A 56,427-nucleotide genomic window follows, 5' to 3' on the forward strand; every position below is an offset into this window, starting at 1 on the left:
ACCAGCTGCCCGCCGCCGCGGCACAACTTCACCGAGCTGCCGCGGATCCGGTCCGAGCGGCCCGCGTTCGAGCTGCACTACCCGCACATGGTCGAGCGGATGCACACCGAGGGGCACGTCGGCCTGACCGGCAGGCCGCGGCGCGAGCGGTCGCTGGGGGAGGTGGGCGCGACCGCGGTGGCCGACGGCGAGGGCGACAACGTGCCCGGCCCCAGCGATCCGAAGTGATCGAGGGCGCGGCACCTTACCGCCGGTAAGTTACCCTCGCCGGCATGAGATCGTTCGCCGGCAAGGTCGCGGTGGTCACCGGTGCCGCGTCGGGTATCGGTCGTGCGCTCGCTGTCGAACTGGCCGAACGCGGCGCCGTCCTCGCGCTGTCCGACATCGACACGGACGGGCTCGCCGAGACGGCAAGGCGCTGTGAGTGCCTCGGGGCGACGGTCAAGCAGGCCGAGCTCGACGTGTCCGACCGTGCCGCGGTGCATCACCACGCCGACGACGTGCGCCGGGAGCTGGGCGGCGCGAACCTGGTGATCAACAATGCCGGTGTCGCGCTCACCGGGCCGGTGGAACGGCTCGGCTGGGACGACCTGGAGTGGATCGTCGGGATCAACTTCTGGGGCGTCGTGCACGGCACGAAGGCGTTCCTGCCGCAGCTGATCGCCTCCGGCGACGGCCATGTGGTCACCATGTCCAGCGTGTTCGGGCTCGTCGCGGTGCCGAACCAGAGCGCCTACACCGCGACCAAGTTCGCCGTGCGCGGGTTCACCGAGGCGCTGCGTCAGGAGATGAAGATCGCCGGGCACCCGGTCGGCGTCAGCTGCGTCCACCCAGGCGGCATCAGGACCGCAATCGCCCGCAACGGGCGTGCCGCCGCCGGGCTGGACCGCGAGGCGCTGGCGGCGGGATTCGACCGCATCGCCCTGACCTCGCCGCGCAGCGCCGCACGCCGCATCCTGCGCGGTGTCCAACGCGATCAGGCCCGCATTCTCGTCGGTCCGGACGCCTACGTCATCGACCTCCTACCGCGCGTACTGGCCTCCGGCTACCAGCGGATCGTGTCCCTGCTGGCCGGCCGGCGGAGCTGACTCAGCGCAGTCCCGCCGCCCTGGCCAGCTCCAGCGCCAGATCGTCGGTGTGGAACCGGCGGTCGACGTAGACCAGCGCGGTCACGGCGGCGAAGAACGGCGCGGTGAGTGCGCCCGCGACCACGGATCCGAGCATGGGCAGGCTGAACACGTCGTCGGCCGGGGTGAGCGGACCGGTGATGGTCGCCGCCAGCGCGTTCACCCCGAGGATGATCACGAACGCCAGGGCAAGGACGCCGAACACCTGCCACCAGTGCCCGTAGACCAGGTCCCGCGACCGGCGCAACGCCCGCATGATCGTGGTGCGTTCCAGCACCAGCGCGGGCGCGGCCAGGCCGAAGACCACGGCCAGCCACACCCCGGGCACCAGGAACGCCAGCAGCCCGGCCGCGACCATCAGGCTGACCAGCACGGTCAGCCCGAGCAGCGGCAGCGCCAGGGGTGCGATCTCGCGCGCGGCCTCGGCCAGCGTGAGCGGCTTGCCGAGCACGGCACGGCCCACCGCGACCGTGGCGATCCCGGTGACCAGCACCAGCGCCACGGTGCTCAGCGCGGTGTCGATGCCGCTGATCGGCATCAGCCGGGCGACGTAGTCGTTGAGCTGAGTCTGGGTCGGCCGGGCGGGCAGCCGGGGCAGCTCGGCCAGCATGGGCGCGGTCAACAGGTGCACGACGGCACGGGTCACCGCCAAGGTCACCAGGGACGTGCCGAACAGCAGCGCGGCGTGCTTGCGCAGCACGTCCACCGCGCCGAGGAAGATCTCGGTCATGGTCAGCGGGCCGAGCGGGATGACGCCCGGCCGCAGCGACCGCAGTTCTGGCCATCGGGGCTGATTCGACGGACGGTTCATCACGATCGAGCCTAGCTTGCCGGCGGCAGTGCGCGCCGGGACGGGCACACCTACCGTGGAGGAAGTCGGGGAGTACCCGTGGACAGCCAGGGGTGAGACAGGGAAGGTCGTGTCGAGAGCCGGTGCCCGGGCGGCGCCGGTGGAGGGGAATGCCATGGTGACGAGGGTGTCGGCGGTGCGCGCAATGGGGGCGCTTCCCGATCCGGAGGAGATGGCGCGCCGGGCGAGGAACTCGGTGTATCGCAACGGGGCGTTCCACAACCTCGGCCGGACCACGGTGGTCCCGCCGGCCGAGGACGTGCGCTCGACGCTGCGCGAGATGTGGCGCAACCGGGGCAGCCGCAAGCCGGCGGTTCCGGTTCCGCTGACGCCCGCCCAGCCGCCCGCCCCCGGCGGACTGCACGTCACCTGGTACGGCCATGCCTCGTCGCTGGTGGAGATCTCCGGCGTCCGGTTGCTGCTCGACCCGGTGTGGGGCCCGCGCGTGTCGCCGGTGCCGATCGGGCCGCGGCGCCTGCATCCCGTGCCGCACCGGCTCGCCGACGTCGGCCGAGTGGACGCCGTGGTGCTTTCGCACGACCACTACGACCACCTCGACATGCCGACCGTCGATTGGCTGCGCGACAACACCGACGCTCCGTTCGTCGTGCCCCTGGGCGTCGGCGCCCATCTGCGGTTCTGGCAGGTGCCGGCCGAGCGCATCGTGGAGCTGGACTGGACGGAGTCGGCCGACGTCGCCGGGGTCCGCCTGACCGCGACCCCGGCTTGGCACTTCTCCGGGCGCGGCCTGCGGCGCAACCCCACGCTGTGGGCGTCGTGGGTCATCGCCGGAGCCGACGCCAGGGTCTTCTACAGCGGCGATTCCGGCTACTTCGACGGTTACGCGGCCATCGGTGCCGAGCACGGCCCGTTCGACGCGAGCTTGATCCAGGTCGGTGCCTACGCCGCGAGCTGGCCGGACGTGCACATGACGCCGGAGGAAGGGGTGCGCGCGCACCGGGACCTGCGTGGCGGCTTGCTGATCCCGGTGCACTGGGGCACCTTCACTCTCGCCCCGCATCCGTGGGCGGAGCCGGCGGAGCGCGCTGTCGCCGCCGCCGAGGCTGCGGGGGTCCCGATCGCGGTGCCGAACCCGGGACAGCGGATCGACGTCGCCACACCGCCCCCGCCGGCCCCGTGGTGGAAGGCTCACGTGGCGTCGGCGTAGCTGTCGACGACCTCGCCGATCAGCGGGAAACACACCGGGCACCGCTCGCCGAACACCAGGCGTCCCGCCTCCGCGGCACACTCCTCGAGCACGTCGCACACCAGCGCGGCCACCGCCGCTGGACAGTGCACGATCACTTCGTCGTGCTGGAAGAAGACCAGCTGGGCCTCCGGCGCCCGATCGCGCAGCTTGCTGCGCACCAGGGCCAGCAGCACCGCCGTCCAGTCGGCGGCGCTGGCCTGCACGACGAAGTTGCGGGTGAACCGGCCCCAGTCCTTGGCCGCGCGCCGGGCCGCGGCCTGCTGGGAGTCGTCGGCGCTGCCCGTCAGGGAGCGCCACGCCTCCGGCGGCGGGGGAGAAGTGCGTCCCAGGCGGGAGCGCACCAGCTCGCCACGCTCCCCGGTCAGCGCGGCTTGCTCCACGTAGCCGACGGCCACCGGGAATCGTTGCCGCAGCACCGCCAGCAGCGCACCGGCTTCACCGGCGGTCCCGCCGTACATGGCGGACAGCATGGCGACCTTGGCGCGCGCCCGGTCGCCGCCGAACGCCTCGGCCGCCAGGCCGGTGTACAAATCCTCCGCGGTGGACACCGCCGCGAGCCGCTGGTCCCCGGAGATGGCGGCGAGCACCCGTGGCTCCAGCTGGGCGGCGTCGGCCACCACCAGCTTCCAGCCGGGGTCGGCCCGGACGCAGCGGCGCAACGTCTTCGGGATCTGCAGTGCCCCGCCGCCCCGGCTCGCCCAGCGCCCGGACACCACGCCGCCGACGACGAAATGCGGGCGGAACCGGCCGTCGTGCACCCACTCGGCGAGCCAGGTCCAGCCGTGCGCGGAGTGCAGCCTGGCGAGTTCCTTGTACTTCAGCAGCGGCTCCACCGCCGGGTGGTCGACGCCCACCAGGGCCGCGGCCCGGGTCGACGGAACCTCGATCCCGGCGCGGGCGAAAGCACGCACCACGCTCGGCGGATGATCCGGGTTGACCGGTTCGCCGAACGCCGCCGCGATCCGCTCGGCCAGCTCGGCGAGCTTCGCCGGCCGGCCGCCCGCCACCCGCGGGCCGAGCAGGTCGGTGAGCAGCTGCCGGTGCACGCCGGCGTCCCACGGCAGGCCGTCCGCCGTCATCTCCGCCGCGACCAGCGTGGACGCGGACTCCGCAGCCACCAGCAGGCGCATCCGCTCCGAGGTGGGCAGGCGCTCCAGCCACCGCTCCTGCTCGGCGAGCACCACCCCGGCCGCCTCGGTGGCGGTCACCCCGTGCGGCAGGGCAGGACCGGACGGCTCGAACAGCACGCCTTGCGCGGACGGCTCGTCGGCCGGCGTGTCGTCCTCCGGGGGCGGCGGCTCACCGCGCGCCCTGGCGTACGCGGCAGCCAGGCCGCGAGGTTCGCCGTGCCTGCCCTCGTAGGCGAGCAGCAGGCCCTCGGTCGTCCGCAGGTCGTGGCAGCGACGTACCCGGACACCGGCGGACAGCAGTACCGGGTAGATCCGGTCGGTGGCGGGAAAGACCCACGTGGGCGGAGAGTTCGCTGTGCCTTCGACGTCGCGGACGATCGTGGCAAGTTCCTCGGCGGACAGGCCGCGCTTCTCGGGCAGGGCGTCGTCCAGGCCGCGGACGGAGTAGCGGCGGCCGACTCCGGCGTCCGAGTCCTCCGCGACGACGATCCGCACGCCGCCATTGTCGCCCGCCGAGCCGACAACCACGAGTGTTCCGGCACGACGACGGCCGCCCACGCCAGGCGTGGGCGGCCGCGATCACAAGTCAGCGGGCCAACGCGACGTCAGCTCGGCAGCCGGTTGCCGGTGACGGTGGAGAAGGCGTGCGCCTCCTCCGGGCGGATCCGCAGGTAGAGCGTTTCACCCTTGCGCGGCGGCGTCCGCGGGTCGACCCGGGCGATGACGTCGACGCCTCCGGCGCCCTCCGCGGCGTCGTGCCCGGGCAGGGTCGTGTAGCAGAAGGCGTCCGATCCCAGCTCCTCGACCACCTGCACGGTGGCGGGGAAGCCGGGCGGCTGCGTGTCGGCGGAGACGATCTCCAGCGACTCCGGACGGAAGCCCAGCACGATGCTGTCCGCGCCTTCGGCGGCCGCGGCGTCCAGCGTGGTGCGCGAAACCGGGATGGTGACCCCGGCGATGCTCACCCCGCCATCGGTGATCTTGGCGGTGTGCAGGTTCATCGCGGGCGAGCCGATGAACCCGGCGACGAACGTGTTCGCGGGCTTGTCGTACAGCGCGCGCGGGGTGTCGCACTGCTGCAGCACGCCGTCCTTGAGCAAGGCCACCCGGTCACCCATGGTCATCGCTTCCACCTGGTCGTGGGTGACGTAGACGGTGGTGGTGCCCAGCCTGCGCTGCAGCGCGGCGATCTGGGTCCGGGTGGACACGCGCAGCTTGGCGTCCAGGTTGGACAGCGGCTCGTCCATCAGGAACACCTGCGGCTCGCGCACGATGGCGCGGCCCATGGCCACGCGCTGCCGCTGGCCACCGGACAGCGCCTTCGGCTTGCGGTCCAGGTACGGCTCCAGGTCGAGCAGCTTGGCGGCCTCGGCGACCCGCTGTTTGATCTCCGACTTCGGCTTGCCTGCGATCTTGAGCGCGAAGCCCATGTTCTCCGCCACCGTCATGTGCGGGTACAGCGCGTAGTTCTGGAACACCATCGCGATGTCCCGCTGCTTGGGCGGCAGGTTGGTCACGTCCCGGTCGCCGATCCGGATGGCGCCTTCGTCCAGCGGTTCCAGCCCAGCGAGCATGCGCAGCGACGTCGACTTCCCGCACCCGGACGGCCCGATGAGCACGAGGAATTCGCCGTCTTCGATCTCGAGGTCGAGAGCGTCGACTGCGGCTCGCTCCGAGCCCGGGTAGCGGCGGGTGGCCGCTTCATAGCGCACAGCTGCCATTGTGTGTCTCTCCCCTTTAACCCTTGATGCTGCCCGCGGTCAGCCCGCTGACCAGGTAGCGCTCGATGAATGCGAACAGTACGACCACCGGGACGACGGCGACAAGGGAGGCCGCGAACAGGTACTGCCACTGCACCTGGTATTCCCCGATGAAACTGGTGATGCCGACGGTCAGCGGCTGGGTGTCCGCGTCGGTCGTCAGCGTCAGAGCCACGATGAACTCGTTCCACGCCGCGATGAACGTGAAGATCACCGCGGTGATCACCCCCGGCACCGCCAGTGGCAGCGTGACCTTGGCCAACGCGGCCAGCCGCCCGCACCCGTCCAGCAGCGCCGCCTCCTCCAGCTCCACCGGGATGGAGGAGAAGTAGGCGTGCAGGATCCAGATGGAGAATGCCAGGTTGAAGCCGGCGTTGGTGAGGATCAGCGCCAGGTAGGTGTCGGTCAGCCCGAGCACCTTCATTTCCCGGAAGATCCCGATCACCAGGGCCGTTGGGGCAAACATCTGGGTGACCAGGACCAGCAGCAGGAACGCCCGGCGGCCCCGGAACCGGCGCCGCGCGGTGTAGTAGGCGGCAGGCAACGCCACCGCCACGGCCAGCACGGTCGACAGCCCGGCGATGATCAGCGTGTTGCGCAGGTACTCGAACAGCGGGATGCGATCCCACACCTCGACGAAGTTCGACCACTGCCACGTCTCGGGCAGGTAGCCCTGCGGGAACGTGAACACCTCCGACCGCGGTTTCAGCGCGGTGACGAACATGTACAGGTAGGGCGCCAGCACGAAGAAGGCGACCAGCCAGGCCAGCGCGGCGATCACCGCCGTGCGGATCGGGTGGGCCCGCATCAGTCGACCTCCTTCCACCGCACCGCCTTGAGGTAGAACAGCACCATCACCACGATCATCAGGAAGTTCAGCACCGCCATCGCCGCGGACTGGCCGACCTCCTTGTCCAGCCGGAGCAGCTTGAACATGAACGTGGTGGTGGTGTCGGTGTCGTGCCCCGGGCCGCCGCGGGTCATCGCCCAGATGATCGGGAACGAGTTGAACACGTTGATCACGTTGATCACCGTCGCGACCAGCACGGCGGGTTTGAGCAGCGGCAACGTGATGGTGCGGTAGGTCCGCCAGCGCGAGGCGCCGTCCACCTGCGCCGCCTCGTACACGTCGCCCGGGATGGTCTGCAGGCCGGCGAGCAGCACGTAGGTGGTGAACGGAAGCGACACGAACACCGCCACCCACATCAGCCACAGCCAGGCCAGACCCGGTTCACCGAGCCAATCACGCGGCGCGTCGATCAGGCCGAGATCCAGCAGGATCGTGTTGCCCATGCCGTGGAAGAAGTCGAGGATCCAGCGCCACACGATGGCGGTCATCACCACCGACGCCGCCCACGGCACGATCATCGCCCAGCGCACCAGCTTGCGGCCGGGGAACCGGGCGTTGAGCAGCTGGGCGAGCCCCAGCGAGATCAGCAGGGTGACCCCGACGACGCCGACGACCCAGATCAGCGTGCGGATCAGCACCGGCACCAGGTCCGGCTCGTCGAACAGCGCCTCGAAGTTCTCCAGCCCAGCCCAGCCGCGGATGACCCCGGCGCGGGACACCTCCCGCACCGACGTCAGCACCATCTCGACCACCGGCCACAGCACGACGCCGGCGATCAACAGCAGGGCAGGGCCGAGCCACAGCAGCGGGGTCAGCGGATGGTCGGTTCCCGGACGCTTGCCCCGGCCGGGGGAGGGGCGACCCGCACCGGGTTTCCCGGTGGGCGGGCCGCCCGCTTTCCCCACACCGGTCGCGGCGGACGCCGGAACCGTCTTCGATGTCGCGGTCACGACCGGTCAGCCTCTCAGCCCTCGGCGGTCTTCTGCAGCTGCTCCAGCACCTTCTTCGGGTCGGTGCCCTGCACGGCCTTGCCGATCTGCTGCTTGACCGCACCGTCCACCGCGGTCCACTTCGGGTCGGTCACCGGGTAGAACTTGGCCTGCGGCAGCGCCTCGACGAACGGCTTCATCTTCTCGTCGTCGGACAGCGCCTCGCTCGCCGACTGCGTGGTGGGCAGGAAGCCCTCGGTGGTGATGAACTTGCTGTAGTTCTCCTCCTGGTAGAAGAAGGTGAGGAACTTCCGCAGCGTCTCCTGCGCGCCCTTGCCGTTGTCGAACGCCATCAGATAGTCCTGCACGCCGAGCGTGCTGGGCTCCATGCCCTCCTCGGCCACCGGGTTGGGCGCGATGCCGTACTCGAACTTGTTGCCCTGGTCGGCGATGTTGTTGTGGGTCTGCGGCAGGCCGCGGATCATGCCGATCCGGCCGGCGGCGAACGCCTCGATCACGTCGGCGCGGTCGGTCTTGGCCGGGTTCGGCTGGGTCAGCCCCTCGTCCACCATGCTCTTGAGGAACTGCAGCGTCTCCAGGTTCTCCGGGCTGTCGATGGTCCAGTTGCCCTGGTCGTCGACCCAGTGCCCGCCGTTGGAGTTGATCCAGATCTGGAACTCGCCCTGCGCCTCCTCCGGTCCGAGCGGCAGGCCGTAGCCGATGGCGTCGCCGGGCAGGTCGCTGATCTTCTTGGCCGCTTCCTTCAGCTCGTCCCAGGTCTTCGGCGGCTCGCTGATCTTGGCCTTGGCGAACAGGTCCTTGTTGTAGAACAGCAGCCGGGCACTGGCGATGAACGGCAGGCCGTACTGCTCACCCTCGAACTTCGAACTCTCCGCGAAGCTCGGGATGAAGTCGTCGAGGACCTCCTTCGGCAGCACGTCGCCGGCCTTGTACAGCAGGCCGTCCTCGGCGAAGTCGGCGAACTTGTTCAGGTTGAGCAGGTCGGGCGCCTTGTCGTTGAGCACGAGGTTCTGCACGTGCCCGTCGATGTCGTCCCAGCTGATCACCTGCAGGTCCACCTTCAAGCCGGGGTTGGCCTTCTCGAACCGGGAGACCAGGTCCTGCCAGTAGGGCTCGGTCTTGTCGCTGTACTCGGCGGCGACGAAGGTGATCGTCTTGCCGTCGCCGTCCGCCTCGTCGGACCCGCAGGCTGCGGCCGCGGTGAGGGCCAGCGTTGCGGTCGCGCCCAGCGCGACCACGCGCATGGCCGCGCGGGATGCTCTGCGTGAAAACCTCATCCTGACGCGCCCCTTTCTGCTGTTCTCGGGCTTAGCGCGTGTCTCGGACTGCGTGAATTTGTGCAGTGTTACCTAATATCAAGCAGAAATCAACAGGTCTAGACCATTCGTTAGGCACGTATGACCTTGAGTCCCGCCGCGGTGAAACGATCGAGCAGATCTTTCGGCGCCGATCGGTCGGTGACCAGGACGTCCACGTCCTCGATCGGGCAGATGCGGCTGAACGCGTGCCGACCGAGCTTAGACGCATCGGCCACGATGACAACCTGACGCGCGCGCGAGGCCATCAGCGTGTTGATCCTGGACTCGCCCTCGTGGTGGGCCGACGCGCCGTGCGAGACGTCCAGCCCGTCCACGCCGAGGAACACGATGTCCAGGCTCAGGTTGTCCAGGATGTGCTCGGCCAGCGGGCCGATCAGCTCGTAGGACTGGGTGCGCGCCACCCCGCCGGTGACCACCACCTTGATGTGCGGCCGCACGGTCAGCTCGTTGGCGATGTTGAGCGCGTTGGTGACGAACGTGATGGACTGCCCGCCCGTGCCGTCGTGCGCGCCTTCCTGCAGGTCGGCGCGGGTGGCGATGGCGCGGGCGACCTCGGTGGTGGTGGTCCCGCCGTTGCTGCCGACGATCGCGCCCGGGCTGACCAGCGCCGCGGCCGCCCGCCCGATCCGTTGCTTCTCCTCGGCCTTGCGCACCGACTTGTAGCGCAGCGGCAGGTCGTAGGCGGTGGCGTTGGGCACCGCGCCGCCGTGCGTGCGGGTGAGCAGCTGCTGCTCGGCCAGGGTGTCCAGGTCGCGCCGGATCGTCGCGGGGGACACCGACAGCTCGGCGGCCGCCTCGTCGACGTTCAGCTCGCCGCGCTCGGCGAGCAGCTCCAGCAGGGCGTTCAGCCGGGCGTACTTGCGCATGGCCGAGCCTCCTTCATGTCCGGGCCGGCTGTTGCGTGATCATGTTCATTTCTGCAACTATCATGCAATATTGCGCAGCGTGGCGCGAGGGTCGAGATCGACAACCCATCCGAGAGGGGTCCGAGATGTCCACATCGAGGCGGAATGTCCCGGCGCGCGAACGGGGGCGGGGACGGTGAGTCACGTCGAGGTGGAGATCGCCAGCCAGCCGGACTGCTGGCGGAAGGCCGCCGAGCTGGCCGCCACGCACGCCGCCGCGTTGCCGCGGCCCGGCGAGCGGGTGGCGGTGACCGGCTGCGGGACGTCGCTGTTCATGTCGCAGACCATCGCCGCGCTGCGCGAACGGCACGGCGGCGAGCTGGGCGGGGAGACCGACGCGCTGCCCGCGTCGGAGTTCCCGGGGACCCGGCGGTACGACCGGGTACTAGCGCTGTCCCGGTCCGGCACCACCACCGAGGTGGTGGACCTGCTGCGCCGGCTGCGCGGGACGGTGCCCACCACGGTGATCACCGCCGACGCGAGCACGCCGGTGGTCGAGGCCGCCGACGAGGCAGTGGTGCTGGACTTCGCCGACGAGCAGTCGGTGGTGCAGACCCGGTTCGCCACCACCGCGCTCGCGGTGTTGCGTGCCCACCTGGGCCAGGATCTCGAGCCGTTGATCGCCGACGCCGAGCGCGCGGTGGCCGAGCCGTTGCCGGACGGCGCGGTCGAGGCGACCCAGTTCACCTTCCTGGGCCGCGGCTGGACCGTGGGCATCGCCAACGAGGCGGGCCTGAAGCTGCGCGAGGCGTCGCTGTCCTGGGCCGAGTCCTACCCTGCGATGGAGTACCGGCACGGCCCGATCAGCGTGACCGACGAGCGCAGCCTGGTGTGGATGCTGGGGGAGGCGCCGGAGGGCCTGGCCGACGACGTGCGGCGGACCGGTGGCCGGTGGGTCGAGGCGGACCGGGACGCGATGGTCGAGCTGATCCGGGCGCAGCGGCTCGCAGTGGCACTGGCCGAGCGTGCCGCCATCGACCCGGACCAGCCGCGCAACCTGGCGTACTCAATCATCCTGAACAAGTGAGCGAGTGCGTCATCGCCGTCGACGTCGGCGGCACGGCGATCAAGGCGGGCCTGGTCGACCCCACCGGCACGCTGCACGCCCCCCGCAGCGTGCCGACCGACCGGGCGGCGGGCGCCGATGGCGTGGTGGGCCAGGTCGTCGCGTGCATCCAGGAGCTGGAGACCGGCGCGCGGCGCGCCGGCCACACCCCGGTCGCGGTCGGTGTGGCGGTTCTCGGACTGACCGACGACGAAGCGGGCATCGCGGTGCTGTCGGCCAACATGGGCTGGCGCGACGTGCCCCTTCGGGCACTGTTGCAGGAGAAGACAGCGCTGCCGGTGGCGTTCGGCCACGACGTGCGCGCCGGCGGCCTGGCGGAGGCCGTGCTCGGCGCCGGGCGCGGGGCTGGTGACCACCTGTTCCTGGCCATCGGCACCGGGGTGGCCGGCGCGATCATGGTCGGCGGCGAGCCGTACCGGGGTACCGGGTTCGCCGGCGAGATCGGCCACATCGAGGTGGACTCGCCGTCCGCGGGCCCGTGCGGCTGCGGCGGCCGCAACTGCCTGGAGACGGTGGTCTCCGCCCGGGCGCTGGCGCAGCACTACGCCGAGCGCACCGGGGAGCAGGTCACCGCGGCGGAGGTGGCCGCCCGGGTGGACGCCGGAGACGAGCACGCGCGCCAGCTGTGGGCCGAGATGGTCGACGCGCTGGCCGGTGCGCTGTGCATGTACTGCTCGCTGCTCGCCCCGGAGCTGATCGTCGTCGGCGGCGGGCTGGCCGAAGCCGGCCCGCGGCTGCTCGAGCCGCTGCGCGCGCGGCTGGCCGAGCGGCTGAGTTTCCAGAAGCGGCCCCGGCTGGTCCCGGCCGAGCTGGGGGAGCGGGCCGGCTGTCTCGGGGCGGGCTTGTTCGCGTGGCAACGTGTTGGCCGGCCGGTGCCGGTACGGGAGCGGAACTGATGACCATTTACGCGGCCGAACGGTTGGTGACCCCGCACGAGGTGCTCGCGCCCGGGTGGTTCCGGGTGGACGGCGACCGGATCACCGAGGTCGGTGCGGGGTCGCCCGCGGAAACCGCCGAGCGGCTGGACGGCTGGGTGCTGCCCGGATTCGTCGACATGCACGTGCACGGCGGCGGGGGAGCCAGCTTCACCACCGGCGATCCCGAGCAGGCGCGGCGGGCGGCGGCGTTCCATCGGCGGCACGGCACCACCACGATGCTGGCGAGCCTGGTCACCGCGCCCCCGGAGCAGCTGCTGGCGGCGGTGCGCGAACTGGTGCCCTTGGTGGCCGACGGAACGCTGGCCGGCGTGCACCTGGAAGGGCCGTTCCTGGCCGAGGCGCGCTGCGGCGCCCACGACCCCGAGCTGCTGCTCGAGCCGGACGGCGAGCTGCTGGACGACCTGCTGCGCGCCGGCTGCGGCACCGTGCGGATGGTCACCGTCGCTCCCGAGCGGCCGGGTGGCATGGATCTGATCAAGAAGTTGGCCGCGGCGGACGTGGTGGCGGCGGTTGGGCATTCCGATGCGACGTTCGACGTGGCCGCCGAGGCTTTCCGCGCGGGGGCCACCGTCGCCACCCACTTGTTCAACGGAATGCCGCCGCTGCATCACCGCAAGCCGGGGGTCGTCGGCGCGGCGCTGCATCACCCGGCCGCCGTGGTGGAGTTGATCAACGACGGGGTCCATCTGCATCCCGCGGTGGTGGCCGGGGTCTTCGCGCAGGTCGGCAGCGAGCGGGTCGCCCTGGTGACCGATGCGATGTCCGCTGCCGGGGCCGGCGACGGCGAGTACGAGCTCGGCGGGCAGCGCGTCCGGGTGGCAAACGGCGTCGCGCGCATCGCGGCGACCGGGTCCATCGCCGGGAGCACGCTGACCATGGATGCCGCGGTGCGAGCGGCCGTGGCGGCGGGGGTGTCCGTCGTCGACGCCTCCCGCGCGGCCTCCGGGACCCCGGCGCGAGCCATCGGGCTCGTGGACCGGGGTGAGATCGCCGCCGGGCAGCGTGCCGACCTCGTGGTGCTCGACGACGACTTGCAGGTGCGCCGTGTCGCCCGCGGAGGCCGGTGGCAGTGATTCTGACGGTCACTCCCAACACCGCGTGGGACGTCACGTACTGGGTGGACGAGCTGGTCAGGCACGCGTCGGCGCGGGTGCGGTCGATCGACGCGCGCGCCGGTGGCAAGGGAGTGAACGTCGCCAGAGTGCTGCATGCGGCCGGTCATGACGTGCTGGCGTGCGGATTCGTGGGCGGGGTGACGGGGGAGCAGATCCGCGCCGAACTCCGGTCGGCGGGCCTGCCCGAGGCGATGACGCCCATTGCCGGGGAGTCCCGCAAGACGGTCACGGTGGTGGATTCCGACGCGACCGTGCTGCTGGAGCCGGGTCCGACGGTGACGGCGGAGGAGTGGAGCGCGCTGGTCACGGGATATCGGCGGCACCTTGCCGACGCCGCGGTGGTGGTGCTCAGCGGGTCGCTGCCGCCGGGGGTGCCGCCCGACGGGTATGCCGAGCTCGGCCGGCTCGCCGCGGACGCCGGTGTCCCGGTCGTCCTCGACTCGTCGGGCGACGCGTTGCGGCACGGCCTGCGCGGACGCCCTGCCGTCGTCAAGCCGAACAGCGCGGAACTGGCGACCGTGGCTTCCGGCGATCCCCGGACGGCGGCCGCCGCGATGCGGGAAGCCGGGGCGGGCGACGTGGTGGTGTCTCTCGGGGCGGATGGCCTGCTGGCGGTGACCGGCGAAGGCGTCTGGCGTGCGGTCGCCGAGCCGGTGCAGGGCAATCCGACCGGTGCCGGCGACGCCGTGGTGGCTGCGCTCGCCGTCGGGCTGGCGACCGGTCGGCCGTGGCCGGAGCGGCTGGCCGAAGCGGCGGCCATGGGCGGTGCCGCCGTTGCCGCGCCCCTGGCGGGCGACGTGGACAAGGACACCTATCACCGGCTGCGCGCCGCCGTGTCGGTGCGCAAGGTCGAGGAGACGTCATGCCATTGACACTCACCGGCGAGATCGTGGCCGCCGAGTCGGCCGCAGGAGCGGCGACCGGGGCGTTCAACGTCATCCAGCTCGAACACGCGCAGGCCATCGTGGCGGGGGCCGAACGGGCGGGCAGGCCGGTCATCCTGCAGATCAGCGAGAACTGCGTGCGGTACCACGGCGGCCTGGCGCCGATCGGTGCGGCCACGCTGGCCGTCGCGCGGGCAGCGGAGGTCCCGGTCGCGGTCCATGCCGACCATGTGACCAACGAACAGCTGGTGCGTGAGGCCGTCGAGTTGGGCTTCGGGTCGGTGATGTTCGACGCGTCGGCCTTGCCCTACGAGGAGAACGTGGCGGTCACCGCGGAGATCACGCGCTGGTGTCACGAGCGGGGCGTGTGGGTCGAGGCCGAGCTCGGCGAAGTGGGCGGAAAGGACGGAGTCCACGCCCCCGGGGCACGCACCGACCCCGGCGAAGCCGCTGCGTTCGTCGCCGCCACCGGAGTGGACGCGCTCGCCGTGGCCGTCGGCTCCAGCCATGCGATGACGACTCGCGACGCCAAGCTGGATTTCGACCTGATCGCCCAGTTGCACGCGGCGGTGGACGTGCCGCTGGTGCTGCACGGCTCGTCGGGAGTCCCCGACGACGATCTGGCCAAGGCCGTCCGGGCAGGTATGCGGAAGATCAACATCGCCACCCATCTGAACGCCGTCTTCACCAGGACGGTGCGGGAACGCCTGGCGGAGAAACCGGAGCTGGTGGACACCCGCAAGTACATCGGGCCGGCGCGGGACGCGGTCGCGGCCGAAGTAGCCAGGCTGCTGGGCGTGCTGTCCCGCTGACCGTTTTCGCGTTCTTCGATCGTCCATGGGGGTGCGGCGTCGGCTCGCATCGGGGTGCGGCGTCGGCTCGCCGGTTCCCGCGCCACTGGCCGCCCTCACCGCGGCATGAGGGATCCTCGCGCGGCCGTATGCAACATGTTGCACTGCGACGAGTTGCATATTACCGTTCTCGTGTGGCGCTGGAGCACGCGATTCTGGTCGCGTTACAGGAGAAGTCGGGCAGTGGTTACGAGCTGGCCCGCCGGTTCGACCGGTCGATCGGGTACTTCTGGGCGGCCAGCCATCAGCAGATCTACCGCACGCTCAAACGCATGGTCGAGCTCGGCTGGGTCGACGTGCAGGCGGTGGTCCAGCAGGGCAGGCCGGACAAGAAGGTCTACCGGGTGTCCGACGCGGGCCGGGCCGAGCTGCGCCGGTGGCTGGCCGAGCCGGACGGTCCCGCGGCCGTCCGCAACGATCTGGCGGTGAAGGTGCGCGGGGCGTCGATGGGCGACGTGCGCGACGTGATGGAGCAGGTCGCCAGGCACCGAGACCGGCACGCCGAACGGCTCGACGAGTATCGCGCGATCGAGCAGCGCGACTTCCCGGATGCCGGCCGGCTGACCGGGCAGCGCCTGCACCAGTACCTGGTGTTGCGGGCAGGCATCCGGTCGGAGCAATGCGCCGTCGAGTGGTGCGACGAAGTGCTGGAAGCCATGCGGCGGGACGAGGAAGGGAGCCGGGGATGACCGAGACGACGGCCGATGGCGATCGTCCGGACGGTGCCGACTCGGGCGGGGGCGAGTACCCGAACCTGCTGCGCCCGCTCGACCTGGGCTTCACCACGCTGCCCAACCGCGTGGTGATGGGGTCGATGCACGTCGGGCTCGAGGACCGGGCCAAGCGGTTCCCGGCGTGGGCGGAGTACTTCGCAGAACGCGCCCGGGGTGGGGCCGCTCTGATCGTCACCGGCGGTTTCGCGCCGAACCGGACGGGCTGGCTGTATCCGTTCGCGTCGAAAATGAGCACGCGCGCCGAGGCCCGCAAGCACCGGATCGTCACCCGCGCGGTGCACGACGAGGGCGGAAAAATCGCGCTGCAGCTGCTGCACGCCGGCCGGTACGCCTACCACCCGTTCTCGGTGTCCGCATCCGCGGTCAAGGCGCCCATCAATCCGTTCACGCCACGGGCGATGAGTGACCGCGCGATCCGCAGGACGATCGACGACTTCGCCTGCGCCGCGGAGCTCGCCCGCGAGGCGGACTACGACGGCGTCGAGATCATGGGCTCCGAGGGCTACCTGATCAATCAGTTCCTCGCGCCGCGCACCAACCGGCGAACCGACCGGTGGGGCGGCTCGGCGGAGAACCGCAGGCGGTTCGCCGTCGAGATCGTGCGCCGGGTCCGCGAGCGGGTGGGCGCGGACTTCATCGTCGTGTACCGGATGTCGATGCTGGACCTGGTGCCGGAGGGCCAGACGTGGGACGAGATCGTCGCGCTGGCCAAGGACGTCGAGGCGGCCGGGGCCACCATGATCAACACCGGCATCGGCTGGCACGAGGCCCGCGTGCCGACCATCGTGACCTCGGTGCCGCGCGCGGCGTTCACGCACGTCACGGCCAGGCTCAAGGCGCACGTGTCGATTCCGCTGATCACGTCCAACCGGATCAACATGCCGCAGGTTGCCGAGGAGGTGCTCGCGCGCGGGGACGCCGACCTGGTGTCGCTGGCCCGGCCGTTCCTGGCCGATCCACAGTGGGTGCGCAAGGCGCAGCAAGGCCGCGCCGACGAGATCAACACCTGCATCGCGTGCAACCAGGCGTGCCTCGACCACACGTTCGCCATGAAGCCCGCGACCTGCCTGGTCAATCCGCGGGCGGGCAACGAGACCACGCTGCGGTTGCTGCCTGCTCGCCGGGTGAAGCGGATCGCCGTGGTCGGCGCGGGGCCCGCCGGGCTGGCGGCGGCCACCACGCTCGCCGAACGCGGGCATCACGTGGAGCTGTTCGAGGCGGAAGACGAGATCGGCGGCCAGTTCGCCATGGCCAAGCGCATTCCGGGCAAGGAGGAGTTCGCCGAGACGATTCGGTACTTCACCCGGCGGATCGAGGTGACCGGCGTGAAGCTGCACCTCGGCGAGCTGGTCACCGCCCAGCGGCTGGTGGACGGCGAGTTCGACGAGGTCGTGGTGGCGACCGGGGTCGTCCCGCGCGTTCCGCAGATCGAGGGGATCGACCACCCGTCGGTGCTGTCCTACGTGGACGTGCTGCGACACGGCAAGGAGGTCGGCGACAAGGTCGCCGTGATCGGGGCCGGGGGCATCGGCGTCGACGTCGCCGAGTTCCTGACCCACACCCGGTCGCCGTCGCTGGACATCTCCATGTGGCAGCGTGAGTGGGGGGTGGCCGACCTTCCGGACGTTCGCGGCGGCGTGGGGGAGCCGGCGCCGGAGCGGCCGCCGCGGAAGGTGTACCTGTTGCAGCGCAAGACCTCGAAGATCGGCAAGGACCTGGGCAAGACCACGGGCTGGGTGCACCGCGCCGCGCTGCAGGCCAAGGGGGTCGAGCAGATCACCGGGGTGGCCTACCGGCGCATCGACGACGACGGACTGCACATCGTCTACGGCAAGGATCACCGCCGGACCCGGGTGTTGAACGTGGACACGGTGGTGATCTGCGCAGGCCAGGAATCCCGGCGCGACGTGGCCGACGACCTGATCGCCAAGGGGGTGGTCACGCACGTCATCGGCGGCGCCGACGTCGCCGCGGAACTGGACGCGAAGCGGGCCATCGACCAGGGGACGAGGCTGGCCGCCACCATCTGACACCACGAGGAGAAGCCATGGACGCCGTGCAGCGGTTCCGGCAAGCGGTCGAGTCCGGTGACTTCGCCGCCGCCGTGCGCGAGTTCGCGCCCGACATCACCTTCCACAGCCCGGTGAAGTTCACCCCGTTCCGCGGGATCGGCCAGGTGTCCGCCTTGTTCCGGGTGCTGGGCCGCACCTTCGAGAACTTCCGCTACGTCGGGGAATACTCCGGCACCGACGTGCTGGGGCACGACGGTCCGCGGGCCGAGTCGCACATTCTGCATTTCCGCACCACGGTCGACGGCAAACAGGTCGACGGCATCGATCTGATCCAGCTGGACGAAGCGGGCCGCATCGGTACGTTCACGGTGATGATCCGGCCGTTGTCGGCGGTGCAGGCGGTCGGTGAGGCGGTGATGCGCGGGCTGGTGGCCGACGGCGTGGTCCCGGCACCCGGCTCCGGCGCCGGCTGACGTCAGACGGACGCTGCCGACCGCCGATTTGTCCAAGACATCGGGGGCGCGCGGGTGCAGGATGGCCCCATGAGCGAATCCGGCAACGACCCTCGCACCACGGCGGGCAGCGTCGTGACGGCGGTCTATCCGCGGCTGGTCGTCGGTGATGCAGCGGCGGCGATCGATTTCTATGCGAAGGCCTTCGGCGCGGTGGAACTGGAACGGCACACCGACACCGGCGGCCAGGACGGCAAGATCGTCCACGCCATGCTGCGCATCGGGGACGTGCTGGTCGCGGTGAAGGACGAGGACGACCACGACCCGTCACCGGCGTCGCCGGGCGGATGCCCGGTGGTGATGGCGCTCGAGGTCACCGACGCGGACGCGGTCGGCGCGCGCATGACCGAGGCCGGTGGCAGCGTGGTGTTCCCGATACGGGATCGGGATTACGGGCAGCGGGCCGGACGATTCGCCGACCCGTGGGGCCATCTGTGGATGATCGCGCAAAATCTGTGAACCCGGCCGGCACGGGCCGCCACGGCGCATTGCCGCGTGGCGGGTTCTGCCGTGTGCCGCGCGAGCGGAACCGTGTCGGGCAACGGGGCTTGGTCGCACCAATAGTGGACGCAATTTTCCGGCGCGTTATGCCGAACTTCCCAATTCGCCCTTCCGGCGACGGCCTGGCAGGGCAGTTCGCCTCCGTTACTTGCCCACCACGACGATCATGGACGATCAAGGACGTACGACGAATCAGCGTGGCGGGGCGCAGGTGAACATTTCCAGCCCCGGCCGGGCACGGCGAGGTGCCAGGCGCAGGCTGAGGTGTGCTCGCCGGAGCGACGGGTGACGGCGACGGTGGTGCCCCCGGTGAGACTCGAACTCACACTGGACGGGTTTTGAATCCGTTGCCTCTGCCAATTGGGCTACGGGGGCAGGCTCCGCCCCGATCTTAAGGGATGGGCGTGGTGCCGCGGTGCTCGGCCCGGGGATGCGGCAGGCGTCCGTCCGGCACTGCCCTTCGGGGTCGGCGGTGGTGACGAACGTCCCGCTTGCCGGGCTCCCGCTGCAGGCCAGGCGGCGTTCTCGGTAATCTGAGTGCGCGCAACCAGCGAAGATCATGCGAGCACCCAGGAGGCTTCGGTGACCGACACGGCCACCGTCCAGGGCAAGGCCGAGCAGAAGCGTCGCGTCCTGATCGCCGAGGACGAGGCGTTGATCCGGCTCGATCTGGCGGAAATGCTGCGCGAAGAAGGGTACGAGGTGGTCGGTGAGGCCGCCGACGGCGAGCAGGCGGTGGAGCTGGCCGCGCAGCTGAAACCGGATCTGGTCATCCTGGACGTGAAGATGCCGAAGATGGACGGCATCGAGGCCGCGTCGAAGATCACCGGCGAGCGGATCGCCCCGGTGGTCATCCTGACCGCGTTCAGCCAGCGCGAACTGGTGGAGCGCGCCAGGGACGCGGGCACCATGGCGTACCTGGTCAAGCCGTTCGCCAAGCGGGACCTGGTGCCCGCGGTCGAGCTGGCGGTCAGCCGGTTCGCCGAGCTGCAGGCGCTCGAGTCCGAGGTGGCCGACCTGGCCGACCGACTGGAGACGCGCAAGCTCATCGACCGGGCCAAGGGCCTGCTGATGACCAGCCAGGGGCTGACCGAGCCGGAGGCGTTCCGGTGGATTCAGCGCACCGCGATGGACCGGCGGGTCACCATGAAGTCGGTCGCGCAAGCGGTGATCGAGAGCATCAAGGTCTAGCCGCCGCCTTTGCTTTCCGCGCCGCCCCGGCAAACGGTCTTGCCGGGCGGAGGTTTTCACGATCTGTAACCTGAGTCACTGCGTGGCGCGCAAACGCCGGTCGTACACTTGCCGATACCTTCGCATCACGTATGCGGCCAATTGGGCTAGTTCACTGCCCTAACCGGCGTTTTCGTGAGGGATTGTCGTCGCGCTGAGTCATGGTTGTTGTTGAATGTTGGCCCTACGGAGTGCGGCCCGGATCTAACGTCCTTCGCAAACCGTCACGATGTGGATACAGGCGCGCTCAGTGACTGGGCAAGCAGCGTGGCGGGAGCTAGGTTCACCCACCGGGTCCGAATCCCAGCGGGTGGGTCGTGCGGTGTGGCGACGACCCCACGAGACGACCCCCGGCAAGACATGGAGGAACGAAGTGGCAAGAGCACGGATTACCGCAGCCCTGGCGCTGGCGGCGACGGCTGCGTCGCTGGTGCTGGGCGCTTGTGCGCCGCGTGAAGACGCAGGCAACAACGCGGCCAACCAACCGCAGTCCGACGCGCCAGCCGAGCCGGAGAACGCTCACAAGCCCGAGGGCGACGGTAACGCCAAGTGCAGCAATGTCGCCATCGCCTACGCGGGCACCATCAACGGTGAGAACGCCGCGCTGGGGCAGAACATCCTCAACGGCGTGAAGCTGGCGGTGAAGAAGCACAACGACGCCAACCCGGACTGCCAGGTCGAGCTGAAGGAGTACGACACCGAGGGTGTTCCGGAGCGCGCGCCCGGCATCGTGACCCAGATGGTCAACGACGAGCAGATCGTCGGTGTCGTCGGCCTGCCGTTCTCCGGTGAGTCCAAGGCGGCGGGCAACATCTTCGACAAGGGTGGCCTGCCGCAGATCAGCCCGTCGGCGACCAACCCGGCGCTGAGCCAGAACGGCTGGAAGACGTTCTTCCGCGGCCTGGGCAACGACAACGCGCAGGGTCCCGCTGCCGCGAAGTTCCTGACCGACAACCTGGGTGCCGAGAAGGTCTGCGTGGTCCAGGACGACTCCGAGTACGGCATCGGCCTGGCCAGCGAGGTCAAGAAGGCGCTCGGCGACAAGGTCGTCTGCGACGAGAAGGTCAAGACCAAGCAGAAGGAATTCAGCGCGGTCGTGCAGAACATCAAGGCTGCGCAGCCGGACGCCGTCTACTACTCGGGCTACTACCAGGAGGCCGCGCCGTTCGCCCAGCAGCTGTACGACGCGGGCGTGGAGACCCAGCTGGTCGGGCCGGACGGCGTGAAGGACGACGAGTACGTCAAGGGCGCCGGTGACGCCGCCGCCGAGACGTTCTTCACCTGCCCGTGCGTGCCTGGTGAGGGCTTCACCAAGTTCGCCGGCGAGTACCGGAAGATGTTCGACAAGGACCCCGGCACCTACTCGGTCGAGGGTTACGACGCGGCGACCGTCCTGCTGACCGGTATCGACGCGGGCAACACCGACCGCAAGAAGATGCTGGAGTGGATCAAGAACTACGACGCCCAGGGCCTGAGCAACAAGCTGGGCTGGGACGAGAACGGTGAACTTGCCGAGACGCCCACCGTGTGGACCTACAAGGTGGAGAACGGCAAGATCGTCCGGAACGTCGAGATCAAGTAGGACATCGGCGAGGGGGAGATGGGGTCGCACAGCTTCCGTCTCCCCCTCGCTGCCTATCCACTCACCGTTTCTGGTAGGAAGTCCCCGGCATCGGACCGCTACCCCGGTCGTCAGCCGGCTCGAGAAATGAGTACTTGAGTGCACCACGTGATTAGTTCTGCGCAATACCTCGCGCAAGATTCGGAACCGTGGATCAACACCGACACGTTCATCAACCTGTTCTGGGCGAACACGATCGGTGGCCTTGAGTACGGCAGCATCTACGCACTCGTCGCGCTGGGCTACACCTTGGTGTACGGCGTGCTGAAGCTGCTGAACTTCGCGCACTCCGAGGTCTTCATCTACGGCGCGTACGCCACCTGGTTCACGTTCTTCCTGCTGGGCTTCCGGCCCGGCCCGACGCCAGAACTCCCGGTCGGTGAATTGATCGCCTACCTGGTGTTGGCAGTGATCGTGGCCATGCTCGTCTCCGGCACCACCGCGCTGGTGCTGGAACGGGTCGCCTACCGGCCGTTGCGGAACCGTGGCGCCCCGCGCCTGGCGTTCCTGATCACCGCCATCGGCGCATCGCTGATCCTGCAGCAGATCCTGTTCCTGTGGCGGGGCAGCAACCCCGAGCAGGCCATCCGGCTGCTGCGGCCGGAGACCCTGTTCAACGTCGGCAGCGCTTCGGTGCAGAACCTGACCGTCATCATCGTGGTCGCGTCGGTCCTGATGTGGATCGTGGCGGACACCTTCGTCAACCGCACCCGGTTCGGCCGCGGTATCCGCGCGGTCGCCCAGGACCCGGACACGGCCATGCTGATGGGCGTCAACAAAGAGCGGATCATCATGCTGACGTTCGTGGTCGGCGGCCTGTTGGCAGGCGCGGCCGCGGTGTTCTACATGATGAAGATCCCGCAGGGCGCCCAGTACAACGGCGGGTTCCTGCTCGGCCTGAAGGCGTTCGCGGCAGCGGTGCTCGGCGGCATCGGCAACCTGCGCGGCGCGCTGCTCGGCGGGCTGCTGCTCGGCATCATCGAGAACCACGGGCAGGCGCTGTTCGGCGGCGAATGGCGCGACGTCGTGGCGTTCGTCGTGTTGGTGCTGGTGTTGATGTTCCGGCCGACTGGGATCCTCGGTGAATCGCTCGGGAAGGCGCGAGTATGACCACGACCAAGACTCCGGCACCGGCCAAGGCTCCCGCTGAGCCACCACGGCGGAGGAGTATCTCCGAGTGGTGGAACAACCTGAGCCGGTTCCAGCAATGGATCATCCTGCTGCCGCTGGTGGCGTTGATCTTCGCCCTGCCGTGGCTGAATCCGCCGCTCATCACCACCGAGCCCGGGTACGACTTCTCCATCGCGATGTTCGACGTCGCCCGGTACTGCCTGATCGCGATCGGGCTGAACGTGGTGGTCGGACAGGCGGGCCTGCTCGACCTGGGCTACGTCGGGTTCTTCGCCATCGGCGCGTACGTCGCGGCGCTGTTCACCAGCCCGGACTCGACACTGTGGAAGATCCCGTACCTGGCGGCGATCCCGCTGGCGATGGCGATCACCATGGTGTTCGGCGTGATCCTGGGCAGTCCGACGCTCCGGTTGCGCGGTGACTATCTGGCCATCGTGACGCTGGGCTTCGGGGAAATGGTCCGGCTGTTCGCCGACAACGTGGACGCGCTGCGCGGCAACCGCGGGTTCTCCAACATCGGCGCCCCGCCGGGCACCAGGGAGAACGGCGAGCCGCTGTTCGCCAACTTCGACGGCAAGCCGTGGTACGTGCTGTGCGTCGCGGTGATCATCGTGATCCTCATCCTGGCGGGCAACCTGGAGCGGTCGCGGGTCGGCCGTGCCTGGGTGGCCATCCGGGACGACGAGGACGCCGCCGAGCTGATGGGCGTGCCCACGTTCCGGTTCAAGATCTGGGCGTTCGTCATCGGTGCGGCCATCGGCGGCCTGTCGGGTGCGCTGTACGCCGGGCAGCAGGGCTTCATGAACAACCAGAGGTTCGACGTGCTGACCTCGGTGCTGTTCCTCGCCGCGGTGATTCTCGGCGGGTCCGGCAACAAGGTCGGCGTCATGCTCGGCGCGTTCGTGGTGGCCTACGTGCCGCTGCGCTTCCTGTCCATCGCCGAATGGAAGTTCATGATCTTCGGGGTGGCGCTGACCATCCTGATGATCTTCCGGCCGCAGGGCCTGCTCGGCGCGCGTCAGCGCCTGCTCACCTACGGCAGACAGGCCTACCAGCGCCTGGTCGGCCGCGGCGAGGTGGTCAGCAGCGACACCGCGATGGCAGGCGGCAAGAGCCTGATGAACGGCGGAAACGGGGCACCGAAGTGAGCCAGAAGGATCAACACCGACACATCTCGGGCGGCATCGTCGCCGAAGTCGCCCAGATGACGGAGGCCGAACGGCGGGAGCACGAGGCCGAGGTCGCCGACGTGGTGGCGACCGACCGCGAGTTCGCGGTCGGCGAGGGCGAGACGCTGCTCGAGATGGACAACGTCACCGTGCGCTTCGGCGGCCTGGTGGCGCTCGACAGTGTCTCCTTCCACATCAAGCGGGGCGAGATCCTCGGCTTGATCGGCCCGAACGGGGCCGGGAAGACGACCTGCTTCAACGCCATGACCGGCGTGTATCGGCCGACGTCCGGCCGGGTCCTGCTGGAGGGCAAACCCCTCGGCAGGACGGCCAAGTACCGCATCACCCGAAAGGGCATCGCCCGCACGTTCCAGAACATCCGGCTGTTCGAGGAGATGACCGCGTTGGAGAACGTGGTCGTCGGCACCGACGCCAGGCACAAGACGTCGGTCCTCGGCGCCCTGCTGCGGCTGCCCCGCCACTTCAAAGAGGAGAAGGCGGCGGTGGAGAAGGCAATGGCGCTGCTGGAGTTCGTCGGCATTGCCGACCGTGCCGGTGACAAGGCGAAGAACCTGCCGTACGGCTACCAGCGACGGCTGGAGATCGCCAGGGCGCTGGCCACCGAGCCGAAGCTGCTCTGCCTGGACGAGCCCGCCGCGGGATTCAACCCGGCGGAAAAGGACGAGCTGATGGAGCTCATCCGCAAGATCCGGGACGACGGCTTCACCGTGCTGCTCATCGAGCACGACATGCGGCTGGTCATGGGTGTCACCGACCGGATCGTGGTGCTGGAGTTCGGCAAGAAGATCGCCGAGGGCAAGCCCGAGGAGATCCGGAACAACAAAGCGGTCATCGCCGCGTACTTGGGGGTGCCTGACGATGACGTTGCTTGAGCTGGACTCCGTCTCCGTCCACTACGGCCGGATCCGGGCGGTGCACAACCTGTCGTTGACCGTCGAGGAGGGTGAGGTCGTGGCGCTGATCGGTGCCAACGGCGCCGGCAAGACCACGACGATGCGCGCCATCTCGGGGATTCGCCCGGTGTCGTCCGGACGGATCCTGTTCGACGGCCAGGACATCACCCGTATGAAGGGTGAGAAGCGCGTCGAGCTCGGTATCGCCCAGTCGCCGGAAGGCAGGCGGATCTTCCCCGGCATGACGGTGCTGGAGAACCTCGACATGGGTGCCTACTCCCGCAAGGACAAGGCAGGCATCGCCGAGGACATGGAGCGGGTGTTCGAGCTGTTCCCGCGCCTTGCCGAGCGCAAGGATCAGTACGGCGGCACCATGTCCGGCGGTGAGCAGCAGATGCTGGCCATCGGGCGCGCGCTGATGGCGCGGCCGAAGCTGCTGCTGCTGGACGAGCCGTCCATGGGCCTGGCGCCGCAGTACATCCAGCAGATCTTCCGGATCATCACCGAGATCAACCAGCAGGGCACCACGGTGCTGCTGGTCGAGCAGAACGCCCAGCAGGCGCTGGCCCGGGCGCACCGGGCCTACGTGCTGGAGACCGGCTCGATCGTGAAGTCCGGAACCGGCAAGGAACTGCTGGCCGACCCTGCGGTGAAGGAGGCCTACCTGGGCGTCGGCTAGCCCACTTCCTCCGCGCACTTGAACCGCCGGCGGCCGCCAGGGCCGCCGGCGGTTCACTGTGTGCCGTCGGTTGCCCTCGTGCTCACTTCTGCTGCGGCGGGGCGTCCCGCAGCACGCAGGTCAGCCGGGCGGTGCAGGTGCGGCGGCCCTGCTCGTCGGTCAGCTCGATGGCCACGGTCACCGTGCTGCGTCCCACGTGCACCGGCGTGGCCACCCCGGTGACGGTGCCTTCGCGCACGGCCCGGTGGTGGGTGCAGGACAGCTCGAGCCCCAGCGAGATCTGCCCGTCGCGGGCGTTCAGGGCCGCGCACAGCGAGCCGAGCGACTCGGCGAGCGCGGCGTTCGCCCCGCCGTGCAGCAGTCCGTACGGCTGCAGGTTGCCTTTCACCGGCATGGTGGCGACCACGCGCTCCGGTTTGACCTCGACGTAGCTGATGCCCAGCTTGTCGTCGAGTTGCTGCTCGGCGTACTCGGGCGCGATCGTGTCGCGGAACAGGGCTCGGATCGTGTCTGGATCGTTCAACGCTTGACTCCCACTCGGCTCGCCGAGACACCTCGGACCGTTGTCGGTACTGCACCCTAGACTCGCCAAGGTGAGTCCCCGCGCAGATGCCACCGCGAACAGTGACACCTCCGTGCCCAAACTACTGCTGATCGACGGCCATTCGATGGCGTATCGCGCGTTCTACGCGCTGCCGAAGGAGAATTTCGCCACACAGACCGGTCAGCACACCAACGCGGTGTTCGGCTTCACCTCGATGCTGATCAACCTGCTGCGCGACGAGCAGCCGACGCACCTGGCGGTTGCCTTCGACGTGTCCCGCAAGACGTTCCGCAGCGAGCGGTACAGCCACTACAAGGCCAATCGCAGCGCGACACCGGACGAGTTCAAGGGCCAGATCAGCCTGATCGAGGACGTGCTCACCGCGTTGTCGGTGCCGTTTTTCGCCAAGGAGGGTTACGAGGCCGACGACGTGATCGCCACGCTGACCACGCAGGCGACCGCCGAGGGCTTCCGGGTGCTCATCTGCTCCGGCGACCGGGACGTCATCCAGCTGGTCGACGACCAGGTCACGCTGCTCTACCCGAGCCGGGGCGTGTCGGAGATGTGGCGGCTGGACCCGGCGAAGGTCAAGGAGAAGTACGGCGTCACGCCCGCTCAGTACCCGGATTTCGCGGCGCTGCGCGGTGACCCGTCGGACAACCTGCCGAAGATCCCCGGGGTGGGGGAGAAGACCATCGCCAAGTGGCTGCAGGAGTTCGGTTCGCTGGCCGAGCTGGTGGACCGGGTCGACGAGGTCAAGGGCAAGGCGGGCCAGGCGCTGCGCGACCACTTGTCCACGGTGCTGCTGAACAGGCAGCTCACCGAGCTGGTACGGGACGTGCCGCTGGAGGTCGGGCCGCGGGAGCTGGCGGTGCGGCCGTGGAACCGGGACGCGGTGCACCAGCTGTTCGACGAGCTGGAGTTCCGGGTGCTGCGGGAGAGGCTGTTCGAGTCGCTCAGCTCGGCGGAGCCGGAAGCCGAGGCGGGCTTCGAGGTGCGCGGCGGCAAGGCCGAGCCCGGCGCGGTGGCCGAGTGGCTGGCCGCGCACGCCGCGAAGGGGCCGGTGGCGCTGGCCGCGCGCACCACGGGGTCGTCGATCAGCGCGGATCTGGTCTCGCTGGCCCTGGCCGCCCCGGACGGGGAGGGCCTGTACATCGACCCGGCGGAGCTGACCGAGTCCGACGAGCAGGCGCTCGCAAAATGGCTGGCGGACGAGTCGGTGCGCAAGGTCAGCCACGCGGCCAAGACGATGCTGCACGCGGTGCGCTCGCGCGGGTGGGTGCTGCGCGGGCTGGAGATCGACACCGAGCTCGCCGCGTACCTGGTGCGTCCCGGGCAGCGGTCGTTCGCGCTGGACGACCTGGTGCTGCGCTACCTGAAGCGGGAGCTGCGCACGGAGACGGCCGAGCAGGGTCAGCTGTCGCTGCTGGACGGTGACGAGGAGGGTCCGGGCGGCGACAACGAGCTGGTGCAGGCGGAGCTGGTCCGGGCACGTGCGGTCGCCGAGCTGGCCGAGGCGCTGCAGTCCCAGGTGGCGTCGCTGGGCGGCAGCCGGTTGCTGCACGAGATCGAGATGCCGCTGCTCGCGGTGATCGACGACATGGAGTGCGCGGGTATCGCGGTCGACGTCGAGCAGCTGACCGCACTGGAGGCGCATTACGGCGAGCGGGTGAAGAACGCCGCTGAGGCGGCCTATCAGGTGATCGGCAAGCAGATCAACCTGTCCTCGCCGAAGCAGCTGCAGGTGGTGCTGTTCGACGAGCTGGGCATGCCGAAGACCAAGCGCACCAAGACCGGCTACACCACGGACGCCGACTCGTTGCAGACGCTGTACGAGAAGACCGAGCACCCGTTCCTGCAATACCTGCTCGAACACCGGGACGCCACCAAGCTGAAGGTGACGGTGGAGGGGCTGCTCCGGTCGGTGGCCGACGACGGGCGGATCCACACCACGCTGCAGCAGACCATCGCGGCGACCGGCAGGTTGTCGTCCACCGAGCCGAACCTGCAGAACATCCCGGTGCGCACCGAGGAAGGCAGGCGGATCCGCGAGACGTTCGTGGTCGGCGAGGGCTACGAGGCGCTGATGACCGCCGACTACAGCCAGATCGAGATGCGGATCATGGCGCACCTGTCCGAGGACGCCAAGCTGATCGAGGCGTTCCAGTCCGGGTTCGACTTCCACGCGGCGACCGCGGCGCGGGTGTTCGACGTGCCGCCGGACGAGGTCACCCCGGAGCAGCGGGCGAAGATCAAGGCGATGAACTACGGCCTGGCCTACGGGCTGTCGGCGTACGGGCTGTCGCAGCAGCTGCGCATCTCCACCGAGGAGGCGCGGGCGCTGATGGACGAGTACTTCGAAAGCTTCGGCGGGGTGCGGGACTACCTGCAGTCGGTGGTGCAGGCGGCGAGCAAGGCCGGGTACACCGAGACGATCTTCGGCCGCCGCCGCTACCTGCCGGATCTGAACAGCGACAACCGGCAGCGCAGGGAGATGGCGCAGCGCATGGCGCTGAACGCACCGATCCAGGGCAGCGCGGCGGACATCATCAAGGTGGCGATGCTGAACGTGCACCGTGCGCTGGCGGATGCCGGGCTGCACAGCCGCATGCTGCTGCAGGTGCATGACGAGCTGGTGCTGGAGGTCGCGCCGGGGGAGCGGGAGCGGGTCGAGGCGCTGGTCCGTCAGCAGATGGGCGCGGCGTACCAGCTGGCCGTCCCGCTGGAGGTGTCGGTCGGGTTCGGCCGCTCCTGGAACGATGCCGCGCACTGAACCTGCCCGGCACCGTGGCCCGCGGCAGGTGGGCCGCCGGCCACGGTGCACGATTGGTCAGCCGGCGACGAAGTACATCAGCGCGCACACCGCCAACGCCAGATAGAGCAGTGGGAACGCGATGTTGTAGTAGACGGATGCGCGGACGTGGGCTCCGACTGCGCACACGTAGAACAACACCAGTCCCACCGCGGCGGCGACGCCCAACGGCGGGACGCCGGCAAGCCCGATGACCAGGCCGGCTGTCCCCGCTCCTTTCAGCAGGCCGAGGTACGGCAGCAGACCGGGCTTCACGCCGACTTCGGCCGAGTTGGCGAGTACGAACTTGGCGCGGGCCAGGTCCGCCACCATGACGAACGCGTTGGCCGCGATGCACCCGATCGTCAGCGCGAGCAGCACCGCGGTCATGAGCGCCGCCCTCCGTGTCGCCCGCTGATCCGTGGCACGCTGATCTGTACGCTCATGGTGGCCTCCGTTCTGCCAAGACCGGTCATTGCGTGTTGGTCGCCCGTCATGACGTCTGGCAGGACCGAAAGGTGACCACTGCGGTGAACGTGACCGACACTTTCCAGGCGGAGCGCTCTCGACTGCTGTCGCTGGCGCACCGGATACTCGGCTCGCTCGAAGACGCCGAGGACGCGGTACAGAACGCCTGGCTGCGCGCACACGCCGTGCAGGAGGAGATCGAGAACCCCGCGGGCTGGCTCACCACGGTGACCGCGCGCATCTGTCTCGACCAGCTCCGGGCGGCCCGGCGGCGCGGCGAACGGCCCCTGCTGACCGACGCGCTGGCCGACCCGCAGCTCGCCGTCGACGAGGAGTTCCTGCAGCGCGAACAGGTGTCGCGGGCGCTGATGGTGCTGCTCGACCAGCTCACCGCCACCCAGCGCGTGGCCTATGTCCTGCACGACCTGTTCGGTGTGCCGTTCCACGACATCGCGGACGTGCTGGACACGACGCCGGCGAACGCGAAGAAGCTGGCCAGCCGCGCTCGGCAGAGGCTTTCCGGGGCGCCGGTGGCCGACGCGGCGCGGGCATCGGACTGGCGTGTCGTGGAGGCGTTCCTCGCGGCCGCGCGGGACGGCGACATCGACCGGCTCGTCCGGGTGCTGGCACCGGACGTGGTCCGCACCGCCGCTGCCGAGCTGCTGCCGAAGGGCGGGGCCGTGACGATCCGCGGGCATCATGCGGTGGCCGGCGAGGCGCGGCTGTTCGCCGACCGGGTCGCCGCCACCATCCCGATGCTGGTCGACGGCATCCCGGCCGCGGTGCTCGCCCCGGGCGGCCGTCCGCTGGCCAGGATCACGTTCGCCATCGCCGACGGACTCATCACCGCGTTGGAGATCGCTCCGCTCGCCCCGGCCGACGACGTGCGCGTGCCGGCGCTGTGACCGGGCCGGCCGCGGCGGCCGGATGCCGTCACGGACCGGGCTGCCGGCTGGTGCGCACCGCCGATCGTGTCCACCGAATGGATGCTCGGCCATCCGGCGGGGGCTGCGAATCCGGGCGGGGGATGCCAACATGGCAGGGAAGTGCGCAGATCGGACATACCGGTGGCGACCCGGTCAACCGGGTGAGAATCGGCGCGATGGTGGTGCCGCGGGCGCCACGGCACCCCGCGGCCCGGACGCCGCTGCCACGGGCACGCCGTCCGAAGCGGACTCCACCGCCGCGCGCGCCGGACGGTCCGGGCGCAGCGACGCCGACGTGATCACGGAGGTGATCGGATGAGCCTGCCCGCGCCTGCCGAGGACGTCGACGTCGTCGTCACCGGAGCTTCCAGCGGAATCGGCGCCGAGCTGGCGCGCGTGCTCGCCCGGCGCGGGCACAACCTGGTGCTGGTCGCGCGCCGGGAAGACCGGATGCGGAAACTCGCGGACCAGCTGCGTACCACGCACGACGTCGCCGCGGAGGTGATCGGTTGCGACCTTGCCGCGCGGGCGGACCGGGTCGCGCTGGTCGACCGCATCCGGTCCAGGTCGCGCGTGATCGGCGGGGTGTGCAACTGCGCAGGGTTCGGCACGTCGGGGTCGTTCGCCCGACTCCCGCTGGCCCGGGAGCGGGAGGAAGTCGAAGTCAACGTCGTGGCCCTGCTCGAACTGACCCACGCGTTCCTGCCCGGCATGGTGGCGGCCGGGCGCGGCGCGGTGCTCAACGTGGCTTCCCTCGCCGGGTTCCAGCCGATGCCCGGCATGGCCACCTACTCGGCGACGAAGGCCTTCGTGCTCACCTTCTCCGAGGCCGTCCACCAGGAGCTGCGGGGCAGCGGGGTGTCGTGCACGACGCTCTGCCCCGGTCCGGTGGACACCGAGTGGGCAACGATCGCCGGGGTGGAGACGGCGGTGCTTCCGGCCGCCAAGGTCGGTGTGGAGCGGGTGGCCGAGGAAGCGGTCGCGGCCATGGAGCAGGGCAAGCGGGTCGTCGTGCCGGGCATGGTGCCGAAGACACTGGCCAACGCGAGCCGGGTGGCACCGCACTCGGTGCTGCTGCCGATGTTGTCGTTCGCTCGACGGATGCGGGGGTAGGAGATGCCGAGACGCGCGGTCGTGCTGGGTGGTACCGGGATGCTGGCCGGAGTCGCCAGCCGCCTGGTCGACGACGGATGGCTCGTCGTCCTGCCGAGCAGGCGGTACAGCCCGCTGCCGGACTACGCCGAGCCGGGCAGCGGCCGGGCGCTGTGGGTGCAGGCACGCTGGGAACGGCCGGAGCGACTGGCGCGCGACACGGCGAACGCGCTCGGCGGCAAGGCCGACCTGCTGGTCGCCTGGGTGCACAACGAGTACCGCAGGTCCGTGCTGTACGCCGTGGAGCCGCTGTTGGCCCCGGGGGCCCCGGTGGTGGAGGTGTTCGACGCGCCGCCGGAGGACAAGTTCGCCGGCGACGTCATCGCCACGCTGCCCGATCACCCGATGCAACAGGTCGTGCTCGGCTACGTCCGGGACGGCGACCGGTTGCGCTGGCTGACCCATTCCGAGGTGGTCGACGGGGTGCTCATGGCAGTCGAACGGGCGATGAGCGGGGCGCCGACCACCGAGCACTACGTGGGACAGGCACGCGCCTGGTCGGCGCGGTGATCCCCGGTCACCGCAGGCAGGCCGCGGGCCGGCAGAGCCAGCGCGTCTGCACCGGCCGGTAGCCCCGGCGCGGCCAGAAGACCGAGGAGAGCGGGTTGGCCACGTCGTAGTAGAGGAACGTCCCGTGCTGCACCGAGGGCTCGAGCAGCCGGAGTGATCCCGCGACGAGCGCCGCCCCCACACCCTGCCCGCGCAGGTCCGGCAGCACGGCCACCTGGCCGAGGTAGCCCCACTGGCCGGGCGGCAGCCAGCGGCGCAGCGTGGGGCTGTGCGCCGGATCGGTGACGCCGCAGATGGCCACGCCCACGGCGATGCCGTCCAGCTCGGCCAGATAGACCCGCCCGCTGAAGTACACCGAGCGCTCGACGTGCTCGCGCATCAGCTGGTCGGCGTTGCTCCGCGGGGCGGCCCCCAGCACCAGCCCGGAGAACCGCGCCTCTTCGGCGGCCAGCTTCGCTGCCTCGTCGACGTCGCTCATGGTGGCCACCCGCACCCGCACGTCGGAATTGCCGGGCGGGGCAGGGACGCCGCGCGGCCGTGTCGCCAGCACCGTGGTCGGGACCATGCCGTGCCCGAGCAGTGCGGGCGAAACCGCGACGTCGTGGCTCGGCCAGGTGATCTGCACCGCGCTGTCGTCGGTTCGCTCCGCGGCGGGGACCTCGCGATCCAGCCAGCCACGGAGGGCGCGGAGCAGCGCGTCCATGCCTTGCCCGCCGGTGTCGCCGAGCGAGGGCACGAAGTCCCACACCACGCGTGGGTGCCACACACTGAGCAGGTCGTCGGCGCCGTGTAACTGGCGGTACACCTGGCCACGCACCACGCGCCCGTCGGGCAGGGTGGCGGTGATGTCCGCGCTGTGCTGCGGGATGCTCATCCGGCCAGCTCGCAGCAGAAGATGGCGGTGCCGGGGAACAGCACGCCCCGCTCGGGGCCCCACTGGCCCCACACGCGCTCGTGTCCCTCCGGCCACTCCGGCTCGATCAGGTCCTGCAGCACGAACCCGGCGCGGCGCAGCGCCCGCACGTAGTCGCCGAGGGTCCGGTGGTATTCCACGTAGGTGGCTTGGCCCTGGGCGTCGATCTCCACGTACGGCCTGCGGTCGAAGTAGGACTGGATGACCTTCAGGCCCTCCGGGCCGGGATCGTCCGGGAAGATCCAGCGCATCGGGTGCGTCACCGCGAACACCCAGTGGCCGCGCGGCCGCAGCACGCGCGCCACTTCGCCGAAGACGGCGTCCAGGTCGGGCGTGAACGGAATCGCGCCGAACGCCGAGCAGGCCACGTCGAAGACGGCCGTGCCGAACGGCAGGTGCGCCGCATCGGCCTGGATCAGCCCGGGCCGGAGCCCGGTGCGGGCGTTGGCCGCCCTGGCGTGGCGCAGCATGCCGCCGGACAGGTCGACCGCCACCGCGTCGGCACCCGCGGCGGTCAGCCACCTGGCGCACATCGCCGCGCCGCAACCGACCTCCAGCACGCGCCGCCCGGCCACGTCGCCGAGCAGCCGCTGTTCCTCCTCGCGCAGGCCCTCCGGGCACCAGACGAAGTCCGCGTCACCCAGGAACTCGCCGTGCTCGGCCAGGTAGTCGTCGGCGTCGGCGTCCCACCACGCCCGGCTGGCGGCCACCGCCTCCGCCTGGCCGACCGGGCGCCTCGTCACGCCCGCGGTCCCGAGCAGCTGCTCGGCGGTGAAGTGGCTCGAGGCGGCCTGATCCGGATCGCTCACGCCGTGATCGTATCGATGGCCCACCCTGTTTGTGCCCGCGCAGCAGGGCCAAGTACGATGGGCCAGGCGCAGTGGGTTCGCGCTGCCTTGCCACCCGGCATCGCCGGGTTCGGGTCCGCGTACCGAATTGCGGTGGTCCGCCGGCCGTCATGTCAATTGCGGGCGTAGTATCAACCGCGCTCGGCCGCTGCGCTGAACAACCTGTAAACCCGACAACGACTACTCAATCCAATAACCGGAGCAACCCACCTAATGGCCACCGACACGACCGCCGCCCCGACTGACCAAGAGCAGACCTCCCAGGTCGCCGTGAACGACATCGGGTCGGAGGAAGACTTTCTCGCCGCTGTCGACAAGACGATCAAGTACTTCAACGACGGCGACATCGTCGAAGGCACCATCGTCAAGGTCGATCGCGACGAGGTCCTTCTCGACATCGGGTACAAGACCGAGGGCGTCATCCCCTCCCGTGAACTGTCCATCAAGCACGATGTCGACCCGAGCGAAGTGGTCAAGGTCGGCGACCGGGTCGAGGCCCTCGTTCTCCAGAAGGAGGACAAGGAAGGCCGGCTGATCCTGTCGAAGAAGCGTGCTCAGTACGAGCGCGCCTGGGGCACCATCGAGCAGCTCAAGGAGCGCGACGAGGCCGTCTCCGGCACCGTCATCGAGGTCGTCAAAGGCGGCCTGATCCTGGACATCGGCCTGCGTGGCTTCCTGCCCGCGTCGCTGGTCGAGATGCGCCGCGTGCGGGACCTGCAGCCGTACGTGGGCCGCACACTGGAAGCCAAGATCATCGAGCTGGACAAGAACCGCAACAACGTGGTGCTGTCCCGCCGGGCCTACCTGGAGCAGACCCAGTCCGAGGTCCGCAGCGAGTTCCTCAACAACCTGGCCAAGGGGCAGGTCCGCAAGGGCGTGGTGTCCTCGATCGTCAATTTCGGTGCCTTTGTGGACCTGGGTGGCGTGGACGGCCTGGTGCACGTCTCCGAGCTGTCCTGGAAGCACATCGACCACCCGAGCGAGGTCGTCCAGGTCGGCGACGAGGTCACCGTCGAGGTGCTGGACGTCGACATGGAGCGCGAGCGGGTCTCGCTGTCGCTGAAGGCGACCCAGGAGGACCCGTGGCGCCAGTTCGCCCGCACCCACGCGATCGGGCAGATCGTCCCCGGCAAGGTCACCAAGCTGGTGCCGTTCGGTGCGTTCGTCCGTGTCGAGGACGGCATCGAGGGCCTGGTGCACATCTCCGAGCTGGCCGAGCGGCACGTGGACCTGCCGGACCAGGTGGTGCAGGTCGGCACCGAGGTGATGGTCAAGGTCATCGACATCGACCTGGAGCGGCGCCGGATCTCGCTGTCGCTGAAGCAGGCCAACGAGGGCTTCAGCCCGGACGCGGAGTTCGACCCGACGCAGTACGGCATGGTTGCCGAGTACGACGAGCACGGCAACTACATCTACCCGGAGGGCTTCGACCCCGAGACCCAGGAGTGGCAGGAGGGCTACGAGGAGCAGCGCGAGGCGTGGGAGCGTGCCTACGCCGAGGCGCACGCCCGCTACCAGGCGCACATGCGGCAGGTCGCCGAGGCGGCCAGGGCCAACGCGGAAGCCGCGGCCGCTGCGGGCGCCGGGGACGACGACGTCGAGTCCGGCAGCTACAGCAGCAGCTCGGACTCCGGCACCGGCACCCTGGCCTCGGACGAGCAGCTGGCGGCGCTGCGCGAGAAGCTGTCCGGCGGCGGCAACTGACGACGGCAAGACGAAACGGGCCGGCTCCTCGACGGATGCCGGCCCGTTTCGTTTGTCAGCCCCGTTGTCGTGGTTGCCTGATGACTGCTTGCCGTCGTCACGCGGCCTGGGCCACTACGCTCTCGCGGGAGCCGTCGCCAGCCGTCCGGTCCTGGCGCGGCGACGCAGGCCGGCCAGGCTGTGCTTGGCGGGGGTCAGCAGGGCGGCCAGCCAGCCGCGCCGGTACTCCGCGAGAGCATCGGCCACAGATCGAATCTCGACGCAGTGCACCAACCCCGGCGTGCCCAGCCGGTGTTTCCCGACGTAGTGCCTCCGCATGAGTCCTCCATCTGGGCGATCTCTCACGGCGGACACTACTGGCCGGTAGGCGCGACCACGGGGTGGACGCGCGGCGTGTCACCCACTTCAGTCCCAATAGTCACAGCATCTTGATCTGAATCCTGAAAGCAGCACGCTGTCGACCGGCGCACCGACCGCATGATTGGATGATCGCCATGCTGCGAGTGGGGTTGACCGGGGGCATCGGGGCCGGCAAGTCGACGGTCGCTGCCCGGCTGGCCGAGCACGGCGCGGTGATCATCGACGCGGACCGGCTGGCGCGCGAGGTGGTGGAACCGGGGACGCCCGGCCTGGCCGCGGTGGTGCGGGAGTTCGGTGACGAGGTGCTGGCCGAGGACGGCTCGCTGAACCGCCCCGCACTGGCCGCGGTCGCTTTCGCCGACCCGGACGCCCGCGCCCGCCTCAACGGCATCCTGCACCCGTTGATCGGGCAGCGCACCAAGGAGCTGATCGAGGCGGCTCCGCCGGACGCGATCATCGTGCACGACGTGCCGCTGCTGGTGGAGAACGGCATGGCGCCGATGTATCACCTGGTGGTCGTGGTGCACGCGGACGTGCCCACGCGCGTGGAACGCATCATGCGCAATCGCGGGATGACGGAGGAGGACGCGCGGGCGCGGATCGCAGCGCAGGCCACCGACGAGGAACGGCGCGAGGTGGCGGACGTCTGGCTGGACAACAGCGGCCAGGAGGACGAGGTGCTGGCCGTGGTGGACGAGCTGTGGGCCGAGCGCCTGGTCCCGTACGAGGCGAACGTCCGCCTGCGCCGGCCGGCGGCGGAGGCACCGCCGCCACGGCGAACCAGCCCGCACGAGCCGTTTCAGGCGCGCAGGCTGGCCGACCGGCTGCGGTTCGTGGCGGGTGAACGCGCCGAACGCGTGGACCCGGTGCCCGCTTCGTCGAGCGGGGATGCCGCGTCGGCGGTGATCGACATGCTGGTGACGGCTCGTACCCCCGAGGACGCCGAGGCGCTGGCCGGACCGCTGGCCGAAGCGGGTTTCCCGCCCGCCAACGACCACTTCGCCAGCGCCGATCCCGGGCGGCCCGCCAGAGTGTGGGTGAAACCGGCCGCGTGAGGGCCGGTCCACAACGGTGCGACGTCGGCGCGGGACGCCGGACGGTGAAATCGGCTGCGTGCGGGCCGGTGTTCGCCTGGCTCGCGCGGCCGACGCCGCGGAACGGTGAAACGGGCCGCGTGGGGGGCAGGTCACTCCGGCTGCAGCAGTCCGCGCTGGAAGGCCACCGCGACCGCGGCCGCGCGGTCGTTGACGCCCAACTTGGAGTAGGCGTGCAGCAGATGGGTCTTGACCGTCGCCTCGCTGATGAACAGCTGGGCGGCCGCCTGTTTGTTGGTGGCGCCGCGAGCGACCAGCCGCAGCACCTCGAGCTCGCGCTGCGACAGCGGCTCGGCTTCCGGTCGGCGCATCTGACCGATCAGCTTGCTCGCGACGGCAGGCGAGAGGACCGTCTCGCCACGGGCGGCCGCCCGCACCGCGCGGTACAACTCGTCCCGTGGCGCGTCCTTGAGCAGGTACCCGGTGGCGCCCGCCTCGATGGCCGGGAGCACGTCGGAGTCGGTGTCGTAGGTGGTCAGCACCAGTACCCGGGCGGGGTTGCCCAGCCTGGCCAGCTCGGCGATCGCCCACACGCCGTCGGTGCCGGGCATGCGCAGGTCCATCAGCACCACGTCGGGCCGCAGGCGTTCCGCGACGGCCACTGCTTCCGCGCCGTTGGCCGCCTCCCCGACCACGTCGAACCCGGCGTCCGGGGTGAACATGCCGCGCAGTCCGTCCCGGACGATCGGGTGGTCGTCGGCGATCACCAACGAGATGGTCACTCGGCCTTCTCCTTCGTCTCCACGTCAGCGCCGCCCGGGGTGCGCAGCACGCGGGACGGAGCGGTCATCTCCAGCGCCGGCAGGCTGGCCGAGATGGCCGTCCCTGCGCCGGGTTCGGACTCGATGCTGAGCGTTCCGGCCAGGCGTTGTACCCGGCGCCGCATTCCGGTCAGCCCGAACCCGCCGTCGCCGGCCTTGCCGCCGGCGTCGCCGGGGGAGAAGCCGACTCCGTCGTCGCGCACGTCGAGCGCGATCTGATCTTCCATGTAGGACAGCGTCACCCCGACCCGGGTCGCCCTGGCGTGCTTGGCGACGTTGGACAACGCCTCCTGGGTCAACCGCAGCACTGTCGCTTCGATCTCCGGGTGCATCGGCCGGGGCGTGCCGGTGGTGGTGAACTCGACGTGCGTGTCCCGCAGCCCGGACCAGCGGTGGGTGAGGTCCTGCAACGCTTCCGGCAGCGGCGCCTTGTCCAGTGCATCCGGCGTCAGCGCCTGCACCGACCGGCGAGCCTCGGCCAGGTTCTCCCTGGCCAGCGTGGCGGCCGCGGCGATGTGCCGCCGCCACCGTGCCGGATCGTCCGCGGCCTGCTCGGCGGCCTGCAGCTGGGTGATGATCCCGGTGAAGCCCTGCGCCAGCGTGTCGTGGATTTCGCCGGCCAGCCGCTGGCGCTCGTCCAGCATGCCCGCCTCGCGGGCTTGCACCAGCAGCTGCGCGTGCAGGCCCGCGTTCTCCTCGAGCGCCCGCTCCAGCTTGGCGTTGGCTTCTTCCAGCTGGAGCAGGGCCTCCTTGCGTTTCCGGTTGTGCAGCTGCGTGACGTAGGCGATGTAGGTGAACGCGCCCGCCACGGTGGCGTTGACGGCGACCAGCATCAGCCACGTCGCCGCCGCACGCGGTGTGGCGGGCAGCTCGCCGCCGCTCTGGGTGATCGCCATCAGCATCGCGGTGGCGATCTGCCCGGCGAACCGCCACGGCCCGCGCAGGCATTCGAACGAGTGCACGAAGCCGACCCATGCGTAGATGCCGAACCAGGGCGCTTCCAGCACCAGCGTGGCGGTGACGGCCAGGAACCCGACGAAGTAGACCGCCATCAGGCCGGGCCGCTCCTCCCGCCACCGCGGGTGCGCGGTGAGGAACCACCAGGTCCACCCGGCCGCCAGCCCGGCGAGGGGCAGCACCAGCCACATCCGGATGGGGTAGCCGGACTGCACCACCGTGATGGTCACCGATGCGGCCAGCATGACGTAGGGCAGCGCCGCGAACAGCCGTGATTCACGACGCTCCCATGCGTCGAAGCCCGCTTCCCGGTCGACGGTGACGACCGGGAAGCGGCGCGAGTCGTCTCGCACGCTCGTTACTCCCAGGAGAACAGCCGGGCCGCAGCGATTCCTGTCACTGCGATCCAAGCGAGCATGACGACGATGTGCAACAACTGCGGTGTGCCGCCTGCGGCGGTGTCGGTCAGTGCCTGCACGCCGGCGCCCAGCGGGGTGTAGTCGCTGATCTGCCGCAGCGTGTCCGGCATCGCCGCACGTGGCAGCCACAGCCCGGCGAAGAACAAGATCGGGAAGAACAGCACTTGGCCCGCCGCCGCGGCCGCCTTCGCGGTGCGCACCACGGCGGCGATGAACAACCCGATCGAGAGCATCGAGACCAGGCTGAGCAGATAGACCAGCGCATAGCCGGGCAGCTGCCGCGGCAGGTCGACGTCGAAGGCCAGCTTGCCCAGCGCCAGCAGCACGGCGGTCACGCCGAGCGCGGTGACCACGAACACGATCAGGTTCGCCGTCAGCATCATGGCCGGCGAGACCGGCGTGGTCGACATGCGGCGCAGGATGCCGCGCTCGCGGTACCCGGCGAGCTGGTTCGGCAGCCCGGACAGCGCGAACATGGCGATGGCCATCGCGACCAGGATCGGTACGTACAGGTCGATGGTCCGCACGCCGGTCTCCGGGTTCGGCTCCCGGAACGGCGGGATCGCGCCGAGCACCAGCAGCAGCAGCGGCGGGAAGACGATGACGAAGAACACCGCCGCCGGGTCGCGCAGCAGCAGCTTCGCCTCGGTCTTGGTGAGTGTGGCCAATGCGGTCACGTCAGTTTCCTCCCTCGTCCGCGGTGTCCAGGCCGCGCCCGGTCAGCGCCAGGAACGCGTCGTCCAGCGTGGTCTGCTCGAGCCGGAGCTCGGAGGCCACGATGCGCTTGCGGGCCAGCAGCGAAGTGACCGCGTGCAGCACGTCGCTGTCGCCGGTGACCACCAGCTGGGTACCGGTCCTGGTGACCGTGCGCACCTCGGGCAGCGCCAGCAGCTCCTCGGTGTCGATCGGCTGCGACGGTCGGAACCGGATGCGCTGCTCGTCGTCGACCTTGGCGACCAGCCCCGCGGGCGAGTCCAGCGCCACCACCCGGCCCCGGTCGATGAGCGCGAGCCGGTCGCACAACCGTTCCGCTTCCTCCATGAAGTGGGTGACCAGCACGATGGTCACGCCGCGGTCGCGCACCTGCTCGATCAGGTCCCAGGTGTCCCGGCGGGCTTGCGGGTCCAGCCCGGTGGTCAGCTCGTCGAGCACCGCGATCTTCGGGTTGCCGACCAGCGCGAGCGCGATGGACAGCCGTTGTTTCTGGCCGCCGGACAGCTTCCGGAACGGCGTGTCGCGCTTGTCCGCGATGCCGAGCGAGGCGAGCAGCTGGTCCGGGTCGGCAGGGTCGGGGTAGAACGAGGCGAACAGCTCCAGCGCCTCGCCCACCCGCAGCTTGTCCGGCAGCTGGCTCTCCTGCAGCTGGGCGCCGATCAGCCGGGTGACTTCCCTGCGGTCGGTCCGCGGGTTCATCCCGTACACCGACACCGTCCCCCGGTCGGGCACCCGCAGGCCTTCGATGCATTCCACGGTCGTCGTCTTCCCGGCGCCGTTGGGGCCGAGGATGCCGAAGATCTCACCTTCCTCGACCGCGAACGACACGTCGTCCACGGCGATCTTGTCGCCGTAGCGTTTGTGCAGCCCCTGTACTTCGATGACCGGCATGGTGTGCCTTTCCCCTCGTCGTGACAGATCCAGCGTCCGTCACGACGAGGGGTTGGCGAATCCACAGCGCGGTCAAACCGCGATCAACCGAACGGTTGATGCGGGGGTCAGCCGGTCATCGGCCGCGGGCAGCCAGGCATCGGAGATCTCAGCGGCGCCGCCAGGTCAGCGTGATGTGCCGGGTTGCCAGCCAGCGGCGCAGGTCGTAGCCGTGTGCGGCGAGCGCCGTCGCGGCCGCGGTCGCCGTCCGGACGGCCCAGGCGGCGTCCTGCTCGGAGATCAGTCCTTGCGTGGTGGCGGCCATCAGCTCCTCGGTGTCCATCAGGGTGACCGCTTTGCCGGTCCGCAGCACCAGGTCGAGATACAGGTCGCGGGTGGTCCACGTCCCGCCGTCGACGCCGATCTGCACCACGTCGAGGTAGAAGTCCTGGTCGCGCTCGTGGCCCGGGGTGAAGTGGAAGTCGCTGATGCGCAGGCCGAACTCGGGAAGCAGCCACGATTCCAGGTACGAGAAGTTCTTCCTGCCCGGCGTCGGCCGCGCCATGTAGAGCCCGAACGGCTCGACCCGGTACTCGTCGACCGCGCGCACGATGCCCTTGTTGTCGACGTTGATCTTGGCTGTGACGTCGAACCGTTCGACTTTCGGCGGGTGCACGCCTTCATCCTGCCCGAGGTGATCTGACGTTGTCGGTGCCGCCGCCTACCCTGGAACCGTGGCATTCGCAACCGAACGACCTGTTCTCGCGCATTCGGAGTACCGCCCGGTGTCGGAGATCCCGCGCAAGGGCGGCAGATTCCAGGTGGTCAGCGAGTACCAGCCGTCCGGCGACCAGCCGGAGGCGATCGACGAGCTGGAGCGCAGGCTCCGGCGCGGCGAGAAGGACGTCGTGCTGCTCGGTGCGACGGGAACCGGCAAGTCGGCCACCACGGCGTGGCTGATCGAGCGGATGCAGCGCCCGACGCTGGTGATGGCGCCGAACAAGACGCTGGCCGCCCAGCTGGCCAACGAGCTGCGCGAACTGTTCCCGTACAACGCGGTCGAGTACTTCGTCAGCTACTACGACTACTACCAGCCCGAGGCGTACGTCCCGCAGACGGACACCTACATCGAGAAGGACTCGTCGATCAACGACGACGTCGAGCGGTTGCGCCACTCGGCGACGATGAGCCTGCTGTCCCGGCGGGACGTCATCGTCGTCGCGTCGGTGTCGTGCATTTACGGCCTGGGCACGCCGCAGTCGTACCTGGACCGGTCGATGCTGCTGCGGGTCGGGGACGAGATCGACCGGGACGATCTGCTGCGCGCGCTGGTGGACGTGCAGTACACCCGCAACGACCTGGCGTTCGCCCGGGGCACGTTCCGCGTCCGGGGTGACACGCTCGAGGTCATCCCGGCCTACGAGGAGCTGGCCGTGCGGGTGGAGATGTTCGGCGACGAGATCGAGAAGCTGTACTACCTGCACCCGCTGACCGGGGAGATCGTCCGCGAAGTGGACGAGCTGCGGATCTTCCCGGCCACCCACTACGTCACCGGCGCCGACCGCATGGAGCGCGCGATCCGGGACATCGAGCGAGAGCTGGAGGAGCGGGTCGCCGAGCTGGAGTCGCAGAACAAGCTGCTGGAGGCGCAGCGGCTGCGCATGCGCACGCAGTACGACATCGAGATGATGCGGCAGGTCGGGTTCTGCTCCGGGATCGAGAACTACTCGCGGCACCTCGACGGGCGCCCGCCCGGGTCGCCGCCTGCGACGTTGCTGGACTACTTCCCGGAGGACTTCCTGCTGGTCATCGACGAGTCGCACGTGACGGTGCCGCAGATCGGCGGCATGTACGAGGGCGACGCGTCGCGGAAGCGGATGCTGGTCGAGCACGGCTTCCGGCTGCCGAGCGCGCTGGACAACCGCCCGCTGACCTGGGAGGAGTTCACCGAGCGCATCGGGCAGACGGTGTACCTGTCGGCCACCCCCGGGCCGTACGAGCTGGGCCAGACCGGCGGCGAGTACGTCGAACAGGTCATCCGGCCGACCGGCCTGGTCGACCCGGAGGTGATCGTCAAGCCCACCAAGGGGCAGATCGACGACCTGGTGCACGAGATCCGGGTCCGGGCCGAGCGGGACGAGCGCGTGCTGGTCACCACGCTGACCAAGAAGATGGCCGAGGACCTCACCGACTACCTGCTCGAGCTCGGCATCCGGGTGCGCTACCTGCACTCGGAGGTGGACACGCTGCGCCGGGTCGAGCTGCTGCGGCAGCTGCGCACCGGGGAGTTCGACGTGCTGGTCGGCATCAACCTGCTGCGAGAGGGCCTGGACCTGCCCGAGGTGTCGCTGGTGGCGATCCTGGACGCGGACAAGGAAGGGTTCCTGCGCAGCACCACGTCGCTGATTCAGACCATCGGACGCGCGGCCAGGAACGTGTCGGGACAGGTGCACATGTACGCCGACACGATCACCGAGTCGATGAAGCAGGCCATCGACGAGACGAACCGCAGGCGGGCCAAGCAGATCGCCTACAACGAGAAGCACGGCATCGACCCGCAGCCGCTGCGGAAGAAGATCGCGGACATCCTGGACCGGGTCTACTCCGAGGCGGAGGACACCGAGAAGGTCGAGGTCGGCGGGTCCGGCCGGAACGCGTCCCGCGGCAAGAAGCCGGAGCAGGGCGACCGGGTACGCACCGCGGGTGTGCTGGTCGACCGGGACGTGAAGTCGATGGCGCGGGACGAGCTGGCGGACCTGATCGCCCAGCTGACCGAGCAGATGATGCAGGCTGCGCGCGACCTGCAGTTCGAGCTCGCGGCCCGACTGCGGGACGAGATCGCCGACCTGAAGAAGGAACTGCGCGGCATGGACGCCGCCGGGGTGTAGCGCCCTCGGCGCCCAGTGGCCATCGGAGGCGCCGAGCGGCTGCGCAGCAGGCGCGCGTGGCGTTCTCCGCCGTCCCCTCCCGGTTTGGCGGACACCACCGGCGGGGTCCGGTGGCCGGCTGGTGACGCGACTCGTCAGGAGTTTCGCGGGCATCAGGCTCCCGCCGCCTGTCGTGGCAGCCTGCGCGCTGCCGGCCCGAGGGCTGACGGAGCCTGCGCACAGGCACGCGCAGTCCCGTAAGGGGGCATACCGCTGACCGGAAAGGGGCGTACCGGTTGACCCGTCACAGGTGTATCGGGTGAGTCCGTGACGGGTGTACCGGGTGAGTCCGCGACGGCGATGCCCGCCGGGACCGTGAACACCTCAGCTGGTGATGTCCTTGCGGGCGAAGTGCCGTCCGGCCAGCAGGCAGAAGGCCGTGGCGTAACAGGTCGCGCTCAGCGCCCCGTTGGCGATGTTCGTCCAGTTGATCTCCGCCGCCATCAGGTCCGTCCACGCGTAGGCGTAGTGCGTGGGCAGGAAGTTGCGCAGGTCCTCCAGCGCGGTGATCTGGTCGAGCATGAGCGAGACGACGGAGGCCACCAGCGCGCCGCCGACCGCGCCGAGCGGGGCGTCGGTGCTCACGCTGAGCAGCAGCGCGAGCCCGGCGATCCAGGCCAGATGGACGACGATGTAGCCGATGCACATCAGCAGGGAGACCACCGCGGTCCAGAACGGCGCTGCCTCGCCGGTGGGGGAGATCGCGTCCCCGGCGCCGTAGCAGATCACCCCGACGACGAGCGCGGTGAGCGGCAGCACCGTGATGGTGAGTACCGACAACGCGGCCGCGACCAGCGCCTTCTGCCGCAGCAGGCGATGCCGGGGCACTGGGATGGCCAGCAGGTACTTCAGCGACGACCAGGAGGCCTCCGAGGCGATCACGTCCCCGAAGTAGAGCGCCACGATCATCGGCAGCAGGAAGCCGCCCGCGACGATCAGCGTGACCACGACGAAGTTCGGGGCGCTGACGGTGGCCAGGTCGATGAACCCGCCCTGCCTGCGGTTGGCGTTGGTTGTGCCGATCTCGAAGGCGACGGCCAGCACGATCGGCAGCAGCGCGACCAGCCCCAGCAGCAGGTGCGTCCGGCGGCGGCCGAGCTGGCGGCGCAGCTCCACGCCGAACCGCAGTGTCCTGCGCGGGTCGTAGCCCGCGACGCCGCCGCTGGTGCCGACGCCGAGCGATTCCCGTTGGGCGGCAGATGTCAGGTCGTCCAGCGCCGCGGGGTCGGTGTGCACGTCGGACAGGTCGTCGCGCTTGTGCTCGGTCATTCGTGCGGCTCCTCTCCGACGAGCCGGAGGAAGGCGTCTTCCAGCCGTCGCCGTGGCCCTGCCTGCTCGACCGCGACCCCGGCGTTGACCAGCGCGGCGACCGCCTCGCTGCGCGCCATGCCGTCCAGGTTGGCATGCACCGCCCGGCCGTTGGTCTCCACCGAGGTCACGCCCTTGACGGCGGTCAACGCCCTGGCCGCCTCCTCGGGCTTGTCCACGACGAAGGTGGCTTCGCCGCCCGCGGCGACGATCTCGCCGACCTCGCCCTCGGCGATGAGCCTGCCGCGGTGCATCACCACCACGTGCGTGGAGGTCTGTTCCACCTCGGCGAGCAGATGGCTGGAGACCAGTACCGTCCGGCCGGTGGCCGCGTACCGCTTGAGCACCTCGCGCATCTGGTGGATCTGCGGCGGATCGAGTCCGTTCATCGGCTCGTCGAGCACCAGCAGCTCCGGCAGGCCGAGCATGGCCTGCGCGATGGCCAGGCGCTGGCGCATGCCCTGGCTGTAGGTGCGCACCTTGCGGTCGACCGCCGAGCCGAGCCCGGCGATCTCCAACGCCTCGTCGAAGTGCGCCTGCTCGCGTGGCCTGCCGGTGGACGCCCAGTACAGCTCGAGGTTCTGCCGTCCGGACAGGTGCGGCAGGAATCCGGAGCCCTCGACGAACGAGCCGATCCTCGACAGCACCGGGGCGCCGGGATACACCCGGTGCCCGAACACCCTGATCTGGCCCGAAGTCGGGGTGATCAGCCCCATGAGCATGCGCAACGTGGTGGTCTTGCCCGCACCGTTCGGGCCGAGCAGGCCGAGCACCTGGCCGCGCTGCACCGAGAAGGACAGGTCGTCGACCGCGGTGAGCCCGCCCGGGTACTTCTTGGTCAGGCCCTCGATCACCAGCGGGACGTCGGACAGCTCGTCGTCGACGCTGCGCGCCCGCCTCCGGCGGACGGCCGCCACGAGCGCCACGCCCAACCCGAGCGCCAGGACGGCGCCGATGCCGAGCAGCTGGGCGGCCGGCCACTGCCCGCCGGTCGCGGTTCCGCTCACGCTGGGGATGCTGATCGGCCCGGCCACCGAGACCCGGTACGAGATCGGTTCGGTGGCGTTGTGATACGCCTGGTCGGTGGTCGCGACCACCACCTGAACCCGGTGATCCGGATCGACCGGCTTGACGATGCCGGGCAGGCTGACGGTGACCTCGACCGGTTCTCCCGTGCGCACGTCCGGGATCCGCACCGGAGCCACCGCGTTCCCGGCCAGCGTGCGGCGGTTGTCCGGGTCGACGGTGTAGAACTTCACGAACAGCACGACGTCGTTGGTCCCGCCGCGCGCCCCGCCCGAGCCGGGCAGCGCGGTGACCCGCAGCCGCACGGTGGGCGACCCGGCCGCGGTCAGCTGCGACCGCATCGGCGCGCTGGTGAACGCGGCCGCTTGCCCGGGGAGATCGACCCCGAACAGGCTGGCCGCGATCGAGGAGCGGCCGGCGATCGCGTTGATGCCCGGCACACCGCTGATCGAGGCCGGGTTGCCGCCGGGTGGGTTCGAAATGGTCTGGGGGCCGCCGTGCAAGGGCACGTCGTGCCGGGTGGTGACGGCGGTGCCCAGCCCGGGATAGCTGCTGGTTTCGATGGTGCGTACCGAGGGGGCGCGCGATGCCTGGTAGGTCCCCTGGATGTCGTAGCGGAAGGCGGGCAGCGGGTTCTCCGCCGGTGCATCCGGCCCGCCGAGTTGGTAGGCGAGCCAGTCACCGATCTTCGCGCGCAGCTGCGGCCCGGGACCGCCGCCGTCGTGCCCGCCCGCGTACCAGACGACCTGAACCTCCCCGCCCGCCGCGGCGATCTGCTTGGCGTTCGCGTCCGCTTGGTCGAGCCCGAACAACGTGTCCCGCTCGCCTTGCACCAACAGGGCAGGCACGGTGATGTTCATCGTCACCGACTTCGGCGAGACTCTGGCCAGCAGCGCACGGGTCTGTCTGCTGGGCTTGCCGTCCTCGGCCATGTCGGCATACGCCTGGCACACCTCGGGGGTGAAACGGCCGCACGGACCGATCGCCTCGCCGTCGCCACCGCCAGGCCCGCCAAAGGCGCCACGCGGGGAGGCGAGGCCGCCCCCGAGGGAGCCACTCGACAAGGCACCAGCGGCTCCTTCCGCCTGACCGCCCGGTGCGTCGTCCGGGTCCGCCCCGGCCTCGGGCGCATCGGGGGGTGGCCCGCCCGTACCGCGGTCGGGGGTGCCCATCCCGCCCAGGAAGAGGTTGCCGGTCCACGCCTGCTTGAACACCCCGCCGGGCTCGCCGATCGACTCGGCCGGTGAGCGCGGGGTGAACCTGCCGGTGGTGCCGGTGTTCGGGATCAGCGCTTGCTCGAGGTCGTTGTAGGTCATCACCGGGACGATCGCGTCGACCCGGTCGTCGGTCCCGGCCAGCAGCAGGGCCAGTGAACCGGCGTAGGAGGCGCCGACCACCGCCACCCTCGGGTCCCCGTCGGCGTCCTTGGCCACGGTCGATTGGGCGGCGAGATAGTCCAGCAGCTTGCCGGCGTCGGCGACTTCGGCGTCGGGATCGTTGAGCCCGATCTTGCCCGAGCTGCGACCGTGTCCGCGTGCGGAGTAGGCCAGCACGACGAATCCTCGTTCCGCCAGCTCCTGCGCGTCGCGGGTGACGCTGTGCTTGCTGCCGCCGAAGCCGTGCGGGAGCAGCACCGCCGGCGCCGGTGTCGCCCGTGCCGTTTCCGGGATGTAGAGCGTGGTGTCCAGCCGTTCTTGCCGCGGCGAGCCGGGCGACGAGGGGACGTGGACGAACCGTTCGGCGACGGTGACGTCGGGCGGCTGCGGCCGCACGGCATAGGCGATCCCGCCCACGGCCGCGACGACGCCGGCGACGAGGGTCACGACGAGCAGGAGCCTGGGCAGGCGCTTGCGGGGAAGGCGCACCACGCGCATGCGATCGACCGTAGCGGGGAGTAGCTGAGGGAGGCTTCAGGGACCGGCAACCGCTGCCGAACCGTTGCCGTGCCGATGGAAAGGACCCCCGGCCAGGGCCCGGGCTGCCGGGAAAGTGGCGCCGTGCCCGGTTCCGGGTCGCCGCGAGGGTCGAACCGACGTGATTATGGGTACTTTCACTGGCGTGGACGCCCGGCATCGGCCAAGATTGAGCGGAACGTGGAGGGGAGTATTCCCTCGCGGTGGAGTCGTCAGCACGGCTGCCCCGGCATCGTCCGCCGGTGGCACCCGGCTTCGCCGACCGGCCCGGCCGGTGGAAGAGACCTCCGGGAGACCACCTGACCCGGAGGTATGTTTTTGATGTCGGTGCCTGTCTGGCTGTGGCTGGCCACCCTCGGCGGTCTGCTCGTTCTCATCGTCGTCGATCTGGTCATCGTCGATCGCAAGCCGCACGAAGTGACGACCGGTGAAGCGGCCCGGTGGGTCACCTTCTACGTCGCGTGCGCGGTGCTGTTCGGCATCGGGGTGTGGGTGTGGGGCGGCCACGACTCGGGTGTCGAGTTCTTCTCCGGCTACATCACCGAGTACTCGCTCAGCGTGGACAACCTGTTCATCTTCATGCTGATCATGGGCTCGTTCAAGGTGCCTGCCATCCACCAGCACCGGGTCCTGCTCATCGGCATCCTGCTGGCGCTGGTCATGCGCGGTGTGTTCATCGCCGTCGGCGCCGCGCTCATCGAACGGTTCGTCTGGGTCTTCTTCGTGTTCGGTGCCGTGCTGGTGTGGACGGCGGTGTCCATGCTGCGCGGCACCGACCACGACGAGTACCACGAGAACGCGCTGATCCGGCGCACCAGGAAGATCTTCCCGGTGACCGAGGACTACGTCGGGCACAAGATGGTCGTCAAGCGCGACGGCAAGCGCTGGATCACCCCGATGTTCCTGGTCATCGCCGCCATCGCGAGCGCGGACCTGCTGTTCGCCGTCGACTCCATCCCGGCGATCTTCGGCATCACGCAGGAGGCCTACCTGGTCTTCACCGCCAACGCGTTCGCCCTCATGGGACTGCGGCAGCTGTACTTCCTGATCGGCGGCCTGGTCGAGCGGCTGGTGTACCTCAACTACGGCCTGGCGGTGATCCTGTCGTTCATCGGCGCCAAGCTGTTCCTGCACGCCGCGCACGAATACCACTGGGTGCCGGACACCTTCGAGATCAGCAACTGGGTCTCGCTCGGCGTCATCGTCACCGTGCTGGCGGTGACGACCCTGCTGAGCCTGCTGAAGAGCCGCAGGGACCGCCGGGCGGCCGAAGCGGGCACCCCCACGCCGGCCGCGGTGGCGGCGGACTCTCAGCCGAGCAACACGTAGTTCAGGTCGGCGCACACCCTGGCCAGCGGCAGATCCAGGCCCGGGTGGTTCAGTGGCAGCAGCACGTCCGGCGCCGGCGGCAGGGCGTCGCCCGCCGGCGGGTCCCACAGCGCGATCGCCGGGTCGCCGGAGTCCATCGACGAGCGGTACCACACGCCGTCGAGATCGGGGTAGGCCGCGCGGATGGCCTTGGTCCACCGCTGGGTCATCTTCTTCGAGCCGCACGAGATCTCCTGGGACGCCCCGGCGCGGGTGGGCCACAGCCCGGTGAGGTCGAGCAGCCGCAGCGTGCGGGCCGGGCGGAGCACCACCAGGTGCGGGGATCGGGTCCGGCGATCGACGATCGACGTGGTCTGGAAGACCTCCGCGACGCTGGTCCGTACCGACAGCGCGAAGTACAGCACCCCGGGTTGCGGGGTGTCCGGCCGGCTGGTGACGTCCTGCGGGTCGAAACGTCCGTGGGGGAGTGGTCCGGCGTACCGGAACTGATTCCACTTCTGCGGATGATTGCCCAGCGCGGTGAAGATCCGGACCAGCCGGGTGGCCGGATGCACCGCCACGATGTCCTCCGACGGGCGCAGTGCGCCGGCCAGTTCGCCGGGCGGCGGCGGCGAGGGAAGCCGAGCCATCAAGCGGATCCCGCCGCCCCTACGCCGCCGTGCCGAGCGTGGCGATTAGGTCCGCCACGCGCTGCGGGTCGCCGTGCGCCAGCAACCACGCGCGCGGGGAGACCGGCTTGCCGTTCAGCTCCAAATCCGCCTGCGGCGTGTTCATGAACGCGGCGACGACCAGCTGGGGCTGATCGTCCGGGATGCTGCGCAGCACGACGTCGAGTCCCGGCAGGGTGCCGTGCTCGGTGAACTGCCAGGCAGGCAGCCGCCAGCCGTGGTCCTTCCAGCCGAGCAGCTTGCCGTCCTTCAACCGGTGCCGGATCCGGCTGGCGTCCACCCCGAGCAGTTGGGCCGCTTCGCTCACCGAGTAGGAGGTCTCGGCGAACGCGGCCGCCGCGGCGACCGAGCGGGCACGGGGATCGAGCTCGCCTTCCTGGGCGTCGCGCAGGTCGAGGCCGACGTCGGTGAGCACCTTCCGCTGTTCCTCGGTGAAGTAGTCGCTCGGCGAACCGTGCATCGGGGCGATCCGGCGCGCAGCGTCGGCAACCAGCCGAAGGAACTCCCGGGCGTCGACCCGCAGGCCCGCTTCGGCAAGGACGGATTCCAAACCAGTCGCCGCGGTCATGGCACCCATGCTAGCACGATCGTGCGCATTCGTGCGCTCGCCGGTGCTGCAGCAAAGTCGACGACAAGTGTTGACAACGATGTCACGAACTCAGTGGAAGATTGACGAACCGCACCGCGCCGGGACCCGTGCACCTGACGAGCGATCGGTGAAACCGAAGCCGGAGAGAGGAGATCGATGGCAGCTGCCAAGCGCAAGGCGGTCAGGGCGGCAGTCGCTGCCGCGCTGGCGTTCGTGGCGACGCTGGGGGCGGGCGCGGCCGCGGAGGCCGCTCCTGTCCAGCCGTTCATCGTCGGCGGGGAAGAAGCCGACATCGAGGACTACCCCTTCACGGGCGGTTGACGGAGGCGGACGGGACCGGGTTCTGCGGCGGCACGCTGGTCGCACCGGACAAGGTGGTCACGGCTGCGCACTGTGTGGAGGGCCTGCGCCCGAACGAGCTTCGAGTGGTGTCCGGGCGAACGGTGATGAGTTCGGACGAGGGCACCGTGTCGCGCGTGAAGGCGCTGTGGACGCACCCCTCGTACACGTGGAGGGCTACAACTACGACGTCGCCGTGCTGACGTTGAGCAAGCCGGTGAACGAGGAGCTGGCCACCCTGGCCCAGCCGGGCGACCCGGCCTACCGGCCGGGCACCATGGCCACCGTGCTCGGCTGGGGGCTCACTCGGGAGGACGGTTCGCCGTCCGATCATCTGCGGAAGGTCGACGTTCCGGTGGTCGGCGACGCGGACTGCCAGCGCGCCTATCCCGAGTTCTACGAGCGGAACGGCATGATCTGTGCCGGCTTCCCCGAGGGTGGCAAGGACGCCTGCACGCAGGACTCGGGTGGTCCGCTGGTGGTGGACAGCAAGCTGATCGGGGTCGTGTCGTGGGGTGACGGATGCGCTCGGCCGGGCAAGCCGGGGGTGTACGCCCGGGTGAGCAGCTTCCACGGCCTGCTGCAGGAACAGATCGGCAGCTAGGCGTGCACGGAGGTCGCGCGGGGCGGGCCGGCGGGGCGGCCCGCCCTTCCTCTTTCTGCGAGCTGCGGTGCCGCGGTACTCCGTCCGCGAGGTGTGGGCCGTGGCCGGGCATGCCGATCCCCGCCGGGAGCGACCCGGATCATGCGTGTGAAATTGGCGACATCGAGGATTCCGTGAAGTCCCGGTCTTTGCGATTCTTGCCGCGCGCAAAATGTGAAGAGACCTTCACAAAAAGGTGCCCGATGTCGGCCGCAGCGGGCGGAGGCGTGGCGATTCTCCTGATTTCGCCGCTGTGACGCGAATGGCAGCGTTTGTGCGTCGAGTACGTGCTGCTAGGGATACGTGTGTGATCTCCTCGCCGAGGTGCGCGTGGCATCCGTCCTGATGAGGGCCGCTTTCGGCGCGACGGCAGAGTGTGACCGGCGGTAATAACCCGAATGGAGCACAACGGTTGCATCTGGTGCCGTAACGATCAACTCCGGTACTTCTTGACACGTGACCGGGCGAACCCGGTTACTGAATCACGAAATCGAGGTCCCGCGCCGGACAACGCGGGGCAATGGAGGAGATCACCATGGGGAATTTCGCGCGCAGAACGGCCAGGAGCGCGGCCGTTGCGGTGATGGCATGCGCGGCGGCTCTGGGTGCCAGCGCAACCGCGGGGGCGGCCGACGACCCGTCGGCCAAGACTCCCGTCAAGCCGTTCGTCGTCGGCGGGGAAGAAGCCAACATCGAGGACTACCCGTACACGGTGCGGCTGATCACGCCGGACGGGTTCGGGTTCTGTGGCGGCTCGCTGGTCGCCCCGGACAAGGTGGTCACGGCTGCGCACTGCGTCGAGGGCGCCGAGCTGGAGGACTTCAAGGTGGTGTCCGGCCGGACGGTGATGAGTTCGGACGAGGGCACCGTGTCCGACGTCAGCGACATCTGGGTGCACCCCGAGTACGACTGGAGCGACTTCAACCACGACGTGGCAGTGGTGACGCTGGCGGAGCCGGTGGATCAGGGCACTGTGGAGCTGGCGCCGTTGGACGACCCGGCCTACCAAGCGGGCACCATGGCCACCACGCTGGGCTGGGGCGACACCACCGAGGGCGGTGAGCAGTCCGACCACCTGATGAAGGTGGACGTGCCGGTGACCTCGGACGAGGAGTGCAGCGCGGCCTACGGCTCGCTGTACGAGGCGGACGGCATGATCTGCGCCGGCTTCCCCGAGGGTGGCAAGGACGCCTGCAACGGCGACTCCGGTGGTCCGCTGGTGGTGGGCAACAAGCTGATCGGGGTCGTGTCGTGGGGCGAAGGGTGCGCTCGGCCGGGCAAGCCGGGGGTGTACTCCCGTATCGGCAGCTTCTACGACGAGCTGCAGGAGCAGATCGGCGGAAGCGAACCGACGTCCCCGCAGAAATGACGCGGTGACGGCCGGGCGGTAGGCGCGTGACCGCTTGTCGCCCGGCAACGGAGGCGAAGGCACGGGGCGGATCGTCAGCGATCCGCCCCTTGCCGTTGTCGGCCGATGCTCAGTCGTCGTCGTACCGGTCGTCGTCATCACTGTGCCGATCGTGGTGATCGTCGTCGTACCGGTCGTCGTCGTGCCTGTCGTCGCGGTCGTCCCGGTCGATGCGGGTGACTTCGCCGGTCACGGCGTCGACGTGGACCTCGATTTCCTGCCGGTCGTGCACCACCTCGACGTCCCACACGGTCCGGCCGTGCTCGGACTCGCGCTCGATGTCGACGGCCGTGCCGCCGCCAATGTGGCCGACGGCGATCACGGACGCTTGCTCGGCGGTGATTGCCTGGCCGTCGGCGGGAGACCGAGGCGTGGGGTTCGCCGTGCCGGAGTCCGTGGTCGCCGCGGGCTCCAGCTGGGTGGGCGTCCCGATGGCCCGCTGAGCCGAGGGGGCGACGTTCGTGTCGTCATCGCTCGTCGCGAGCAGGACGCCGCCGGTCACCACGGCGGCCGCGGCCGCCAGTCCAGCCAGGGTCGTGATTGGCTTCATGGTCCGCCCTTTCGTCGATGCGGTGTTGGCACCGTCGACGATTCCCTGCCCCGATCCAGCGGCGCGCTGCCAGACGGTTAAGGCAAGCCCAAAAGGTCCATGCGCACGCTGAGGCCACCGCCGGGAGAGGTGCCCAGGGTCAGGCCACCCCCGCTCCGCTCGGCGGCCCGCCGGGCGATGTCCAGCCCTAGACCGCTGGACCCCGTCCCGGACCGGCCTCGGCCTGCCAAGCCGGCCTCCGGCAGCCCCGGACCGTCGTCCTCCACCCACAGCACCGCGCCGCCGCCCGGGCGGGGCTGCAAGCGGACGGTGAAGTCGGTGCCGTCTGGCGTGTGGGCGAAGACGTTGCCCAGCAGGGCGTCCAGGCTGGCCGTCAGGTCGCCGCGGCTGCACTGCACCGGCAGCGGCCCGGGAGCGATCTCGTAGGCCGGCTTGCGGCCGGTGTCCTCGGCCAGCGCGGCCCAGAACTCCACCCGCTCGCGCACCACCTCTGCGGCGTCGCACCCGGCGGCCGGCTCACTGCTGCGGCGGCGCGCCTGGGCGATGACCTGGGTGACCGCACGTTCCACCGCATCGACCCCGTTGCCGATGCGTTCCGCCTCGTCCGGATCCTGCAGGGCTTCGGCTTCCAGGCGAAGTGCGGTGAGCGGCGTGCGCACCCGGTGCGACAGGTCCGCCACCGTTTCCCGTTCCTCGGCCAGCAGCTCGTCGATCCGGCTGCCCAGGTGATTGAGCGCTCTGGCCACCACCCCGATCTCGGCGGGTGCGTTGGTGTCGGCGCGCGCGGTCAGATCACCGCTGGAGAGGCGGTTCGACACGTCCGCCAGCTCGATGGTCGAACGCACCAGCCGCTGCGCCATCCGGTCGGCGACCAGCAAACTGACCGTCAGCAGCGCGACGCCGAGCCCGCTGAGCACCAGCCATGCGCGCTCCACGCCCGCGCTGAGCAGAGCGTCCGGCACGAACGCCCGGATCACCGCGTTGCCGCCGGTGCCGTCGCGGACCGCGAAGACGATTTCCCGGCCGCCGGGAACGTCGGCCGAGGCGCTCGTGCCCCGGCTGCCCAGCCGCACCAAGGCGCTGTGCGGGCTGGGATGCCCCAGCTGGGTCCCGTCGCTGAGGAAGACCGTGAGGTCGTGAGCCGACGCCTGATCCGCCTGAGCCACGCTGACCTCGAGCGACGCCCGGTCGGTGGTGGCGATGAGGGAGCTGAGCGCCTGCGCCTGGGTGGTGGCGGCCTGCACGGCCCGGTCGGCGGCGACGTCGCGGATCAGGAGCGCCAACGGCACCAGGAACGCCACCAGCACCAGCGACGTGGTGGCGGCGACGAGCAGCAACACCCGGCGGCGCATCAGCCCTCTGGCGCAGCGATGCGCACCCCGACACCGCGGATGGAGTGCAGGTAGCGCGGTTCGTGCGCGGTTTCGCCGAGCTTGCGGCGCAGCCAGGACAGGTGCACGTCGACCGTTTTGTCGGCACCGCCGTAGGGCAACTGCCACACCTCGGCCAGCAACTCGCGCTTGCTGATCACTTCACCGGCGCGTGCGGTCAGGTAGTGCAGCAGAGCGAACTCCCGTGGGGTCAGGTCCAGGGGCCTGCCCTCCAGGGTCGCCTCGCGGGTGCGTGGATCGATGCGCAGCTGGCCGACCTCGACGACCTGGCTGTTCTTCTGCTCGCCGCCGCGCCGCAGGACGGCGCGAATGCGGGCATCGAGCTGCGCTGCGCTGAACGGCTTGACGACGTAGTCGTCCGCGCCGGCGTTGAGCAGCGCGACGATCTCGGACTCGTCGTCCCGTGCGGTGGCGACGACCACCGGAACTTTGCTGGCCCCGCGCAGCATCCGCAGCACGGTCCGGCCGTCGACGTCCGGCAACCCGAGGTCGAGAACCACCGTGTCCGGGCGGGAGTTCACCGCCTGCTCCAAGCCCGCCATGCCGGTCCCCACCGACGAGACGGCATGGCCGCGTTCGGACAGCCCACGGATCAACGCGGCGCGGATGGCGGCGTCGTCCTCGATCAGCAGCACGTGCGGCACGTCGTCCAACTTAAGCCACTGACGTGCGCATTCGGGGGCAACTCACGGCATGATGAGGCTGCCATAGCGCAGCTTTAACCATCGGGGGCCATGCTGGGAGCGTGGCCGAGCGGAACAAGACGCGTGTGGCGGGAGTCGTGCTGGCCTGGCTGCTTGCCGCGGGGGCGGCCACGCTGATCGGCGTCGTCGCCGTGGGTGCGATCGGCAGCGGCATCGTGGACTCCCCCCAACGTCCGCTCAGCCAGGAGGAGGTCGACCAGCGCCTGGCCGCGGCACCGGGGCAGGCGCCTGCCCCGCAGTCCTCCACGCCACGGTCGCAGCCCCTGCGGTCTGCACCCGCGTCGTCGCCGCCTGCCACGAAACCGACGACACGGTCGTTCACCAGCCGCGGGGGCAGCGTGGTGGCCCGCTGCTCGCCGCTGTCCGTGGTGCAGATCGTGCCCGCGCAAGGGTTCGAGCTCGACGAGGTCGACGACCGCGGCCACGACAGGGCACGCATCCGGTTCGAGTCCGACAATGACGTGCGTGTCACCGTCGAGCTCAGCTGCAGCGGGAACACACCGGTCGCGCAGACCAAGGTCGAGACCGAGTCCGACGACGACGATTGACCCGACGATTGACCCGCGGCCGGTCAGCGGCTCGATGCGACGCCGGGGGTCTCGTGACTCCCCGCGAAGCACCCGGTGTGCGGACGGCGAGCCGCACCTCGCGGCGCTGAGCCCGCCGGGTCCGGCGGGAGCGTCACCAGCCGCGTTCCCACCACTCCGGCAGTTTCCCTCGTTCCGCGCCGAGCGTGGAGTCGTCGCCGTGGCCGGGGTAGAACCAGGTGTCGTCGGGCAGGACGTTGAAGATCCGTTCCTCGACGTCGGTCATCAGCTGCTTGAAGTTCTCCGGAGTGGTGGTCTTCCCGACGCCACCCGGGAACAGCGAATCGCCGGTGAACAGGTGCGGGTGGCCTTCCGGATCGCGGTACAGCAAGGCGATCGAGCCCGGTGTGTGGCCGCGCAGGTGGATCACTTCGAGCTGACACGAGCCGACCGAGATGGTGTCGCCGTGTTCGAGCAGGAAGTCGGGCGGGACGGGCAGCGGATCGGCGTCCAGCGGGTGCGCGGCCGTGTTGGCGCCGTACGCGCCGGCCACCGCGCCCAGTGCCTGCCAGTGGTCCCGATGCTGGTGCGTGGTGACGATGGTGCGCAGCGTGGG

52 protein-coding genes, 1 tRNA gene and 3 pseudogenes (1 of these 56 only partly in view) are annotated in these 56,427 nt (G+C 70.0%); 30 read left to right on the top strand and 26 right to left on the bottom strand.

What is annotated here, in order from left to right:
* Together CXP56_RS06975 and CXP56_RS06980 are read left to right on the top strand one after the other, a co-directional pair.
* Window positions 1-228, top strand: a pseudogene (locus tag CXP56_RS06975) (cytochrome ubiquinol oxidase subunit I); the annotation flags it as partial.
* A gap of 44 nt (window positions 229-272) precedes the next feature.
* Window positions 273-1,088: an SDR family NAD(P)-dependent oxidoreductase gene (locus CXP56_RS06980; RefSeq protein WP_028846544.1), complete on the top strand. Its 816-nt coding sequence runs from the start codon at window positions 273-275 to the stop codon at window positions 1,086-1,088.
* Window position 1,089: 1 nt separating this feature from the next.
* Here the strand turns inward: CXP56_RS06980 and CXP56_RS06985 are convergent, their stop codons facing one another.
* A complete protein-coding gene (locus tag CXP56_RS06985) occupies window positions 1,090-1,938 on the bottom strand; it encodes a YciC family protein (protein ID WP_156899093.1) in 849 nt (282 codons plus the stop codon).
* 184 nt (window positions 1,939-2,122) lie between these two features.
* On the opposite strand from CXP56_RS06985, the gene CXP56_RS06990 reads away from it, so the two are divergent.
* Entirely contained in the window at window positions 2,123-3,145 is a 1,023-nt protein-coding gene (locus CXP56_RS06990) for an MBL fold metallo-hydrolase (protein ID WP_051309650.1), read from the top strand.
* Here CXP56_RS06990 and CXP56_RS06995 read toward each other — a convergent pair.
* The 6 genes from CXP56_RS06995 to CXP56_RS07020 form a co-directional block, all read right to left on the bottom strand.
* Window positions 3,127-4,812 (bottom strand): bifunctional 3'-5' exonuclease/DNA polymerase, encoded by a 1,686-nt coding sequence (locus CXP56_RS06995; protein ID WP_502694566.1) that lies wholly within the window; start codon window positions 4,810-4,812, stop codon window positions 3,127-3,129. The two genes, CXP56_RS06990 and CXP56_RS06995, sit on opposite strands and share 19 nt — an antisense overlap.
* A 110-nt stretch (window positions 4,813-4,922) precedes the next feature.
* Entirely contained in the window at window positions 4,923-6,038 is a 1,116-nt protein-coding gene (locus CXP56_RS07000; protein ID WP_028846547.1) for an ABC transporter ATP-binding protein, read from the bottom strand.
* Window positions 6,039-6,054: 16 nt separating this feature from the next.
* Window positions 6,055-6,885 (bottom strand): carbohydrate ABC transporter permease, encoded by an 831-nt coding sequence (locus CXP56_RS07005; RefSeq protein ID WP_028846548.1) that lies wholly within the window; start codon window positions 6,883-6,885, stop codon window positions 6,055-6,057.
* A complete protein-coding gene (locus tag CXP56_RS07010; RefSeq protein WP_245566536.1) occupies window positions 6,885-7,877 on the bottom strand; it encodes a carbohydrate ABC transporter permease in 993 nt (330 codons plus the stop codon). The genes CXP56_RS07005 and CXP56_RS07010 overlap by 1 nt, the downstream gene beginning before the upstream one ends.
* Window positions 7,878-7,891: 14 nt before the next feature.
* The gene (locus CXP56_RS07015) at window positions 7,892-9,121 is read right to left on the bottom strand and encodes an extracellular solute-binding protein (RefSeq protein ID WP_028846550.1); all 1,230 of its coding nucleotides are present in this window, start codon (window positions 9,119-9,121) and stop codon (window positions 7,892-7,894) included.
* 143 nt (window positions 9,122-9,264) lie between these two features.
* Entirely contained in the window at window positions 9,265-10,062 is a 798-nt protein-coding gene (locus tag CXP56_RS07020; protein ID WP_028846551.1) for a DeoR/GlpR family DNA-binding transcription regulator, read from the bottom strand.
* Between the two features lie 175 nt (window positions 10,063-10,237).
* On the opposite strand from CXP56_RS07020, the gene CXP56_RS07025 reads away from it, so the two are divergent.
* The 9 genes from CXP56_RS07025 (at window position 10,238) to CXP56_RS07065 (ending at window position 18,672) form a co-directional block, all read left to right on the top strand.
* Window positions 10,238-11,128: an SIS domain-containing protein gene (locus CXP56_RS07025; protein ID WP_028846552.1), complete on the top strand. Its 891-nt coding sequence runs from the start codon at window positions 10,238-10,240 to the stop codon at window positions 11,126-11,128.
* A complete protein-coding gene (locus CXP56_RS07030) occupies window positions 11,125-12,063 on the top strand; it encodes an ROK family protein (protein ID WP_286900478.1) in 939 nt (312 codons plus the stop codon). Before CXP56_RS07025 ends, CXP56_RS07030 begins: the two co-directional genes overlap by 4 nt.
* Entirely contained in the window at window positions 12,063-13,178 is a 1,116-nt protein-coding gene (gene nagA, locus CXP56_RS07035; RefSeq protein ID WP_286900480.1) for an N-acetylglucosamine-6-phosphate deacetylase, read from the top strand. The genes CXP56_RS07030 and nagA overlap by 1 nt, the downstream gene beginning before the upstream one ends.
* Window positions 13,169-14,092 (top strand): 1-phosphofructokinase family hexose kinase, encoded by a 924-nt coding sequence (locus tag CXP56_RS07040; protein WP_342665090.1) that lies wholly within the window; start codon window positions 13,169-13,171, stop codon window positions 14,090-14,092. The genes nagA and CXP56_RS07040 overlap by 10 nt, the downstream gene beginning before the upstream one ends.
* Window positions 14,083-14,916: a class II fructose-bisphosphate aldolase gene (locus tag CXP56_RS07045; RefSeq protein WP_028846555.1), complete on the top strand. Its 834-nt coding sequence runs from the start codon at window positions 14,083-14,085 to the stop codon at window positions 14,914-14,916. The genes CXP56_RS07040 and CXP56_RS07045 overlap by 10 nt, the downstream gene beginning before the upstream one ends.
* Before the next feature lie 173 nt (window positions 14,917-15,089).
* Window positions 15,090-15,644 carry a PadR family transcriptional regulator gene (locus CXP56_RS07050; protein WP_028846556.1) on the top strand — a complete coding sequence of 185 codons (555 nt, stop codon included), beginning with the start codon at window positions 15,090-15,092 and terminating at the stop codon, window positions 15,642-15,644.
* On the top strand, window positions 15,641-17,719 hold the full coding sequence (locus CXP56_RS07055; protein ID WP_286900482.1) for an NADPH-dependent 2,4-dienoyl-CoA reductase: 2,079 nt from the start codon (window positions 15,641-15,643) through the stop codon (window positions 17,717-17,719). Before CXP56_RS07050 ends, CXP56_RS07055 begins: the two co-directional genes overlap by 4 nt.
* Window positions 17,720-17,736: 17 nt before the next feature.
* The gene (locus CXP56_RS07060; protein WP_286900484.1) at window positions 17,737-18,174 is read left to right on the top strand and encodes a nuclear transport factor 2 family protein; all 438 of its coding nucleotides are present in this window, start codon (window positions 17,737-17,739) and stop codon (window positions 18,172-18,174) included.
* Window positions 18,175-18,243: 69 nt separating this feature from the next.
* Entirely contained in the window at window positions 18,244-18,672 is a 429-nt protein-coding gene (locus CXP56_RS07065; protein ID WP_051309654.1) for a VOC family protein, read from the top strand.
* 340 nt (window positions 18,673-19,012) lie between these two features.
* Here CXP56_RS07065 and CXP56_RS07070 read toward each other — a convergent pair.
* Window positions 19,013-19,089: transfer RNA gene (locus tag CXP56_RS07070), tRNA-Leu, on the bottom strand.
* 207 nt (window positions 19,090-19,296) lie between these two features.
* Here CXP56_RS07070 and CXP56_RS07075 point away from each other — a divergent pair.
* The 6 genes from CXP56_RS07075 to CXP56_RS07100 all read left to right on the top strand — a co-directional run bounded on the left by CXP56_RS07075 (window position 19,297) and on the right by CXP56_RS07100 (window position 25,458).
* Entirely contained in the window at window positions 19,297-19,905 is a 609-nt protein-coding gene (locus CXP56_RS07075) for an ANTAR domain-containing response regulator (RefSeq protein WP_286900486.1), read from the top strand.
* A gap of 445 nt (window positions 19,906-20,350) precedes the next feature.
* Complete coding sequence (locus CXP56_RS07080) at window positions 20,351-21,526, top strand: branched-chain amino acid ABC transporter substrate-binding protein (protein WP_286900527.1); 1,176 nt, start codon at window positions 20,351-20,353, stop codon at window positions 21,524-21,526.
* Between the two features lie 138 nt (window positions 21,527-21,664).
* On the top strand, window positions 21,665-22,675 hold the full coding sequence (locus CXP56_RS07085; protein ID WP_028846561.1) for a branched-chain amino acid ABC transporter permease: 1,011 nt from the start codon (window positions 21,665-21,667) through the stop codon (window positions 22,673-22,675).
* Window positions 22,672-23,844, top strand: coding sequence for a branched-chain amino acid ABC transporter permease (locus CXP56_RS07090; protein WP_051309656.1), 1,173 nt, complete (start codon window positions 22,672-22,674; stop codon window positions 23,842-23,844). The genes CXP56_RS07085 and CXP56_RS07090 overlap by 4 nt, the downstream gene beginning before the upstream one ends.
* 56 nt (window positions 23,845-23,900) lie before the next feature.
* Entirely contained in the window at window positions 23,901-24,758 is an 858-nt protein-coding gene (locus tag CXP56_RS07095; RefSeq protein WP_084608923.1) for an ABC transporter ATP-binding protein, read from the top strand.
* Complete coding sequence (locus CXP56_RS07100; RefSeq protein ID WP_286900488.1) at window positions 24,745-25,458, top strand: ABC transporter ATP-binding protein; 714 nt, start codon at window positions 24,745-24,747, stop codon at window positions 25,456-25,458. Before CXP56_RS07095 ends, CXP56_RS07100 begins: the two co-directional genes overlap by 14 nt.
* Before the next feature lie 82 nt (window positions 25,459-25,540).
* On the opposite strand, the gene CXP56_RS07105 is transcribed toward CXP56_RS07100, so the two are convergent.
* A complete protein-coding gene (locus CXP56_RS07105; protein WP_286900491.1) occupies window positions 25,541-25,981 on the bottom strand; it encodes a hotdog fold thioesterase in 441 nt (146 codons plus the stop codon).
* Between the two features lie 112 nt (window positions 25,982-26,093).
* Between CXP56_RS07105 and polA the strand changes: the two genes are divergently transcribed.
* Complete coding sequence (gene polA, locus CXP56_RS07110) at window positions 26,094-28,775, top strand: DNA polymerase I (RefSeq protein WP_502694567.1); 2,682 nt, start codon at window positions 26,094-26,096, stop codon at window positions 28,773-28,775.
* A 57-nt stretch (window positions 28,776-28,832) separates the two neighbouring features.
* Here the strand turns inward: polA and CXP56_RS07115 are convergent, their stop codons facing one another.
* Entirely contained in the window at window positions 28,833-29,183 is a 351-nt protein-coding gene (locus tag CXP56_RS07115) for a DoxX family protein (RefSeq protein ID WP_028846566.1), read from the bottom strand.
* Window positions 29,184-29,311: 128 nt separating this feature from the next.
* On the opposite strand from CXP56_RS07115, the gene CXP56_RS07120 reads away from it, so the two are divergent.
* The 3 genes from CXP56_RS07120 to CXP56_RS07130 all read left to right on the top strand — a co-directional run bounded on the left by CXP56_RS07120 (window position 29,312) and on the right by CXP56_RS07130 (window position 31,849).
* Window positions 29,312-30,166: a sigma-70 family RNA polymerase sigma factor gene (locus CXP56_RS07120; RefSeq protein WP_286900496.1), complete on the top strand. Its 855-nt coding sequence runs from the start codon at window positions 29,312-29,314 to the stop codon at window positions 30,164-30,166.
* Window positions 30,167-30,502: 336 nt separating this feature from the next.
* Window positions 30,503-31,300, top strand: coding sequence for an SDR family NAD(P)-dependent oxidoreductase (locus CXP56_RS07125; protein ID WP_028846568.1), 798 nt, complete (start codon window positions 30,503-30,505; stop codon window positions 31,298-31,300).
* Window positions 31,301-31,303: 3 nt separating this feature from the next.
* Window positions 31,304-31,849: a Rossmann-fold NAD(P)-binding domain-containing protein gene (locus CXP56_RS07130; RefSeq protein WP_286900497.1), complete on the top strand. Its 546-nt coding sequence runs from the start codon at window positions 31,304-31,306 to the stop codon at window positions 31,847-31,849.
* A 7-nt stretch (window positions 31,850-31,856) separates the two neighbouring features.
* On the opposite strand, the gene CXP56_RS07135 is transcribed toward CXP56_RS07130, so the two are convergent.
* Both CXP56_RS07135 and CXP56_RS07140 read right to left on the bottom strand, forming a co-directional pair.
* Window positions 31,857-32,723, bottom strand: coding sequence for a GNAT family N-acetyltransferase (locus CXP56_RS07135; RefSeq protein ID WP_286900499.1), 867 nt, complete (start codon window positions 32,721-32,723; stop codon window positions 31,857-31,859).
* Window positions 32,720-33,571 carry a class I SAM-dependent methyltransferase gene (locus CXP56_RS07140; RefSeq protein WP_286900500.1) on the bottom strand — a complete coding sequence of 284 codons (852 nt, stop codon included), beginning with the start codon at window positions 33,569-33,571 and terminating at the stop codon, window positions 32,720-32,722. The genes CXP56_RS07135 and CXP56_RS07140 overlap by 4 nt, the downstream gene beginning before the upstream one ends.
* A gap of 252 nt (window positions 33,572-33,823) precedes the next feature.
* On the opposite strand from CXP56_RS07140, the gene rpsA reads away from it, so the two are divergent.
* Window positions 33,824-35,314: a 30S ribosomal protein S1 gene (rpsA, locus tag CXP56_RS07145; protein WP_028846570.1), complete on the top strand. Its 1,491-nt coding sequence runs from the start codon at window positions 33,824-33,826 to the stop codon at window positions 35,312-35,314.
* 114 nt (window positions 35,315-35,428) lie between these two features.
* On the opposite strand, the gene CXP56_RS07150 is transcribed toward rpsA, so the two are convergent.
* Window positions 35,429-35,632, bottom strand: coding sequence for a hypothetical protein (locus CXP56_RS07150; RefSeq protein WP_084608891.1), 204 nt, complete (start codon window positions 35,630-35,632; stop codon window positions 35,429-35,431).
* 176 nt (window positions 35,633-35,808) lie between these two features.
* Here CXP56_RS07150 and coaE point away from each other — a divergent pair.
* Window positions 35,809-36,717, top strand: a pseudogene (gene coaE, locus CXP56_RS07155) (dephospho-CoA kinase); the annotation flags it as partial.
* A 143-nt stretch (window positions 36,718-36,860) separates the two neighbouring features.
* On the opposite strand, the gene CXP56_RS07160 reads toward coaE, so the two are convergent.
* From CXP56_RS07160 to CXP56_RS07180, 5 genes are all read right to left on the bottom strand, one after another.
* Window positions 36,861-37,490, bottom strand: coding sequence for a response regulator (locus CXP56_RS07160; protein ID WP_028846571.1), 630 nt, complete (start codon window positions 37,488-37,490; stop codon window positions 36,861-36,863).
* On the bottom strand, window positions 37,487-38,839 hold the full coding sequence (locus tag CXP56_RS07165) for a sensor histidine kinase (protein ID WP_286900502.1): 1,353 nt from the start codon (window positions 38,837-38,839) through the stop codon (window positions 37,487-37,489). Before CXP56_RS07165 ends, CXP56_RS07160 begins: the two co-directional genes overlap by 4 nt.
* A gap of 5 nt (window positions 38,840-38,844) precedes the next feature.
* On the bottom strand, window positions 38,845-39,582 hold the full coding sequence (locus CXP56_RS07170) for an ABC transporter permease (protein WP_028846572.1): 738 nt from the start codon (window positions 39,580-39,582) through the stop codon (window positions 38,845-38,847).
* 1 nt (window position 39,583) lies between these two features.
* Window positions 39,584-40,510, bottom strand: coding sequence for an ABC transporter ATP-binding protein (locus tag CXP56_RS07175; protein WP_286900504.1), 927 nt, complete (start codon window positions 40,508-40,510; stop codon window positions 39,584-39,586).
* Between the two features lie 148 nt (window positions 40,511-40,658).
* On the bottom strand, window positions 40,659-41,165 hold the full coding sequence (locus CXP56_RS07180; RefSeq protein WP_028846574.1) for a ribonuclease FAU-1 family protein: 507 nt from the start codon (window positions 41,163-41,165) through the stop codon (window positions 40,659-40,661).
* A gap of 58 nt (window positions 41,166-41,223) precedes the next feature.
* Here CXP56_RS07180 and uvrB point away from each other — a divergent pair, with 58 nt between their 5' ends.
* On the top strand, window positions 41,224-43,377 hold the full coding sequence (gene uvrB, locus CXP56_RS07185) for an excinuclease ABC subunit UvrB (RefSeq protein ID WP_028846575.1): 2,154 nt from the start codon (window positions 41,224-41,226) through the stop codon (window positions 43,375-43,377).
* A gap of 363 nt (window positions 43,378-43,740) precedes the next feature.
* Here the strand turns inward: uvrB and CXP56_RS07190 are convergent, their stop codons facing one another.
* Entirely contained in the window at window positions 43,741-44,685 is a 945-nt protein-coding gene (locus CXP56_RS07190; protein ID WP_286900507.1) for an ABC transporter permease, read from the bottom strand.
* On the bottom strand, window positions 44,682-47,624 hold the full coding sequence (locus CXP56_RS07195) for an alpha/beta fold hydrolase (RefSeq protein WP_038044366.1): 2,943 nt from the start codon (window positions 47,622-47,624) through the stop codon (window positions 44,682-44,684). The genes CXP56_RS07190 and CXP56_RS07195 overlap by 4 nt, the downstream gene beginning before the upstream one ends.
* A gap of 360 nt (window positions 47,625-47,984) precedes the next feature.
* On the opposite strand from CXP56_RS07195, the gene CXP56_RS07200 reads away from it, so the two are divergent.
* On the top strand, window positions 47,985-48,992 hold the full coding sequence (locus tag CXP56_RS07200) for a TerC family protein (RefSeq protein WP_051309668.1): 1,008 nt from the start codon (window positions 47,985-47,987) through the stop codon (window positions 48,990-48,992).
* On the opposite strand, the gene CXP56_RS07205 is transcribed toward CXP56_RS07200, so the two are convergent.
* Together CXP56_RS07205 and CXP56_RS07210 are read right to left on the bottom strand one after the other, a co-directional pair.
* Entirely contained in the window at window positions 48,974-49,621 is a 648-nt protein-coding gene (locus CXP56_RS07205; RefSeq protein ID WP_028846578.1) for an RES family NAD+ phosphorylase, read from the bottom strand. The genes CXP56_RS07200 and CXP56_RS07205 overlap by 19 nt on opposite strands.
* Before the next feature lie 19 nt (window positions 49,622-49,640).
* Window positions 49,641-50,228, bottom strand: a complete 588-nt coding sequence (locus CXP56_RS07210; protein ID WP_028846579.1) for a hypothetical protein — start codon at window positions 50,226-50,228, stop codon at window positions 49,641-49,643.
* A 177-nt stretch (window positions 50,229-50,405) separates the two neighbouring features.
* Between CXP56_RS07210 and CXP56_RS07215 the strand changes: the two genes are divergently transcribed.
* From CXP56_RS07215 to CXP56_RS07225, 3 genes and pseudogenes are all read left to right on the top strand, one after another.
* Window positions 50,406-50,570 (top strand): hypothetical protein, encoded by a 165-nt coding sequence (locus CXP56_RS07215; protein ID WP_211227471.1) that lies wholly within the window; start codon window positions 50,406-50,408, stop codon window positions 50,568-50,570.
* 53 nt (window positions 50,571-50,623) lie between these two features.
* Window positions 50,624-51,192, top strand: a pseudogene (locus CXP56_RS07220) (serine protease).
* Between the two features lie 574 nt (window positions 51,193-51,766).
* Window positions 51,767-52,600: a S1 family peptidase gene (locus CXP56_RS07225; protein WP_028846580.1), complete on the top strand. Its 834-nt coding sequence runs from the start codon at window positions 51,767-51,769 to the stop codon at window positions 52,598-52,600.
* Between the two features lie 109 nt (window positions 52,601-52,709).
* On the opposite strand, the gene CXP56_RS07230 is transcribed toward CXP56_RS07225, so the two are convergent.
* The 3 genes from CXP56_RS07230 to CXP56_RS07240 form a co-directional block, all read right to left on the bottom strand.
* Window positions 52,710-53,189 carry a PepSY domain-containing protein gene (locus CXP56_RS07230; protein ID WP_051309669.1) on the bottom strand — a complete coding sequence of 160 codons (480 nt, stop codon included), beginning with the start codon at window positions 53,187-53,189 and terminating at the stop codon, window positions 52,710-52,712.
* Between the two features lie 77 nt (window positions 53,190-53,266).
* Window positions 53,267-54,541, bottom strand: coding sequence for a sensor histidine kinase (locus tag CXP56_RS07235; RefSeq protein WP_286900511.1), 1,275 nt, complete (start codon window positions 54,539-54,541; stop codon window positions 53,267-53,269).
* Window positions 54,541-55,224 (bottom strand): response regulator transcription factor, encoded by a 684-nt coding sequence (locus tag CXP56_RS07240; protein ID WP_286900512.1) that lies wholly within the window; start codon window positions 55,222-55,224, stop codon window positions 54,541-54,543. Before CXP56_RS07240 ends, CXP56_RS07235 begins: the two co-directional genes overlap by 1 nt.
* 101 nt (window positions 55,225-55,325) lie before the next feature.
* Here CXP56_RS07240 and CXP56_RS07245 point away from each other — a divergent pair, with 101 nt between their 5' ends.
* On the top strand, window positions 55,326-55,832 hold the full coding sequence (locus CXP56_RS07245; RefSeq protein ID WP_051309671.1) for a hypothetical protein: 507 nt from the start codon (window positions 55,326-55,328) through the stop codon (window positions 55,830-55,832).
* Window positions 55,833-55,965: 133 nt separating this feature from the next.
* On the opposite strand, the gene CXP56_RS07250 is transcribed toward CXP56_RS07245, so the two are convergent.
* A protein-coding gene (locus CXP56_RS07250) for an MBL fold metallo-hydrolase (RefSeq protein ID WP_028846583.1) crosses the window boundary here: on the bottom strand, window positions 55,966-56,427 show its 3' portion. 216 nt of this gene lie beyond the right edge of the window; only the last 462 of its 678 coding nucleotides appear in the window; its start codon lies beyond the right edge, outside the window; the stop codon is at window positions 55,966-55,968.

Source organism: Thermocrispum sp. (genome assembly GCF_002919275.1).
Lineage (GTDB): Bacteria > Actinomycetota > Actinomycetes > Mycobacteriales > Pseudonocardiaceae > Thermocrispum > Thermocrispum agreste.

What these genes read in the sequence shown, in the direction of transcription:
- CXP56_RS06980 (WP_028846544.1), top strand. Translation starts at nt 273, where the DNA reads ATGAGATCGTTCGCCGGCAAGGTCGCGGTGGTCACCGGTGCCGCGTCG.
- CXP56_RS06985 (WP_156899093.1), bottom strand. Translation starts at nt 1,938, where the DNA reads ATGAACCGTCCGTCGAATCAGCCCCGATGGCCAGAACTGCGGTCGCTG.
- CXP56_RS06990 (WP_051309650.1), top strand. Translation starts at nt 2,123, where the DNA reads ATGGGGGCGCTTCCCGATCCGGAGGAGATGGCGCGCCGGGCGAGGAAC.
- CXP56_RS07000 (WP_028846547.1), bottom strand. Translation starts at nt 6,038, where the DNA reads ATGGCAGCTGTGCGCTATGAAGCGGCCACCCGCCGCTACCCGGGCTCG.
- CXP56_RS07005 (WP_028846548.1), bottom strand. Translation starts at nt 6,885, where the DNA reads ATGCGGGCCCACCCGATCCGCACGGCGGTGATCGCCGCGCTGGCCTGG.
- CXP56_RS07015 (WP_028846550.1), bottom strand. Translation starts at nt 9,121, where the DNA reads ATGCGCGTGGTCGCGCTGGGCGCGACCGCAACGCTGGCCCTCACCGCG.
- CXP56_RS07020 (WP_028846551.1), bottom strand. Translation starts at nt 10,062, where the DNA reads ATGCGCAAGTACGCCCGGCTGAACGCCCTGCTGGAGCTGCTCGCCGAG.
- nagA (WP_286900480.1), top strand. Translation starts at nt 12,063, where the DNA reads ATGACCATTTACGCGGCCGAACGGTTGGTGACCCCGCACGAGGTGCTC.
- CXP56_RS07045 (WP_028846555.1), top strand. Translation starts at nt 14,083, where the DNA reads ATGCCATTGACACTCACCGGCGAGATCGTGGCCGCCGAGTCGGCCGCA.
- CXP56_RS07055 (WP_286900482.1), top strand. Translation starts at nt 15,641, where the DNA reads ATGACCGAGACGACGGCCGATGGCGATCGTCCGGACGGTGCCGACTCG.
- CXP56_RS07060 (WP_286900484.1), top strand. Translation starts at nt 17,737, where the DNA reads ATGGACGCCGTGCAGCGGTTCCGGCAAGCGGTCGAGTCCGGTGACTTC.
- CXP56_RS07065 (WP_051309654.1), top strand. Translation starts at nt 18,244, where the DNA reads ATGAGCGAATCCGGCAACGACCCTCGCACCACGGCGGGCAGCGTCGTG.
- CXP56_RS07090 (WP_051309656.1), top strand. Translation starts at nt 22,672, where the DNA reads ATGACCACGACCAAGACTCCGGCACCGGCCAAGGCTCCCGCTGAGCCA.
- CXP56_RS07095 (WP_084608923.1), top strand. Translation starts at nt 23,901, where the DNA reads ATGACGGAGGCCGAACGGCGGGAGCACGAGGCCGAGGTCGCCGACGTG.
- CXP56_RS07100 (WP_286900488.1), top strand. Translation starts at nt 24,745, where the DNA reads ATGACGTTGCTTGAGCTGGACTCCGTCTCCGTCCACTACGGCCGGATC.
- CXP56_RS07115 (WP_028846566.1), bottom strand. Translation starts at nt 29,183, where the DNA reads ATGACCGCGGTGCTGCTCGCGCTGACGATCGGGTGCATCGCGGCCAAC.
- CXP56_RS07125 (WP_028846568.1), top strand. Translation starts at nt 30,503, where the DNA reads ATGAGCCTGCCCGCGCCTGCCGAGGACGTCGACGTCGTCGTCACCGGA.
- CXP56_RS07130 (WP_286900497.1), top strand. Translation starts at nt 31,304, where the DNA reads ATGCCGAGACGCGCGGTCGTGCTGGGTGGTACCGGGATGCTGGCCGGA.
- CXP56_RS07135 (WP_286900499.1), bottom strand. Translation starts at nt 32,723, where the DNA reads ATGAGCATCCCGCAGCACAGCGCGGACATCACCGCCACCCTGCCCGAC.
- rpsA (WP_028846570.1), top strand. Translation starts at nt 33,824, where the DNA reads ATGGCCACCGACACGACCGCCGCCCCGACTGACCAAGAGCAGACCTCC.
- CXP56_RS07150 (WP_084608891.1), bottom strand. Translation starts at nt 35,632, where the DNA reads ATGCGGAGGCACTACGTCGGGAAACACCGGCTGGGCACGCCGGGGTTG.
- CXP56_RS07175 (WP_286900504.1), bottom strand. Translation starts at nt 40,510, where the DNA reads ATGCCGGTCATCGAAGTACAGGGGCTGCACAAACGCTACGGCGACAAG.
- CXP56_RS07190 (WP_286900507.1), bottom strand. Translation starts at nt 44,685, where the DNA reads ATGACCGAGCACAAGCGCGACGACCTGTCCGACGTGCACACCGACCCC.
- CXP56_RS07195 (WP_038044366.1), bottom strand. Translation starts at nt 47,624, where the DNA reads ATGCGCGTGGTGCGCCTTCCCCGCAAGCGCCTGCCCAGGCTCCTGCTC.
- CXP56_RS07200 (WP_051309668.1), top strand. Translation starts at nt 47,985, where the DNA reads ATGTCGGTGCCTGTCTGGCTGTGGCTGGCCACCCTCGGCGGTCTGCTC.
- CXP56_RS07205 (WP_028846578.1), bottom strand. Translation starts at nt 49,621, where the DNA reads ATGGCTCGGCTTCCCTCGCCGCCGCCGCCCGGCGAACTGGCCGGCGCA.
- CXP56_RS07210 (WP_028846579.1), bottom strand. Translation starts at nt 50,228, where the DNA reads ATGACCGCGGCGACTGGTTTGGAATCCGTCCTTGCCGAAGCGGGCCTG.
- CXP56_RS07215 (WP_211227471.1), top strand. Translation starts at nt 50,406, where the DNA reads ATGGCAGCTGCCAAGCGCAAGGCGGTCAGGGCGGCAGTCGCTGCCGCG.
- CXP56_RS07225 (WP_028846580.1), top strand. Translation starts at nt 51,767, where the DNA reads ATGGGGAATTTCGCGCGCAGAACGGCCAGGAGCGCGGCCGTTGCGGTG.
- CXP56_RS07230 (WP_051309669.1), bottom strand. Translation starts at nt 53,189, where the DNA reads ATGAAGCCAATCACGACCCTGGCTGGACTGGCGGCCGCGGCCGCCGTG.
- CXP56_RS07235 (WP_286900511.1), bottom strand. Translation starts at nt 54,541, where the DNA reads ATGCGCCGCCGGGTGTTGCTGCTCGTCGCCGCCACCACGTCGCTGGTG.